This window comes from Streptomyces sp. E11-3 (assembly GCF_046540415.1).
GTDB lineage: Bacteria > Actinomycetota > Actinomycetes > Streptomycetales > Streptomycetaceae > Streptomyces.
Map to the genome: position 1 here is coordinate 1,226,219 of NZ_JAZGRL010000002.1, position 41,825 is coordinate 1,268,043.

At 71.0% G+C, this 41,825-nt stretch carries 44 protein-coding genes and 1 riboswitch; of the genes, 16 read left to right on the top strand and 28 right to left on the bottom strand.

The genetic code is table 11. The features are described from left to right. The 4 genes from U9R90_RS24480 to U9R90_RS24495 form a co-directional block, all read right to left on the bottom strand. The coding region (locus U9R90_RS24480) for a TerD family protein (protein ID WP_411058813.1) at nucleotides 1-806 on the bottom strand (806 nt) is incomplete at its 3' end. Nucleotides 807-985: 179 nt separating this feature from the next. Next, a complete protein-coding gene (locus tag U9R90_RS24485) occupies nucleotides 986-1,564 on the bottom strand; it encodes a TerD family protein (protein WP_411058814.1) in 579 nt (192 codons plus the stop codon). Between the two features lie 132 nt (nucleotides 1,565-1,696). Continuing rightward, nucleotides 1,697-3,838, bottom strand: coding sequence for an excinuclease ABC subunit UvrB (uvrB, locus tag U9R90_RS24490; RefSeq protein ID WP_411058815.1), 2,142 nt, complete (start codon nucleotides 3,836-3,838; stop codon nucleotides 1,697-1,699). Between the two features lie 85 nt (nucleotides 3,839-3,923). Further along, a complete protein-coding gene (locus tag U9R90_RS24495; protein WP_411058816.1) occupies nucleotides 3,924-4,730 on the bottom strand; it encodes an MHYT domain-containing protein in 807 nt (268 codons plus the stop codon). A gap of 261 nt (nucleotides 4,731-4,991) precedes the next feature. On the opposite strand from U9R90_RS24495, the gene U9R90_RS24500 reads away from it, so the two are divergent. From U9R90_RS24500 to U9R90_RS24510, 3 genes are all read left to right on the top strand, one after another. Beyond that, entirely contained in the window at nucleotides 4,992-5,867 is an 876-nt protein-coding gene (locus tag U9R90_RS24500; protein ID WP_411058817.1) for a glycerophosphodiester phosphodiesterase, read from the top strand. A 46-nt stretch (nucleotides 5,868-5,913) separates the two neighbouring features. Then, a complete protein-coding gene (locus U9R90_RS24505) occupies nucleotides 5,914-6,492 on the top strand; it encodes a methylated-DNA--[protein]-cysteine S-methyltransferase (protein ID WP_411058818.1) in 579 nt (192 codons plus the stop codon). 107 nt (nucleotides 6,493-6,599) lie between these two features. Next, nucleotides 6,600-7,862, top strand: coding sequence for an MFS transporter (locus U9R90_RS24510; RefSeq protein WP_411058819.1), 1,263 nt, complete (start codon nucleotides 6,600-6,602; stop codon nucleotides 7,860-7,862). A 36-nt stretch (nucleotides 7,863-7,898) separates the two neighbouring features. Here U9R90_RS24510 and U9R90_RS24515 read toward each other — a convergent pair whose 3' ends face one another. Further along, nucleotides 7,899-8,270, bottom strand: coding sequence for a cupin domain-containing protein (locus tag U9R90_RS24515; RefSeq protein WP_411058820.1), 372 nt, complete (start codon nucleotides 8,268-8,270; stop codon nucleotides 7,899-7,901). 91 nt (nucleotides 8,271-8,361) lie between these two features. On the opposite strand from U9R90_RS24515, the gene U9R90_RS24520 reads away from it, so the two are divergent. Both U9R90_RS24520 and U9R90_RS24525 read left to right on the top strand, forming a co-directional pair. Then, entirely contained in the window at nucleotides 8,362-9,321 is a 960-nt protein-coding gene (locus U9R90_RS24520) for a pseudouridine-5'-phosphate glycosidase (protein ID WP_411058821.1), read from the top strand. After that, a complete protein-coding gene (locus tag U9R90_RS24525) occupies nucleotides 9,318-10,247 on the top strand; it encodes a carbohydrate kinase family protein (RefSeq protein ID WP_411058822.1) in 930 nt (309 codons plus the stop codon). Before U9R90_RS24520 ends, U9R90_RS24525 begins: the two co-directional genes overlap by 4 nt. A 270-nt stretch (nucleotides 10,248-10,517) precedes the next feature. Here the strand turns inward: U9R90_RS24525 and U9R90_RS24530 are convergent, their stop codons facing one another. The 3 genes from U9R90_RS24530 to U9R90_RS24540 all read right to left on the bottom strand — a co-directional run bounded on the left by U9R90_RS24530 (nucleotide 10,518) and on the right by U9R90_RS24540 (nucleotide 12,593). Next, complete coding sequence (locus U9R90_RS24530) at nucleotides 10,518-11,312, bottom strand: methyltransferase domain-containing protein (RefSeq protein WP_411058823.1); 795 nt, start codon at nucleotides 11,310-11,312, stop codon at nucleotides 10,518-10,520. A gap of 109 nt (nucleotides 11,313-11,421) precedes the next feature. Next, nucleotides 11,422-11,841, bottom strand: a complete 420-nt coding sequence (locus U9R90_RS24535) for a CBS domain-containing protein (protein WP_411058824.1) — start codon at nucleotides 11,839-11,841, stop codon at nucleotides 11,422-11,424. Between the two features lie 83 nt (nucleotides 11,842-11,924). Next, on the bottom strand, nucleotides 11,925-12,593 hold the full coding sequence (locus U9R90_RS24540; RefSeq protein ID WP_411058825.1) for a uridine kinase: 669 nt from the start codon (nucleotides 12,591-12,593) through the stop codon (nucleotides 11,925-11,927). Nucleotides 12,594-12,699: 106 nt separating this feature from the next. Here U9R90_RS24540 and U9R90_RS24545 point away from each other — a divergent pair, with 106 nt between their 5' ends. Beyond that, nucleotides 12,700-13,182: a DUF1772 domain-containing protein gene (locus tag U9R90_RS24545; RefSeq protein ID WP_411058826.1), complete on the top strand. Its 483-nt coding sequence runs from the start codon at nucleotides 12,700-12,702 to the stop codon at nucleotides 13,180-13,182. A 209-nt stretch (nucleotides 13,183-13,391) separates the two neighbouring features. Continuing rightward, nucleotides 13,392-14,882, top strand: coding sequence for a glutamate synthase subunit beta (locus tag U9R90_RS24550; RefSeq protein WP_411058827.1), 1,491 nt, complete (start codon nucleotides 13,392-13,394; stop codon nucleotides 14,880-14,882). A gap of 74 nt (nucleotides 14,883-14,956) precedes the next feature. Here U9R90_RS24550 and U9R90_RS24555 read toward each other — a convergent pair whose 3' ends face one another. Beyond that, nucleotides 14,957-15,145, bottom strand: coding sequence for a DUF5999 family protein (locus U9R90_RS24555; RefSeq protein ID WP_411058828.1), 189 nt, complete (start codon nucleotides 15,143-15,145; stop codon nucleotides 14,957-14,959). Nucleotides 15,146-15,314: 169 nt separating this feature from the next. Here U9R90_RS24555 and U9R90_RS24560 point away from each other — a divergent pair, with 169 nt between their 5' ends. Then, a complete protein-coding gene (locus tag U9R90_RS24560) occupies nucleotides 15,315-16,346 on the top strand; it encodes an SGNH/GDSL hydrolase family protein (RefSeq protein WP_411058829.1) in 1,032 nt (343 codons plus the stop codon). An 18-nt stretch (nucleotides 16,347-16,364) separates the two neighbouring features. Here U9R90_RS24560 and U9R90_RS24565 read toward each other — a convergent pair whose 3' ends face one another. Next, on the bottom strand, nucleotides 16,365-16,613 hold the full coding sequence (locus tag U9R90_RS24565) for a DUF397 domain-containing protein (protein WP_411058830.1): 249 nt from the start codon (nucleotides 16,611-16,613) through the stop codon (nucleotides 16,365-16,367). Continuing rightward, the gene (locus tag U9R90_RS24570) at nucleotides 16,614-17,474 is read right to left on the bottom strand and encodes a helix-turn-helix domain-containing protein (protein WP_411058831.1); all 861 of its coding nucleotides are present in this window, start codon (nucleotides 17,472-17,474) and stop codon (nucleotides 16,614-16,616) included. A 219-nt stretch (nucleotides 17,475-17,693) separates the two neighbouring features. Between U9R90_RS24570 and U9R90_RS24575 the strand changes: the two genes are divergently transcribed. Together U9R90_RS24575 and U9R90_RS24580 are read left to right on the top strand one after the other, a co-directional pair. After that, nucleotides 17,694-18,116 carry an ATP-binding protein gene (locus tag U9R90_RS24575; RefSeq protein WP_411058832.1) on the top strand — a complete coding sequence of 141 codons (423 nt, stop codon included), beginning with the start codon at nucleotides 17,694-17,696 and terminating at the stop codon, nucleotides 18,114-18,116. Next, complete coding sequence (locus tag U9R90_RS24580; RefSeq protein ID WP_411058834.1) at nucleotides 18,116-18,532, top strand: hypothetical protein; 417 nt, start codon at nucleotides 18,116-18,118, stop codon at nucleotides 18,530-18,532. The genes U9R90_RS24575 and U9R90_RS24580 overlap by 1 nt, the downstream gene beginning before the upstream one ends. A gap of 49 nt (nucleotides 18,533-18,581) precedes the next feature. Here the strand turns inward: U9R90_RS24580 and U9R90_RS24585 are convergent, their stop codons facing one another. From U9R90_RS24585 to U9R90_RS24635, 11 genes are all read right to left on the bottom strand, one after another. Further along, nucleotides 18,582-18,755, bottom strand: coding sequence for a hypothetical protein (locus U9R90_RS24585; protein WP_411058835.1), 174 nt, complete (start codon nucleotides 18,753-18,755; stop codon nucleotides 18,582-18,584). 158 nt (nucleotides 18,756-18,913) lie between these two features. After that, nucleotides 18,914-20,167 (bottom strand): methyltransferase, encoded by a 1,254-nt coding sequence (locus tag U9R90_RS24590; protein ID WP_411058836.1) that lies wholly within the window; start codon nucleotides 20,165-20,167, stop codon nucleotides 18,914-18,916. A 7-nt stretch (nucleotides 20,168-20,174) separates the two neighbouring features. Beyond that, nucleotides 20,175-21,083: a bile acid:sodium symporter family protein gene (locus U9R90_RS24595; protein ID WP_411058837.1), complete on the bottom strand. Its 909-nt coding sequence runs from the start codon at nucleotides 21,081-21,083 to the stop codon at nucleotides 20,175-20,177. Between the two features lie 117 nt (nucleotides 21,084-21,200). Next, nucleotides 21,201-22,949 (bottom strand): BCCT family transporter, encoded by a 1,749-nt coding sequence (locus tag U9R90_RS24600; RefSeq protein ID WP_411058838.1) that lies wholly within the window; start codon nucleotides 22,947-22,949, stop codon nucleotides 21,201-21,203. A 178-nt stretch (nucleotides 22,950-23,127) separates the two neighbouring features. Beyond that, nucleotides 23,128-23,955, bottom strand: a complete 828-nt coding sequence (locus U9R90_RS24605; protein WP_411058839.1) for an SAM-dependent methyltransferase — start codon at nucleotides 23,953-23,955, stop codon at nucleotides 23,128-23,130. A gap of 145 nt (nucleotides 23,956-24,100) precedes the next feature. Then, entirely contained in the window at nucleotides 24,101-26,437 is a 2,337-nt protein-coding gene (metE, locus tag U9R90_RS24610) for a 5-methyltetrahydropteroyltriglutamate--homocysteine S-methyltransferase (protein WP_411058840.1), read from the bottom strand. A 141-nt stretch (nucleotides 26,438-26,578) separates the two neighbouring features. After that, nucleotides 26,579-26,807, bottom strand: a riboswitch (cobalamin riboswitch). Between the two features lie 98 nt (nucleotides 26,808-26,905). After that, nucleotides 26,906-27,220 (bottom strand): YkvA family protein, encoded by a 315-nt coding sequence (locus tag U9R90_RS24615; RefSeq protein ID WP_411058841.1) that lies wholly within the window; start codon nucleotides 27,218-27,220, stop codon nucleotides 26,906-26,908. Between the two features lie 74 nt (nucleotides 27,221-27,294). Beyond that, entirely contained in the window at nucleotides 27,295-28,758 is a 1,464-nt protein-coding gene (locus tag U9R90_RS24620) for an FAD-dependent oxidoreductase (protein WP_411058842.1), read from the bottom strand. Next, on the bottom strand, nucleotides 28,755-30,071 hold the full coding sequence (locus U9R90_RS24625; protein WP_411058844.1) for an MAB_1171c family putative transporter: 1,317 nt from the start codon (nucleotides 30,069-30,071) through the stop codon (nucleotides 28,755-28,757). The genes U9R90_RS24620 and U9R90_RS24625 overlap by 4 nt, the downstream gene beginning before the upstream one ends. Nucleotides 30,072-30,074: 3 nt before the next feature. Beyond that, a complete protein-coding gene (locus U9R90_RS24630; RefSeq protein WP_411058845.1) occupies nucleotides 30,075-30,608 on the bottom strand; it encodes a toxin-antitoxin system, toxin component in 534 nt (177 codons plus the stop codon). 79 nt (nucleotides 30,609-30,687) lie between these two features. Beyond that, the gene (locus tag U9R90_RS24635) at nucleotides 30,688-31,380 is read right to left on the bottom strand and encodes a helix-turn-helix transcriptional regulator (RefSeq protein ID WP_411058847.1); all 693 of its coding nucleotides are present in this window, start codon (nucleotides 31,378-31,380) and stop codon (nucleotides 30,688-30,690) included. Between the two features lie 210 nt (nucleotides 31,381-31,590). Here U9R90_RS24635 and U9R90_RS24640 point away from each other — a divergent pair, with 210 nt between their 5' ends. Continuing rightward, a complete protein-coding gene (locus U9R90_RS24640; RefSeq protein WP_411058848.1) occupies nucleotides 31,591-32,238 on the top strand; it encodes a hypothetical protein in 648 nt (215 codons plus the stop codon). 58 nt (nucleotides 32,239-32,296) lie between these two features. On the opposite strand, the gene U9R90_RS24645 is transcribed toward U9R90_RS24640, so the two are convergent. From U9R90_RS24645 to U9R90_RS24655, 3 genes are all read right to left on the bottom strand, one after another. Continuing rightward, nucleotides 32,297-33,070, bottom strand: coding sequence for a class I SAM-dependent methyltransferase (locus tag U9R90_RS24645; RefSeq protein ID WP_411058849.1), 774 nt, complete (start codon nucleotides 33,068-33,070; stop codon nucleotides 32,297-32,299). A gap of 82 nt (nucleotides 33,071-33,152) precedes the next feature. After that, nucleotides 33,153-33,704 (bottom strand): GNAT family N-acetyltransferase, encoded by a 552-nt coding sequence (locus U9R90_RS24650; protein WP_411058850.1) that lies wholly within the window; start codon nucleotides 33,702-33,704, stop codon nucleotides 33,153-33,155. A gap of 9 nt (nucleotides 33,705-33,713) precedes the next feature. After that, nucleotides 33,714-35,246: a membrane-associated oxidoreductase gene (locus tag U9R90_RS24655; RefSeq protein WP_411058851.1), complete on the bottom strand. Its 1,533-nt coding sequence runs from the start codon at nucleotides 35,244-35,246 to the stop codon at nucleotides 33,714-33,716. A gap of 173 nt (nucleotides 35,247-35,419) precedes the next feature. Here U9R90_RS24655 and U9R90_RS24660 point away from each other — a divergent pair, with 173 nt between their 5' ends. Continuing rightward, nucleotides 35,420-36,316 carry a serine protease gene (locus U9R90_RS24660; protein ID WP_411058852.1) on the top strand — a complete coding sequence of 299 codons (897 nt, stop codon included), beginning with the start codon at nucleotides 35,420-35,422 and terminating at the stop codon, nucleotides 36,314-36,316. A gap of 155 nt (nucleotides 36,317-36,471) precedes the next feature. On the opposite strand, the gene U9R90_RS24665 is transcribed toward U9R90_RS24660, so the two are convergent. Further along, complete coding sequence (locus tag U9R90_RS24665) at nucleotides 36,472-36,960, bottom strand: MarR family winged helix-turn-helix transcriptional regulator (protein ID WP_411058853.1); 489 nt, start codon at nucleotides 36,958-36,960, stop codon at nucleotides 36,472-36,474. Nucleotides 36,961-37,058: 98 nt separating this feature from the next. Between U9R90_RS24665 and U9R90_RS24670 the strand changes: the two genes are divergently transcribed. Then, nucleotides 37,059-38,543 (top strand): MFS transporter, encoded by a 1,485-nt coding sequence (locus tag U9R90_RS24670; protein WP_411058854.1) that lies wholly within the window; start codon nucleotides 37,059-37,061, stop codon nucleotides 38,541-38,543. Nucleotides 38,544-38,596: 53 nt separating this feature from the next. Then, nucleotides 38,597-39,112 carry a TIGR03618 family F420-dependent PPOX class oxidoreductase gene (locus U9R90_RS24675; RefSeq protein WP_411058855.1) on the top strand — a complete coding sequence of 172 codons (516 nt, stop codon included), beginning with the start codon at nucleotides 38,597-38,599 and terminating at the stop codon, nucleotides 39,110-39,112. Nucleotides 39,113-39,140: 28 nt separating this feature from the next. Here the strand turns inward: U9R90_RS24675 and U9R90_RS24680 are convergent, their stop codons facing one another. Continuing rightward, the gene (locus U9R90_RS24680) at nucleotides 39,141-39,584 is read right to left on the bottom strand and encodes a hypothetical protein (protein ID WP_411058856.1); all 444 of its coding nucleotides are present in this window, start codon (nucleotides 39,582-39,584) and stop codon (nucleotides 39,141-39,143) included. A gap of 334 nt (nucleotides 39,585-39,918) precedes the next feature. Between U9R90_RS24680 and U9R90_RS24685 the strand changes: the two genes are divergently transcribed. Together U9R90_RS24685 and U9R90_RS24690 are read left to right on the top strand one after the other, a co-directional pair. Beyond that, a complete protein-coding gene (locus tag U9R90_RS24685; RefSeq protein WP_411059792.1) occupies nucleotides 39,919-40,500 on the top strand; it encodes a hypothetical protein in 582 nt (193 codons plus the stop codon). Between the two features lie 89 nt (nucleotides 40,501-40,589). Continuing rightward, a complete protein-coding gene (locus U9R90_RS24690) occupies nucleotides 40,590-41,003 on the top strand; it encodes a hypothetical protein (RefSeq protein WP_411058857.1) in 414 nt (137 codons plus the stop codon). Nucleotides 41,004-41,058: 55 nt separating this feature from the next. Here U9R90_RS24690 and U9R90_RS24695 read toward each other — a convergent pair whose 3' ends face one another. Continuing rightward, nucleotides 41,059-41,721, bottom strand: a complete 663-nt coding sequence (locus U9R90_RS24695; RefSeq protein WP_411058858.1) for a flavin reductase family protein — start codon at nucleotides 41,719-41,721, stop codon at nucleotides 41,059-41,061. Between the last annotated feature and the right edge of the window lie 104 nt (nucleotides 41,722-41,825).

Below are 41,825 nucleotides of genomic sequence, written 5' to 3' on the forward strand. Positions count from 1 at the left end.
GCGGTGGGCCGCCGCTTCGGGTGGGTGTAGTTGACGGGGCCGCCGGATGGGGCTGACGCGGGCTGCGGTGGCTGGCCGGACTGCGGCTGCCCGTCCTGTCCGCCGAGGTCCTGGCGGCCTGGCGCGGACGGCTCGGCCGGTGCGTGCTGAGGCGCGGCGCCGCCGGTCGCGGAGTGCGGCCCAGTGGCCGGTGCGGTACGCCGGACGCGGTCGCCGTCCGCCGTGCGCGGCGGCGGTGCCGAGACGGAGCGGGCCATCCCGCGGGCCACGGCGTCCAGGATCTGCGCGGCGATCTCGCGTGCCCCGGGCAGCCCCTGGTCGCTGAGCATGTCGGCCAGTCCGCCCGCGTAGCCCTGGCCGACGGCGCGCACCTTCCAGGCATCCTGTCGGCGGTACAGCTCAAGGGCGACGACGGCGGACTCGGCGTCCAGGTCGGTGATGGTGTAGCTGGCGACCTCGGTGCCGTCCAGTCCGGTGACGGCGACGAAGGGGGCCGCCATCGCCCCGAAGCGGACCGGCCCGCCGACGCCGACGGGCAGCGCGAGCAGCACGTTGACGCGGTCCACGGCGGTCGGGAGCGCGTCCAGGTCGACGGCGAGCCGATGGTCGGCCGCCGCCTGCTGGGAGACTTCGAGTCCGGGGAGCTGGGGCGAGCCGGGGTGGGCGACCCACTCGGTGCCGCGCACCTGACCCTGCTGGTCGCTGAGCGTGGCGCCCGCGACGACCGGTTTGCCCGCCGACACGCGGATCTCCAGACGGGTCTGCGGCAGGGCGTGGTTCTGCCCCCTGACCAGCTCGGCCGTCATCGCCTTCGTCCCCCTCGTGGTGTCTGTCGCGGTGCCGCGTCGTCCTCGACGCTGCGGATTTCCCGGTGGTTGTGCGAAGGCGCCGCGTTGGAAGGCACCGTGGTGCGGCGCAGCTCCCGGTCGCCGCTGCTTCCGGGAGCTGCGTACGGGCGGGCTGCCTCTCAGGGCGGCCCGCCGTGTCAGAGGTGCGGCAGGATGGTCGGCATCAGGTCCTGGAAAGTCCGGCCGTTGGCCGGGGTGCCGAGGGCCGTCATCTGCCAGGCGGCGCCGGAACGGTGCACCTTGGCCATGATCTGCGCGGTGTACTGGCCGCCGCCGTCCAGCGTGTACCGGGCCATCTCCTGGCCGTTGGTCTCGTCGACGAGGCGGCAGAAGGCGTTCTGCACCTCTTCGAACGTCTGGCCGGTGAAGGAGTTCACCGTGAAGACGATCTGGTCGATGTGGACCGGGACCCGCTGCAGGTCGACGAGGATCGACTCGTCGTCGCCGCCCTGGCCCACGCCGCCGACCAGGTTGTCACCGGTGTGACGGACCGAGCCGTCGTCGCTGACGAGGTGACGGAAGAACACCACGTCGACCGGCTGCTTGTCGGCGAACAGCACGGCCGAGGCATCGAGGTCGATCTCCCGGGTCCGCTTGCCGAACAGTCCACGACGCGCAGCCGCCTGCCAGCCGAGGCCCATGCGCACCGCGGTCAGCGAGGCCCCGTCGTTCTTCTCCAGGCTGATGGCCTGACCCTTGGTCATGTTGACCGTCACGCGCTGTCCCCTCTCGAACAATCCCCAACAACCGCCTTGGTACGGTTGCCGTTACCCTACGCAGTGCCGCTTACCGTGCCGTACCCCGGCCCGCGATTTTGTGTCGGGTTTGCAACACACCAGGCGGCGTGGTCAGGCAAGCCCGGCCTCCTTCATCTGCCGCAGCTCCTTCTTCATCTCCGAGACCTCGTCCCGCAGTCGGGCGGCGACCTCGAACTGCAGGTCGGCCGCGGCGGCCCGCATCCGGTCGGTCAGCTCCTCGATCTGCCCGGCCAGTTCCGCCGCCGGGCGGTCGGTGGGGGTCGTCTTCGCGGCCTTGCCCTTGGCGGACTTGGCCGCCGCCTTGCCGTGGTCCCCGCCGAGCGCGGGCACCGGTGCCTTCGCGCTCTTGCCGTCCTTGCTCTTGCGGTAGCCGCTGCCCAGCAGCTCCTCGGTGTCGACGTCCTCGCGCGCGATGGTCGCCACGATGTCGTTGATCTTCTTCCGGAGGGGCTGCGGATCGATGCCCTTCTCCTTGTTGTACGCGACCTGCTTGGCCCGGCGCCGGTTGGTCTCGTCGATGGCCTTCTCCATCGCCGGGGTGATCTTGTCCGCGTACATATGGACCTGGCCCGAGACGTTGCGCGCCGCGCGGCCGATGGTCTGGATCAGCGAGGTGCCCGAGCGCAGGAAGCCCTCCTTGTCGGCGTCGAGGATGGCGACCAGCGACACCTCGGGCAGGTCGAGGCCCTCGCGCAGGAGGTTGATGCCGACCAGGACGTCGAACTCGCCGGCGCGCAGCTCGCGCAGCAGCTCGATCCGGCGCAGCGTGTCAACGTCGCTGTGCAGATAGCGCACCTGGATGCCCAGTTCCAGGAAGTAGTCGGTGAGGTCTTCGGCCATTTTCTTGGTGAGCGTGGTGACCAGGACCCGCTCGTCCTTCTCGGTGCGCTGCCGGATCTCGTGCACCAGGTCGTCGATCTGCCCCTCGGTGGGCTTGACGACGACCTCGGGGTCGACCAGGCCCGTGGGACGGATGATCTGCTCCACCTGGCCGTCGCCGCGGGAGAGTTCGTACTTGCCCGGGGTGGCCGAGAGATAGACCGACTGCCCGATGCGCTGCTGGAACTCCTCCCACTTCAGCGGGCGGTTGTCGAGCGCGGAGGGCAGCCGGAAGCCGTGGTCGACCAGGGTTCGCTTGCGGGAGGCGTCGCCCTCGTACATGGCGCCGATCTGCGGCACGGTGACATGCGACTCGTCGAGGACGAGCAGGAAGTCCTCCGGGAAGTAGTCCAGGAGGGTGTGCGGCGGCGATCCCGGCTCACGGTCGTCGAAGTGCATCGAGTAGTTCTCGACACCGGAGCAGGAGCCGATCTGGCGGAGCATCTCAAGGTCGTACGTGGTGCGCATGCGCAGCCGCTGCGCCTCCAGCATCTTGCCCTGCTGTTCCAGCTCGGCGAGGCGCTGTTCGAGCTCCTTCTCGATGCCGGCCGCGGCCTTCTCCAGGCGCTCGGGACCCGCCACGTAGTGCGAGGCCGGGAAGACGTACAGATCCTGGTCGTCGCTGATGACCTCGCCGGTGAGCGGGTGCAGGGTGGACAGCGCCTCGATCTCGTCGCCGAACATCTCGATGCGGACCGCGAGCTCCTCGTACACCGGGAAGATCTCGATGGTGTCGCCGCGCACCCGGAAGGTGCCGCGGGTGAAGGCCAGGTCGTTGCGCGTGTACTGGATGTCGACGAAGCGGCGCAGCAGCTGGTCGCGGTCGATCTCGTCGCCGACCTCGAGTCGCACCATGCGGTCGACGTACTCCTGTGGAGTACCGAGGCCGTAGATGCAGGAGACCGAGGCGACCACGACGACGTCACGGCGGGTCAGCAGGGAGTTCGTCGCGGAGTGGCGCAGCCGCTCCACCTCCTCGTTGATCGAGGAGTCCTTCTCGATGTAGGTGTCCGACTGCGGGACGTACGCCTCGGGCTGGTAGTAGTCGTAGTACGAGACGAAGTACTCGACGGCGTTGTTCGGCAGGAGTTCGCGGAACTCGTTGGCCAGCTGGGCCGCGAGGGTCTTGTTGGGCGCCATCACGAGGGTGGGGCGCTGCAGCTTCTCGATCATCCACGCGGTGGTGGCGGACTTTCCGGTGCCGGTCGCGCCGAGCAGGACGACATCCTTCTCACCTGCGCGGATGCGTCGCTCCAGCTCGGCGATGGCCGCCGGCTGGTCGCCGCTTGGCTGGTACGGGCTGACGACCTCGAAAGGCGCCACGGTGCGTTCGATCTGGGATACGGGCCGCATGGAACCCACCGTACGACTCCCCACTGACAACCGGGGTCCCGATCGGCCCGCGCGGCACTCTCCCGAGGCGGGGACAGCGGGCGGGTCACCAGTCCTGGCGCCACCCGGGGGCCCGCTGCGGGCCGCGCCCGGTGGCCCCGACGGCGCGCTCCCAGTCCGGCCTGCCCATGACCATCATCGGGTCGAACATCACGATCACTCCGGCCAGAAGCAGGAAGCCGAGCGGGCCGATCATCATGGGCGCGAGCAGCTCGGCCGGCGAGCGCCCGACCGGGGAGCCGGCCGTCCCGTGCAGATGGACGCTGAGCGCCGCCATGCCCGTGTAGTGCATACCGCTCACCGCGAGACCCATGACGAGACTCGCGCCCAGGCTCCACACGAAGCCCCGGACCTGGACGGTCGCCCACAGGGCCGCGGTGGCGGCCACCATGGCGATCACCACGGACGCGGCGACCGTGAGTGTGTCGTACTGGAGCGAGCCGCGCAGACGCATACCGGCCATTCCCAGGTAGTGCATCGACGCGACCCCGAGTCCGGTGATCGTGCCCCCGGTGAACAGCGCCATCACCGTGGCACCCCGGTAGCCGACGATGAAGATCCCGATGCCGACCATGACGATCGCGACCCCCAGGCTCGCGAACGTGATGGGCACGTCGTAGTGGATCGGGACCTCCTCCACCGTGAAGCCCATCATCGCCACGAAGTGCATGGTCCAGATGCCGGAGCCGATCGCGGCCGAGCCGAGCGCCAGCCAGCCGGCCCGCCAGGAGTTCGAGAGGATGAGCGCCCTGGCGGTGCAGCGCAGTCCGAGTGCGCCGCCCAGGCACGCCATGAGGTACGCCACCACTGGCGTCACCAGCCCATAGCTGAATCCGTCGACCGTGCCCTGCATGCGCGGTAGCCCTTCCGCCTGTGGTGCCCGGGGTGCCCTGTGCACCCAGTTCAGGTACGTCGAAGCGCCCCTGGATGAGCAGAGATTAGAGCTCTCCAGGGAACGTACGAGCGATTTTTCGGCAAAGAATATTACGTCCCGGGCCCCAGCCTTCCGGCTGGGGCGGCTGCGTTCAATCTGTGGCCATCTTTCCCCTGCGCTCCGTTGGCCCGCGGCTGTCACTCTCGATCAGTCCGCGATCACACAACGCGAGGAGCTCAGGTGTACGTTCGCCCTGCCACAGCAACTACCGCAGTGCTTCTGGGAGTCGGCGCACTCGTCATCCCCATCTCCACCGCTCAGGCCGCCACCGCCGAGACCGGCACACCGCTCGTCGTCGCGCACCGCGGCGCGTCCGCCTACGCGCCCGAGAACACCATCGAATCCCTCGACAAGGCCGCGAACATGGGCTTCCGCTGGGCCGAGACCGATGTCCAGCGCACCAAGGACGGCAAGCTCGTCATGATGCACGACGCGACGTTGGCCCGGACCACGAACGTCGAAGAGGTCTTCCCCGACCGCGCTCCCTGGAGAGTCGCGGAGTTCACCTCCGCCGAGATCGCCAAGCTGGACGCGGGCAGCTGGTTCGACGCGAAGTACGCGGGCGCGCGCGTGCCGACGCTTGAGCAGTACATGAACCGCGTCCGCCACAACCACCAGAAGCTCGTCCTGGAGATCAAGCAGCCGGCGCTCTACCCCGGTATCGAGAGGGACACCCTCGCCGTGCTGCGCAAGACCGGCTGGCTGGACCAGCACCACGTCCGAAGCAAGCTGGTGGTGCAGAGCTTCAGCGCGGACAGCGTGAAGAAGGTGCACGCCCAGCGGCCCGACGTCAAGACCGGCTTTCTGGGCACCCCGGCGGTAGCCGATCTGCCCGAGTACGCGAAGTTCGCGGACCAGATCAACTCGCGGCACACCACGATCTCGGCCGACTACGTCGACGCGATCCAGTCACTGAAGGGTCCGCGCGGCAAGCCGCTGGAGATCTTCACCTGGACCGTCGACGACGCCGCGAACGCGCGGCGGGCGGCGGGCTTCGGGGTGGACGGCATCATCACCAACAAGCCTGACGTCGTGCGGGACGCGCTGAACGGCTGACCCGCCCGCGGCCGCGCTGTCAGTGCCCGGTCGTACGGTGGTCTGCGTGAACACCTACGCGCAGGACGCGCAGACCACCGCCCGGGCCGGGGCGCGGGGCGCCGAGTGGACCGTCGTCGGCAGCGACATCGGTCCGCTGCTGCTGGCCGCGACCGCCGACGGCCTGGTCCATGTCGCCTTCCACGCCGACGGCCCGGTACGGGACAAGGCGTTGGGCAGGCTCGCGGCCACGCTGGGCACCGAACCCGTCGAGGCGCCCGGCTCCGCTCGGCTGGCGGAGCCCATACGCCAGCTCGCGGCGTACTTCTCGGGTGAGCTGCACGACTTCACGCTCGACCTGGACTGGACGCTGGTCTCCGGCTTCAACCGCCAGGTTCTGCGGGAGCTGGCGCAGGGAGTGCCGTACGGCGCGGTGGTCGGCTACGGCGACCTGGCCGAGCGGGTGGGCCAGCCGGGCACGGCGCAGGCGGTGGGCGCGGCGATGGGGGCCAACCCGCTGCCGGTCGTGGTGCCGTGCCACCGGGTCGTCGAGAGCGACGGCGGGCTGGGCGGCTTCGGCGGTGGCCTGGAGACCAAGCGGCGGCTGCTCGCGCTGGAGGGGGTGCTGCCGCAGCCGCTGTTCTGACCGCTGACCGGCGGGTTGGCACATCAGCGGGCCGACTCGGCTGTCGGCCGTCGGCTGCTAGTGGAACTCGTTGTCAGTCCCCGCCCGCCTGCTGCGACACTGCGTCCGTGACGACGACCGATCGCCCCTTCATACCCGTCGAGCCCGATCAGCTGCCCGCGCTGCAGCGCCGTACCTCCGCCGTACTGATCGCCAGTCAGATACTCGGCGGGCTCGGGGTCGCCACGGGTATTGCGCTGGCCGCTGTGCTGGCGCAGGAGGTGAGCGGCACGGAGGCGCTGTCCGGGCTCGCCCCCACGGCGACCGTGACCGGGACCGCGCTGCTGTCGGTGCCGCTGGCCGCGCTGATGACGGCACGCGGGCGCCGGCCCGGTCTCGTGCTGGCCTATCTGATCGGCTCGTTGGGCGCGGGCCTGGTCGTGGTGGCCGCGGCGGTCGACAGCTTCCCGCTGCTGCTTGTCGGCATGGCCGCCTTCGGTGCCGCCTCGTCGGCGAATCTGCAGGCCCGGTTCGCGGCCGCGGATCTGGCGCCGCCGCAGCGCCGCGCCCGCGCCATCTCGAACGTCGTGTGGGCCACCACCATCGGTGCGGTGCTCGGGCCCAACATCGCCGCACCCGCCGGACGCAGCGTCAGCGGGCTCGGTATTCCCGAGGCCTCGGGACCCTTTCTGTGGGCGGCGGGGGTCTTCGTCCTGGCGGCGGTGCTGGTCGCGGTGCTGCTGCGCCCCGACCCGCTGCTGACCGCCCGCGCGCTGGCGCCGGTGGAGGAGCAGTCGGCGAAGGGCCGCTCACTGCGCGCGGGGATCACCGCGGTGGCCGCGTCGCCGCGAGCCCGCCTGGCGCTCACGACGGTGGCGGTCTCGCACACCGCGATGGTCTCGATCATGTCGATGACCCCCGTGGACCTCGGTCACCACGGGGCGAGCATCGATCTGATCGGCCTGGTCATCAGCGGCCATATCGCGGGGATGTACGCCTTCTCGCCGGTGATGGGCTGGCTGTCCGACCGGCTGGGGCACCTGGCGGTGATCGGCCTGGCGGTCGCGCTGCTGGGGTGCGCGGCGCTGCTCGCCGGTACCGCGGGCCCGAACCACGCCCAGACCGCCGTCGGACTGTTCGTCCTCGGCCTCGGCTGGTCGGCAGGCCTGGTCTCCGGGTCGGCGCTGCTCACCGACTCGGTGCCAGGGCCCGCGCGGGCCGCCGCCCAGGGCCTGTCGGACCTGACGATGAACGCCGCCGCGGGGGTCGGCGGTGCCGCGGCGGGGCTGGTGGTCGCGCAGGCCGGCTACGGCTGGCTGAACCTGGGCGCGGCCGTTCTGCTGCTCCCGCTCTCCGTACTCGCCCTGCGATCCCTCCGCCCCGCAGGCTGACGGCCTAGAAGGCTGAGGAGCCCCACCGGATCATGCTCAGAGGCTGATGTGGTACGCCTTGCGCAGCGTCTCGTGCACGGTCCACGTCGTACGGTCGCCCTCGCGCAGCACCGCGGCGACACCGGGCGCCAGCTCAAGCGTGTCCCCGCCCTCGACCTCCACGGTGGCGCGTCCGCTCACGACCACGAACAGCTCGTTGGCCTCCGTGTCGGTCACCACGCCCGGGGTGATCTGCCAGATACCGCGCAGCTGCCGGCCGTCCGCCGACTCCCACAGCACCTTCCCGGTGACCTCCGGTTCGCCGGAGACGATCTGCTCCGCCTCAAGCGGCTCCGGCTCCAGCGCGACGTCGGGGATGTGCACCGCGAAGGAGGGCACGGTGGTGGCAGAAGCGTGATCGGTTGTCATGGCCGCTCACCCTAATGGACCCGCGAGGGACCCGCGCCCGGGGCATCCCGTACCCCCGCGGGGGTTTCGCGGCGGGCCGCGCTCGCCAGGGATGACAGGAACAGGCGCGCAACGAGCGAGTGCGCTGACGACGGGAGGCGAGCACGTGTTGGTGGTGTCCGATGAGGTACGGGACGCGGTCGAGCAGCGGCGGCCGGTCGTGGCGCTGGAGTCGACGATCATCGCGCATGGGCTGCCGCGGCCGCGCAACCTCCAGGTGGCGCTGGAGCTGGAGGATCTCGTACGCGCCGAGGGCGCCGTACCGGCGACGATCGCCGTGCTGGACGGGCAGGCCAGGGCCGGTCTTGACAAGCGGCAGCTGGAGCGGATCGCGGGCGAGGACGGGCTGCGCAAGCTGGGCCACCGCGACCTGGCCCTCGCGCTGGCGACCGGGGCCAGCGGCGCGACGACGGTCTCGGCGACGGCGTACCTCGCGGCCCGCGCGGGCATCCGGGTGTTCGCGACCGGCGGCCTGGGCGGGGTGCACCGGGAGTGGACCGCGACGCAGGACGAGTCGGCGGACCTGGGGCTGCTCGCCCGTACCGGTGTCGCGGTGGTGTGCGCGGGCGTGAAGTCGATCCTGGACGTCCCGGCGACGCTGCAGCGCCTGGAGACGCTGGGCGTGGCGGTCGCCGGGTACGGCACGGACCGGTTCCCCGGCTTCTACCTCGCCGACTCGGGGCACCCGGTGGACTGGACGCTGGACTCCCCCACGGAGGTCGCGGCGGTGCTGCGCGCCCAGGACGCGCTCGGCGGGCCTCAGTCGGCGCTGATCGTCGCCAACCCGGTCCCCGTGTCCGAGCAGCTCGACCCCGAGCTCCACGCGCGCGTATTGGACGAAGCGCTGCACGCGTGCGCTGAGCGTGGCGTCACGGGGCAGGCCGTCACGCCGTTCCTGCTCGACTATCTGGTGCGGCACACCGACGGGGCGTCGCTGGAGGCGAATCTGGCGGCCGTGCGGGGCAACGTACGGCTGGCGGCGCGGATCGCGGCGGCGTGGTCCGCGCGATGAGCGCGGCGGGGAGCGCGCGCTCGGGTGGCGGGCTGCTGGTCGTCGGCGACGTGGTCACCGATGTGGTGGCACGCCACCGTACGCCGCTCACGCCGGGCACCGACACGGCCGCGGACATCCGCACGCTGCCGGGTGGTGCGGGGGCCAATGCCGCCTGCTGGGCCGCGTACACGGGCTGCCCGGACGTACGGCTGCTGGCACGGGTCGGCGCGGACTCCGCGGCGTGGCACGAGCGGGCGCTGACCGACGCGGGCGTACGTCCGCACCTCGTCGTCGACCAGCAGGCCCCGACCGGCACCGTGATCTGCCTGGTGGACGCCGATGCGGAGCGTACGTTCCTGACCGACAGCGGCGCTGTGCTGCGGCTGTCCCCCGACGACTGGTCGCCCACGCTGCTCGACGGGGTCGGGCGGCTGCATCTGTCCGGCTATCTCTTCTTCGCGGAGCCGAGCCGGTCGCTGGCCAGGCTGGCGCTTTCGGCGGCACGCGCGCGTGGCGTGCCGGTGAGTGTCGACCCGGCGTCGGCGGGGTTCCTCGCCGACACGGGGGTTGCGCTGTTCCTGGCAGCGGCCACGGGTGCCGACGTGCTGTTGCCCAACCACGACGAAGCGACCACACTCACCGGCCTGCCGGACGCCGCGGACGCGGCGGCCAAGCTGAGCGGCCAGTTCCCGCTCGTGGTGGCCAAGCAGGGCGCGGCGGGCGCCCTGCTCTCACGCGCGGGCGCGCCACCGCGCCACATCCCGCCGGCCCCCGCGCACGCACAGGACACGACGGGCGCGGGCGACGCGTTCACCGGCGCCTTCCTGGCCGCCCTGCTCGCGGGCGCCACGGACACGGCGGCCGCCGCCGCGGGCTGCCGGGCAGGCGCCGAGGCGGTCACCCGCGTCGGCGCACGCCCCCCGCGGACACCCCCAACCGGCTGAAGCGGAATAGGGGGCATCTCTCCGATCTTCGCGGATCAGCCTGCGCCCGCTGCGAAGCAGCTGATGTCTCGCGGTGCGGTGCATCGGCGTACGGCCGGATCGCCCTCGTACTGGACGTACTTGGGTGATTCGGCCGTGCGTCGAAGGGGGTCCCTCCCTGCTCAATGGGGTCTCCCCTGCTCGAGCGCAGCCGAGAGCTTGGGGAAGCAGTCGAGAGCTTGGGGGCGCGTGCCAGGCGTCGCGGGCCCGCGAAGATCGGGGAGACGCCCCCTAGGGGTTGCGGCCCCACGCCGAGACCATCGGTGCCGGGGCGAGGTCCAGGGAGCCGCTGGCGAGATGGTCCAGGTGCAGGTTGATGTCGGTGTCGGTGGCGAACCCGGAGGCCACCAGGCGCTCGCGCACCCGGTTCACGCCCGCGGTCTCCAGCGCGGCGCACGCCGCCGCGCCCAGTGGGAAGTGCGCGTCGGCCTCGACTCGGGTCAGCCCCGCATCACGTAGCAGCCGGGGCAGCTTGCGGCCGTACGACACGTCGGTGCCGTCCTCGGCGAGCAGCGCCCGACGGCCCGCGCGCAGCCGGTTCGCCAACCGCTGGGCGGAGCCATGCTCGTCGGGGCAACTCAGCGGCTGAAGGGAGCTGTCGGTCTCCTCTACGAGGAGACGTCCGCCGGGGCGCAGCGCCTGGACCATCGACCTCAGGGCGCGTTCCCGCTCGGCGACATCGGCCAGGACGAACCGGGCGTGCACCAAGTCGAAGCCCTCGCCGGGCGCCTCGTCGGCGCCCACATCGTGCCGGAGCACCTCGACCGGCGGCCGGGCCGCCGATTCGACCCACGCGGTGTCGACGTCGGTGGCCAGGACACGGCCGGTGGGGCCCACCCGCTTGGCCAGCCAGGAGAGCACGGAGATGCCGCCCGCGCCGACCTCCCAGCACCGCCAGCCGGGTCCGACCCCGAGCCGTTCGAGGTGCCGGAAGGTCGTCGCGTCGAAGAGGTCCGGGAGCGCGGCACAGCGCTGCCCGGCCTCGGACTGCCGTTGGTCGAGGAGATGCCCGTCGATTCGCGTCATGCCGCGATCATCCCAGTTGCCCCGATTGATCCCGGGGATTCGGGCCGTGGTCTCACGCTCCTTCCCGGTGGGCGCGCGGCGCGCGCCGCCGTGCCGCGCGTGGCCGGGGTCAGCGGCTCGCGTAGACGCGCTCGGCCCAGCCGGCGATCTGCTCCTCGCTCAGGTGCTGGGCCAGATCGGCCTCGCTGATCATGCCGACGAGCCGCTTGTTCTCGATCACCGGGAGCCGACGGATCTGGTGGCCCTGCATTTCCTCGAGCACCTCGCCGACATCGGCGCCCGCGTCGATCCAGCGCGGAGTGCCCTGGGCCATCTCCCCGCAGGTGATGCGTGCGGGGTCATGCCCCATCGCCACGCACCCGACGACGATGTCGCGGTCGGTGAGAATGCCGCAGAGCCGCTCGTTGGCGTCGCTGATCGGCAGCGCGCCGACATTGAGGTCACGCATCATCTGGGCGGCCCGGTCCAGCGTCTCGTGTGCCGGAATCCACTGGGCGCCGCGGTGCATGATGTCTCCGGCAGTGGTCATGGAATACCTCCTGAAGGCCGGACGGCCGGCGCGGCGCGGACGGCGCCGCTGGGACCGGCGTGCCCATTCTCGTCCCGCCCTCGTCAGCGCGCACCCGCACGCCCCGCGCGCCCGCCGTTCCAGGCGGGATGCCGCGGATTGTCGGCGCGTACGACGACGTCCGCCGCCTCGGCCGGGGCGACCTCGTCCTCGTACCGCTCGAAGGCGGGCAGCGTCCAGCGCTCGCCGGGCTCCGTCCGGCGCCGCAGGGCCCCAGGTGTGAGCCGCAGATGGACCGTCAGGTCGAAGGGGAACCACCGCCCCAGGAGCAGCGGGCCGTGCAGCAACAGGACGCCCGAGGGTGGGAGTTCGGTGTACGGGGTCCGTGTCGCCCGGTCGGTGTCCGGGTCCCAGAGGTCGGGAAGCACCCGCCCGGTGCCACCGGGTTCGAGCGGGTCGAAGACCTCGCGCCACAGGGCTCCGGTGTCGAACCAGCCGTCGTAGTACGTCTCGGGGTCCCGGTGCCCGTATTCGAACCGCAGCGAGGCGGGGCGCAGAAACCCCTGGACGGCGACCACGAGTGCGGGCCGCCCGCGTATGCGCAGCGCGTCGGCCAGCCGCTCCGCGAGCTCGCCGGTCCCCGCGGCCGGGGCGCCGTCGACGGCCACCCGCGGCCAGGGGCGGGCGTCGTCGGGACCCAGATCCAGCAGCCGGTCGGCGAGCGTCTCGGTGAGCCGTTCCCAGGTGATCGGTTCCAGTCGCACGGCGCCCATGATGCCTGGCGAGACGCGCGCGTATGCGCGTGCGCGGCAGAACCATGGCCGTCAGTCGATCAACAGGATTGACTTGTCAGCACACGACCAAGGAACGGAAGTTGCCATGATCGACGGACCGTACTTCGTGCTCACACTGCTGGCAGCGCTCGGCAGCGGGCTGATCGCCGGGGTCTTCTTCGGATACTCGACGTCGGTGATGAGGGCGCTCGGCGCGTTGCCCGCCCCCCAGGGGATAGCGGCGATGCAGAAGATCAATGTCGTGATCCTCAACCCGGTGTTCCTGGGGGTGCTGATGGGTACCGCGGCGCTGTGTGCCGTGGTGGCCGTGATCACCTTCGTGGTGTGGCCGGACCGCGGAGCGATCGAGCTGCTGCTCGGCAGTGCCCTGTACGTGTTCGGCTCCCTGGGCGTGACGATCGCGGCGAACATCCCGCGCAACGACGCGATGGCGAAGCTCGACCCCGAGGCACCCGAGAGCGCCGAGCCCTGGCAGCGGTTCGTCTCGGAGTGGACGGCCTGGAACCACGTGCGCGGCGGGGCGGCGCTCGCCGCGTGTGCCGCGTTCGTGCTGGCGCTGGCCGCCTGAGAAGCGCGTTCGCCGGGGGCGGGAGCCCGACGTATCGTGGCGAAGAGGACCGTCAGAAGAGGACCTCAGAAGAGGACCTCGGCCAGGGCATGATCCGCCGGACAGGCCCTGGACCGCGGACAGGCCCTGGACAGCGGACAGGCCTGGACGGCAGACAGGCCCTGGACCGCGGACAGGCTCTGGCCGACGGGCACGCGAGGAGACGGGCCATGGGCGATCCCAAGGGCTTTCTCACCACCCCCCGTCAGGAGTGGCCACGCCGGACGGTCGGCGAGCGCGTACGGGACTGGGACGAGGTGTACGTCCCCGGGGCGCTGCTTCCGATCGTCGGCAAGCAGGCCGACCGCTGCATGGACTGCGGCGTTCCGTTCTGCCACGAGGCGTGTCCGCTGGGCAATCTGATCCCCGAGTGGAACGACCTGGTCGCACGGGACGACTGGCGCTCGGCGAGCGACCGGCTGCACGCGACGAACAACTTCCCCGAGTTCACCGGCTGGCTGTGTCCCGCACCCTGCGAGTCGGGGTGCGTGCTGGCCATCAACCAGCCCGCGGTGACCATCAAGAACGTCGAGGCGGCCATCGCCGACCAGGCCTGGGAGCGCGGATACACCCCACCGCGGCCACCGGACCGGCTGTCGGGCCGCACGGTCGCGGTCGTCGGTTCGGGACCCGCCGGGCTGGCCGCGGCCCAGCAGCTGACCCGCGCCGGGCACACGGTCGCGGTGTACGAGCGCGACGACCGGGTCGGCGGGCTGCTGCGGTACGGCATCCCCGAGTTCAAGATGGAGAAGCACCGCCTGGACCGGCGACTTGAGCAGATGCGGGCCGAGGGCACCCGGTTCCGTACGTCCACGGCGGTCGGCCGTGACATCGGCGCGGACGAGCTGCGGACGCGGTACGACGCCGTGGTGCTGGCCGTCGGGGCGCGGGCGTGGCGCGAACTGCCGGTGCCTGGGCGGGCGCTGGCCGGAATCCACCAGGCCATGGAGTATCTGCCGCAGGCCAACCGGGTGTGCCAGGGCGACCAGCCGGTCTCGCCGCTGTCGGCCGCGGACCGCCATGTGGTGATCATCGGCGGTGGCGACACCGGCGCGGACTGCCTGGGCACGGCGGTACGCGAGGGAGCGGCCTCCGTCACGCAGTTGGACATCTATCCGCAACCCACCGCGGAGCGCGACGAGGGCATCGACCCCTGGCCGACCCACCCCAAGATCTACCGGTTGTCCGCCGCTCACGAGGAGGCCCGAGACCTGGCCACGGCGCCGCAGGCGGATGCCGACGCCCGGCTCTTCTCGGCCTCCACGCTCCGCTTCACGGGCGATGCCGACGGACACGTACGCGAGCTGCACCTGGTCGAGGTGGCCCCCGAGGGGCGGCAACCCCGGCCGGGCACCGAGCGCGTGCTCCGGGCGGATCTGGTGCTGCTCGCCCTGGGCTTCTCGGGGCCCGACCGCTCCGACGGGCTGGTCGACCAACTCGACCTGGCCCTGGACACGCGCGGGGTCATCGCTCGCGACAGGGGCTTCGCGACCAATGTGCCGGGCGTCTTCGCGGCGGGTGACGCGGCGCGGGGCCAGTCGCTGGTCGTCTGGGCGATCGCGGAGGGCCGCTCGGTGGCGGCGGCGGTGGACTCGTACCTGACGGGCCGTAGCCGACTGCCGGCGCCGATCCGCCCGGACGACCGGCCGTTGACCGTGTGAGCCGACCGGCTGGCAGGCCAACAGCCCACTGCCCACTGCCATAAAGGCCCTACCTCTCAGAAGGGCCCTGCCTCCTACGCGGCGACCAGCGGCCGGTGCGGGGCGATCACGCTGCCGTCGGGGAGCAGTTCGCCGGTGTCGTCGAAGACGATCGCGCCGTTGCACAGCAGGCTCCAGCCCTGCTCGGGGTGGAAGGCGACGATGCGCGCGGCCTCGTGGTCGGCACGGTCGGCGGATGGGCACGGGGGCTGGTGCTGGCACATGACGCACCTCCAAGTCGAATTCGGGTCCTGCTGTGGCGTTCTCCTATGAGTACGACTCCCAGGGCCCCGACAACTCATCGCCGACCGCACTGGACTCCTGCGCGTTCGCACGCCAGTGTGGTCTGCTCGTGAACGCAGGGGGCGTTGACACGGGAGGGGCGAAAGCGACATGGGGCAGAGATGGCTGGTGGGACTTGCCTGGGTGCTGGTTCCCCTCACACTGGCGGCCGTCGGGGTGTTCGGTGCACGGCTGGTCTTCGCGTCCGACGGGTCGGATGCGAACGCCACACCCCCCGCCGCCGTACCGACGCCGGGCGGGCGGCCCACGACGGCGGCCGCAGCACCGGCGCAGCCGAAGAAGCCCACCGAATCCCCCGCCGACGAACCCGCCGGGAAACCCACCGACAAGCCCGGCAAGTCACCTGCCAAGAAGCCGACTCCGAAGGGTCCCCCGGCCCGCGCCGTGTACCTCGGCGACTCCCTGGCCATGGAGAACCAGGACGTCCTGGCGGACCTGCTGGACGAGTCCGGCAGCGCGAAACTCCGCCGCGCCCCGCACTCCGGAACGACTCTCTGCGACTACCTGGAGGGCAGCGGCGACTCGCTCGTACCGGACGAGCACAAGGCCGCGACCCTGGTGCGCACCGAGCGTCCCAAGGTCGTGGTGCTCCAGTTCTGGGGCAACTCCTGGGGCTACACGCCCTGTATGAAGAACATCGTCCACGACACGGACCCGGCCACGTACTACGACCGGTACGCGGCCGACGCCCGCGCCCTGACCGGGCAGATCGCCAAGGCGGCCCGCGACGCGGGCATCCCCCGTCCGAAGCTCGTCTGGGTGTTGCAGGGCCCCGACGTCATGGCCCCCGAACGGGTCCGCCGCGTCAACGACATCTACCGGGCGCAGGCCAAGGCCGCCGGTGACCTGATCTCGGACGCGGGCGCGCGGGTGAGCCGCCCCGGTGACCGCTACACGTACGTACAGAAGCTGCCGTGCAACACGTACGAGCGCGCCAACCCCGCGTACTGCACCGGTGGTACGACGACCGAGCTGCACCGCGCGGACGACCCGCTGCACTTCTGTCTGGCCCCGACCACGCCCAAGTCCCAGCCGTGTCCGGTGCGCTCGCCTGGCATCCTCCGCTACTGCCAGGCGATCGCGGCGACCGTCGAAGACCATCTGCGGGAGCAGCGGCCCTGACCCGGCGCGCCAAGCCGGTCAGGACAGCAGGAAGTCCGCCTGACCGGCCTTCGCGCCCTGAATGAAGGCGTGGAGCTCACCCGAGGTGTAGATCAGCGCCGGCCCGTCGGGGTCGGCTGACTGCCGTACCGCGACCCGGCCGTCGGCCAGCTTCATGGCTTCGACGCAGTTGCCGCCGTTGCCGCCGCTCCACGGCTTGTGCCAGCCCTCGCTGCCGAGCTCACGGGCGGGCATGCCGTTGTAGATCCGGTCGGATATGTGATCCATTCACAGCTCCTTGCGAAGACTCCGGAGAATCTCCTTTGTGCGGTGTGCCGTTGCCGCCTGCGTCGCCATCCGGTCCATGACCTCCAGATAGGTCACGACTTCGGCGCGGCGGTCGAGATAGACGGCGCCGGTCAGGTACTCGGTGTAGACCATGTCCGGCAGTTCGGGGATCGAGAAGCGGAACAGGACGAACGGGCCGTAGGTGCCCGGATGGTGCCCTTCGGTGAACTCCGCAACCTGCAACGTGACATTGGGCATCGCGGTGGCTTCGAGCAGCCGGTCGACCTGGGCCCGCATCACGCCCGGCCCGCCGACGGTCCGGCGCAGCACGGTCTCGTCCATGACGACCCACAGCCGCGGGGCGTGCTCGCCGGTGAGCAGCTCCTGGCGCTGCATCCGCAGTGCCACGTGCCGTTCGGTGTCCTCGGGATCGGTATGCCCGACGGCACCCGCGCGCATCACCGCGCGCGCGTAGTCCTCGGTCTGCAGCAGTCCGGGCACGAAGTGGGGTTCGTACGACCTGAGGAGCGTCGCGGCGCCCTCCAGGCTGACGTACATGCTGAACCAGCCGGGCAGGATGTCGTGGTAGCGCTGCCACCAGCCGGGCTGGTTGGCCTCCTCGGCCAGTTCGACGAAGGACTCGGCCTCGCCGCCGGTGACGCCGTACGCCTGCAGCAGCAGCTGCAGATAAGGGATCTTGAGGCTGACTTCTGCGGTCTCCATACGGCGGACCGTGGCGGGCGCGACACGCAGCACGCGTGCGGCTTCCTCGCGCTTGAGGCCCGCGTTCTCACGCAGCTCCTGCAAGCGCTTTCCAAGGACGACCTGACCAACGGTGGGAGCGGACCGCGGTTCGCTCACTTGTGCCTCCTGTACCGCGCTGTGGCCAGTGGCCTCCTGTTAGCCAAGCAGTCTGCCATGGGCCCCTGAAATGAGAACACTGCACTCTGCACTTTTCAAAGTGACGCTTGCCAAGTGTCCACGGCGGGGCGATAGTGGCATACGTGAACCAGTCCGCCGCGTTAGGAATCGGTCGTGGTGCTCGGTAACGCCCCTGTCACACGGCACCTTCCGGGTGCCGTGACCCGTGATCGCCGTTGCCGTTTCGAGCTGGCCGCGCGCCCCGACTCCGTTCCCCGAGCCAGACGACTGACCCGGGATCGACTGGCGGGCTGGTCGATCGCCGACGAGACATGTGACGTAGCGGCCCTGGTCGTGTCGGAGCTGGTCACCAACGCCGTGGTGCACACCGCGAGTCGGCTGATCGTGTGCGAGTTGTGGGACGACGCCACGCACACCGTGCGCATCGTCGTACGCGACGAGGGTCCCGGCCCCGGCGTCCCGGCCCCGCACCCGGCCCGCGACGGACACGAGGACCACGGTCGTGGACTGCTCCTGGTCGACGCCGTCAGCAGCGCGTGGGGCACCACCGAGGCCGGTCCCGGGCTTGGACTGGTGGTGTGGGCCGAGCTGCCGCGCGAGGCCGGACCGCTGTGCGCGTGATGACCATGGAGACACTGACCGGACTCAACCGGCGCCTGGGCGATGTGTCGCAGCTGCTGCCGGACGGCATGACGACCCCGCTCGGCTGTGACGCGGTGGGCGTACCCGAGGCACTGGGCCCGCAGCTGCGTGAACTGCTGCCACGGGTGGGGTGCGTGTACACGGACGGCACCCGCTGGTGGTGGATCGTGCCGTCCGGCTCCGAGCTCGCGCTCGACTGGCCGATGCCCGCCCGGTACGCGGCCGGGGGCCTGGTCCCGGCGGCCGCGGGCGCGCTGCGGCCGGTCCACCAGGCCGCGGGCGCGGTGCCGTACACCCCGCCGATCCCGCTCTATCTCGCACTCTGCCGGGTCACCGAGACCGTGCCCGCGTGGATGCGCTCGGCCGTCTCCCGCCCCCGGTCGGTGCGCGGGTAGGCCTGTCCCCTCGCTTACCTCTCTTACTCGGCACTCTCGCCTACCTCTGTTACTCGGCGCTCTCGCCGCCGCGTACGACGACCAGGAACGCGTCCGAGTGGAGATCCATCACCACCTCGGCCGGTTTCCCCTGCGCCCGCTGGACCTGCGCGAACTCCTCGGCGGGCCACGACCCGCGTGGCCCGCCGGCCGGGAAACGCTCCAGGACGACTCGACTGTTCATGGGACACCCCCGTTGGTGTTTCACTGACTGTTCAGTCCCCTGGCCCCGCAACGAGCCAGTTCCTTGGTCCTGCAACGAGTAAGACGCCTCGCGGGGGTGGTCTGGACGTCAATGTGACCGTATCTACACGGAGTTGACTCCATCCGGTGAACAGGCGGTCAGCGCCCGTCCGCCGCCTTGACCGCCCGCAGGATCACGAACTTCGGGTTGCCCACGACGACTTCGCAGGTGCCGAAGAGGCGGCGCAGCTTCAGGTGGTAGCCCAGGTGCCGGTTGCCGACGACCCACAGTTCGCCGCCGGGGCGCAGGGCCGCCCGGGCCCCGGTGAACATGCGCCAGGCGGTCTTGTCGGTGGTGGCCTGATGGCTGTGGAACGGCGGGTTGTTCAGTACGAGGTCCACCGTGCCGGGCGCCATGTCGGCCAGGCCGTCCCCGACCAGGAACCGCGCCTTGGTGCCCGGGGCGGCGTTGGCCCGGAAGGTGGCCTCCGCCGAGGCCACCGCCTGGTAGGACTCGTCGACGAAGGTGACGTCGGCCTCCGGGTTGGCCAGCGCGGCCGCCGTACCGACGACGCCGTTGCCGCAGCCCAGGTCCACGACGTGTTCCGGGCCGCGGCGCGCGGGCAGGTGCTGGAGCAGGAAGCGGGTGCCGATGTCGAGGCGGTCGGCGCAGAAGATCCCGGCGTGGTTGGTGACGGTGCGTGCGGAGACCGGTCCGATGCCCTCGGGCAGGGTGTAGGTGTGCGGCCACGGGTTGGCGGCCTCCGCCTCACGGGTGCCGTACGGTCCCGGCCCGGGCGTGCAGAAGATCAGCCGGGCCTTCTTCACCGCGAGGGATGTCCTGGTCGGGCCGATGATCCGCTCGAACAGCCGCAGCGTCGACGTGTGGATCTCCTTGACCATCCCGGTGCCGATGACCACGGTGCGCTCGTGCACGGCGGGGGCCAGACGGTGCAGCTGGTCCTCCAGGAGGGCCAGGCTCTTGGGCACCCGGATCAGCAGGACGTCGATGCGCTCGGGGGGTGTGTCCTGGGTGGTGAGGAGGCGTACCGCGGCCGGCTCGACGCCGTTGCGGGCGAGGTTGGCCTCGGTGGCCCGCCGGGCGAGGTACGAGTCGGTGATCTGCACGGGGTAGTGGTCGGCGAGCGCGGTGACCAGGGCGCCCCAGCGGTCGCCCACGACGACCACGGTGCCGGAGAGGTCCGGCACCGGCTGGCCGGTCCCGTCATCGGCCCTGTCATCGGTCCCGTCATCGGTCCCGTCATCGGACCTGTCGTCGGACCTGTCCTTGGTTCCGTCGAGGTGCCGCAGCAGGTACTCGTCGGCGGCGTCCCAGGCACGCAGGGGGTCACGGGGGTCGTCGGGGAAGCGGGTGAGCTCGTACTCGCCCCATGACGTCGGCAAACGGTTCATCGTGCTCTCAGGCTAACGGAGCGGCCGGGCCGGGCACGCCCGGCTCCCGGCGGGCCACGGCGAACCTGTTGAGGAGCAGTCCCGCCGCTCCGGCCGTGAAGTACATCAGGATCGCGTAGACCGCGCTGGGTACGGCGATCTCGGTGCTGGCCAGCAGAGAGGGGCTGAGGGCGACGGTGAGGGCGAGCGACGTGTTGTGCATGCCGATCTCCATACAGACGGCGACGGCCTGTGCGTGGCCGGCCCTGGCCAGCCGGGCGGCGGCGTACCCGGTGGCCAGCGAGACCACGCTGAACAACGCCGCCACCGGGCCGACATCGGCCAGGTAGCCGCCGATGTTCGCCCGCTCCGCCAGCAGGGCCGCCAGGATGATCCCGGCCAGGATCACCAGACACAGCAGCTTCACGGGGCGCTCGGCGCGTTCCGCGAACTCCCGCCGCCTGGCCCTGATGGTCATCCCGACGGCCACCGGGATCAGCACGATCGCGAAGACCTGCACGGTCTTGGTGAACTGCAGCCCGACCGGGCCACCGTCGCCCGCGTCGAAGTACGCCACCGACAGGTTGACCACGATCGGCAGGGTGAAGACGGCCAGCACCGAGTTGATGGCGGTGAGGGTGATGTTGAGCGCGACGTCGCCGCCGAAGAGGTGGCTGTAGAGGTTGGCCATGGTGCCGCCGGGTGAGGCGGCGAGCAGCATCATGCCGACGGCCGGGGCGGCCGCCAGACCGAAGGCCAGCACCAGGCCGAAGCAGACGGCGGGCAGCAGCACCAGTTGGCAGCCGAGGGCGACGGCCACGGTGCGCGGATGGTCGGCCATCCGGCGGAAGTCACCGATGGTCAGGCTCAGTCCGAGCCCGAGCATGATGACGGCGAGCACGGCGGGCACCAGCACGGTGACAAGGGGGGAATCCACGAGCACAGGGTGGTGGCCGGGGGTCGAGGAGTCCACAGGCGTGCGGAAACGAGAAGGTGCCCGGTTCGTCGGGCGGTATGCCCCGATGAACCGGACACCTTTGGGTGGGACGGTCGGCTAGAGCGTCTTGCCTCCGCTGCCGCCGACATCGTCACTGGCGCCATCGTCACTGCCGCCGTTGCCACCGTTACCGGCGTCGATCGCGGCGGCGACCTTCTCGGTGAGTTCCTGCGTCTGGACCCGGCGTTGATGGGCCAGATAGACCGCGCGTTCTCGGCGGAACTCCTTGATCGTCGCGTAACACATGGCCAGCATGATGAAGCTGAACGGCAGGGCGATGAGGATCGCCATGGTTTGGAGGGCTACCAGCGAGTCGGACCCGCCCGCGATGATCAATGCGGCCGCCACGGCACCTTCGGCGAGGGCCCAGAAGACCCGGCTCCACTTCGGCGGGTTGGGGTCGCCGCCGCTGGCCAGCATGTCGACCACATAGGAACCGGAGTCGGATGAGGTGACGAAGAAGAGCACGATCAGCAGAATCGCCACACCGGCGATGAACGCACCGCCGGGCAGGGTGTCGAGCAGCGCGAACAGCGCGCTGTTCGTGTCGACGCTGAATACCTCGTCCTTGTCGCTCCAGCTCATGATGCCGCCGCTGGAGAACATCTCGCGGTACAGACCGGCGCCACCGAAGATGGAGAACCAGAAGAAGGTGAGCAGGGTCGGGACGAGCAGTACGCCGAGTACGAACTCACGGACGGTGCGGCCGCGCGAGATACGCGCGATGAAGATACCGACGAAGGGTGCCCAGGAGATCCACCAGCCCCAGTAGAAGGTGGTCCAGCCGCTCTGCCAGGCCTCGCCCGCGTCGCCCTGCATGGCGCCGGTGTCGAAGGACAGCTGGACGACGTTCTGCAGATAGGCGCCGATGGACGTGACGAACTCGTTGAGCAGGAAGAGCGTCGGACCAGCGATGAGCACGAAGACCATCAGCGAGGCGGCGAGCCCCATGTTCAGGTTCGACAGCCACTTGATGCCCTTCTTCACACCGGTGACCACGGAGATGGTGGCCACGAGGGTGATCAGGGCGATCAGGACGACCTGGGTGGTGGTGCTGGGGTCGTCGACCCAGTCGAGGAATTCGAGTCCGGCGGAGATCTGCATCACGCCGAGGCCGAGGGAGGTCGCCACGCCGAAGAGGGTGCCGACGATCGCGATCACGTCGATCGTGTTGCCCAGACCGCCCTTGACCCGGTCGCCGAGGATCGGCTCGAGTGCCCAGCGGATGGAGACCGGGCGGCCCTTGCGGTGCACGGCGTAGGCGATGGCCAGGCCGACCACGACGTAGATGGCCCAGGGGTGGAAGCCCCAGTGCATAAACGTCTGCACCAGGGACTGCTGGGCCTGTTCGGCCGCCTGACTGACGGTCTCCTGGTCCGGCGTATCGCCGACTCCGGGCCGGGGTGCGGCGAAGTGGGTCAGCGGCTCCGCCACGCCCCAGAAGACCAGACCGATGCCCATACCGGCGGCGAACAGCATCGACAGCCATGAGCCCAGGCTGAACTCGGCCTTGTCCTCGTTCTTTCCGAGCTTGATGTCACCGAAGTGCCCGATGCCGACCCAGAGGGAGAAGACCACGAAGACGGCGACAATGGCCGTGTAGTACCAGCCGACACCGCCGACGACCTCCGTGTTGATGTCGCCGATCACCTTCTTCGCGTTGTCCGAGAAGATCGTGGCGTACAACACGAAGGCCAAGATGATCCCCGCGGCGGGCAGGAACACCCACGGAGCGATGGACGGCGCGTCTGGCTTCCTGCCCGTTTGCTCGTCACTCGGTGGACTTGCCACCTGATCCCCAGTCACTCAGATACCAAGCCTTATCTTCGGTGATCTTTGACAATTCTCTTAACTACCCGACGCACCTGCCCTCATCGGTCCTCGACACACATCACAGCTTCATCACTGAACGAAAACGGAGCGGACGTCAACCCTTGGCGCACGTATCCGCCACAGGACACACGTATCCGTGCGGCCAGGCCGATCAGGCCTTGCGGCCGACTCCGCCGAACATGGCCACCTCTTCGGGCTCCCCGTCCTCGGTTCCGTCCGCGCGCCACCGCGAGCAGGACACCACGCCCGGCGGCAGCAACGTCAGTCCGTCGAAGTAGCGGGTGATCTGCTCCGGGGTGCGCTGGGTCAGCTTCGGGGTGCCGTGTTCGTTCCAGAACTCCACGGCGCGGTCCACGTCGGGCATCGCCGGGCTGGTGATCGTGTGCGAGAGCACCAGGTGGCTGCCGCTGGGCAGGGCGTCAAGAAGGCGGCGTACGACACCGTAGGACTCCGCGTCGTCGTCGATGAAGATCACCACGCCCAGCAGGACGAGCGCGACGGGCTGGGTCAGGTCGAGGGTCCGCGCGGCGCGTTCCAGGATGGCGTCGACATCGCGCAGGTCGGCGTCGAGGTAGTCGGTCCGGCCCTCGGGGGTGCTGGTGAGCAGCGCGCGGGCGTGGGTGAGGACGAGGGGGTCGTTGTCCACGTACACGATCCGGGATTCGGGCGCGACCCGCTGCGCCACCTCGTGGGTGTTGTCGGCGCTGGGCAGTCCGGTGCCGATGTCCAGGAACTGCCGCATGCCCAGCTCCCCGGCCAGGTACCGCACACAACGGCCGAGGAAGAGGCGGTCGGCGCGGGCGTAGTCGCCGATGCCGGGGTGGAGTTGCCGGATCTGGTCTCCGGCTTCGCGGTCGACCAGGTAGTTGTCCTTGCCGTCCAGCCAGTAGTTCCATATCCGGGCGGTGTGCGGCCTGCTGGTGTCGATACGGTCGCGGGCGTCGCGCGTGGCGGCGTTGCCCTGTGCCTCGTCGGTCATCTGGCTCCTTCCCAACTCCTGTGTGTGCGAGGCATCTTGGCACGGAGGTCAGTGCGTACGCCGACGGGGGCACGCGCACGGAGGCGTACGCGGACGGGGGCGCACCCGGCATGAGGTGCGCCCCCGCTCTGCCGCTACGCGAACGTCAGCCGACCGCCTCGGCGGAGGCACCGGGGAGGTCGCCCCGGGCGCGGCGGGCTGCTTCCGCCATGCGTTCCAGCGCGGGGCGTACCTCCTGCCAGCCGCGGGTCTTCAGACCGCAGTCCGGGTTGATCCACAGGCGGCGCCCGGGCACCGCGCGCACGGCGCGGGCGATCAGGTCGGCGAGTTCGTCCTCGGCGGGGATGCGCGGCGAGTGGATGTCGTACACCCCGGGCCCGACCTCGCGCGGATATCCGGCGGCGGCCAGTTCATCGGCGATCCGCATGCCCGAGCGGGCGGCCTCCAGGCTGATGACGTCGGCGTCCAACTCCTCGATGGCGGCGAGGATGTCGCCGAACTCGGCGTAGCACATGTGGGTGTGGATCTGGGTGTCCGCGCGTACGCCCGACGTGGCCAGGCGGAACGCCTCGGTGGCCCAGGCCAGGTACCCGGACCGGTCGGCGGTGCGCAGCGGCAGGGTCTCGCGCAGGGCGGGTTCGTCGACCTGGATCACGGCCGTGCCCGCCGACTCCAGGTCACCGACCTCGTCGCGCAGGGCGAGGGCGACCTGCCGTGCGGTGTCCGCGAGCGGCTGGTCGTCACGGACGAACGACCAGGCCAGCATGGTCACCGGGCCGGTGAGCATGCCCTTGACGGGCCGTCCGGTGAGGGACTGGGCGTAGCCGGTCCACCTGAGGGTCATGGGCTCGGTCCGTGACACGTCCCCGGCCAGGATCGGCGGGCGTACATAGCGGGTGCCGTACGACTGGACCCAGCCGTGCCGGGTGGCGAGATACCCCGTCAGCTGCTCGGCGAAGTACTGCACCATGTCGTTGCGTTCCGGCTCGCCGTGTACGAGGACGTCAAGCCCTGCCTTCTCCTGGAAGGTGACGGTGTCCCGGATCTCGGCGGCGATCCGCTCCTCGTACGCCGCCTGGTCGATGCGGCCGGTGCGCAGGTCGGCGCGGGCGGTGCGCAGTTCGGGGGTCTGCGGGAAGGAGCCGATGGTGGTGGTGGGCAGGTCGGGCAGGCCGAGCCTGGCCTGTTGCGCGACCGCGCGTTCCGCGTACGGCTGCGGGCGGCGGGTGTCACGGTCGGCGACGGCCGTGCAGCGGGCCCGTACGGCGGGGTCGTGGGTGAGGGCGGAGGCGGTACGGGATGCCAGGGCGGCCCGGTTCGCGGCGAGTTGGGGCGCGATGGCGTCGACGCCCTCGGCCAGGCCGCGGGCCAAGGTCGCCACTTCGTCGGTCTTCTGCCGGGCGAAGGCGAGCCAGCGGGCGACCTGCGGGTCGAGGTCGCGTTCGGCCGTGGCGTCCAGGGGTACGTGCAGCAGCGAGCAGGACGGCGCGACATCGACCCGGTCGGCGAGACCGAGCAGTGTGGCCAGGGTCGCGAGGGCCTTGCCCAGGTCGCTCAGCCACACGTTGCGGCCGTCGACGACGCCCGCGACGAGCCGCTTGCCGGGCAGCCCGCCGACCGCGGCCAGCGCGTCGAGGTTGGCGGCGGCGGGCCCGGTGAAGTCCATCGCCAGGCCGTCGACGGGGGTCTGGGCGAGCACCGGCAGCGCGTCACCGAGCCGGTCGAAGTACGAGGCGACCAGCAGCCGCGGCCGGTCGGCGAGGATGCCGAGGTCCCCGTAGGTGCGGCGCAGTGCGCTCAGTACGGCCGGGGGCTGGTCCTGCGCCAGGGCGGGTTCGTCGAGCTGCACCCACTCGGCGCCCGCGGCCCGCAGGTCGGCCAGGACTTCGGCGTACACCGGCAGCAGCCGGTCGAGCAGCGTCAGCGGCTGGAAGTCCGCGGGGGCGCCGTCCGCGGGCTTGGCGAGCAGCAGGAAGGTGACGGGGCCGACCAGGACCGGGCGTGCGGTGTACCCGAGCGCGGTGGCCTCGCGGAACTCGGCGAGCTGCTTGGCGGAGTCGGCGGTGAAAATCGTGTCGGGGCCCAACTCAGGGACCAGGTAGTGGTAGTTGGTGTCGAACCACTTGGTCATCTCCAGCGGCGGCGCGTCCTGGGTGCCGCGGGCCATGGCGAAGTAGCCGTCCAGCCGGTCGGTGTCGCAGGCGGCGCGGTGCCGCGCGGGGATCGCGCCGACCATGACGGCGGTGTCCAGGACGTGGTCGTACAGCGAGAAGTCGCCGGTGGGCACTTCGTCGATGCCCGCTTCGGTCAGCGTGCGCCAGGTGTCGCGGCGCAGTTCGGCGGCGGTGGTGTGCAGGGTCTCGGCGGTGTGCCGTCCGGCCCAGTAGCCCTCGATGGCCTTCTTCAGCTCGCGGCGCGGGCCTTGGCGCGGGTAGCCGTACACGGTGGCCAGGGGCGGCACGGTGGCAGGTCGTCGATCCACGGAACTCTCCTTCGCGAGTCCGGTCGGACCTCACGGCGCGTACGCGAAGGAGAGGGCACCGCACCGCGGTGGGAGCCCTGCCGCCGCGAACCCGCCCACGAGGTCCCGGTTGGACCGCACCCCGCTGCGGGGTACGGGCAGTGGCAGGTATTCGGACTCGCGGGCACGCCTGCGTCGTCGCGTCGCGTCAGCACTCGTACGGTGTCGTACGGACGCGCACGCAGGCTTCTACTGGCCGTCGCTTCCCAGGCCCTTCGTCGGACCCAGTGCGTGTGACGGCGGTCGTTCCCACTCACCGCTGCGGGGCAGTCCCGGATTCCCACCGGGTTCCCTCTTGCGACGCATCCCGCCTGGCGGACGGGGCGAACCAGCTGCGTCCGCCAGCGTACCCGTACCGCTGCCGGCTTGCGTGGGAGTGCGCTCCAAGACACCTACGCGGGCGGCGACTTCATCGCCAGGCGGCACCGCCTACCGTCGTACGATCTGCGGCGGCGCCGCGCGCCCGGCGGCTCCCGCGGCGTCCTTGGCGTTGTGCAGGGAGCGCAGGGCCAGCAGCAGCACCCCGATGTCGTCGAGGAGGATCGGGTCGGGAAGCAGGTCCACCGGGGAGATCACGTAGAGCAGCGCGCCCCAGAAGGCGAGCTTGTTCTCCAGCGGGACGCCCGCGTCGCGCAGCAGCTTGCGGGCCCGTACGAGACGGACCAGGAGGACGATCACCAGCACGACGGTGGTGAGCAGGATGAGGCCCACGACCGCCGCGATGACTTTCAGTTCGGTACTCATCCCCCTTCTCATTCCCGTTGCCGGGGCCCGCATCCCCGGGGAGGCGGGCCCGGAACCCGATCGGCGTAGGCCGGTCAGAGCCCGGAGGCAGGCGGTCCTGAGGCGGCGGCCTTGAGCTCGTCGGCGGTCAGGGGCGGGCCCTGGAGCGGGGGCTTGCCGCGTCCTCGCATCACCGCGACGGCGATGTCCGGGTGTACCCAGGCGGTCGGCGGCGCCGACATGGTCATCACGTCGAAGAGGGCCTGGGCGACCACGGCGCGGTCGGTTGCGGTCTCCATGAAGCGGTCGACATATCGATTCAGGAGCTTCGCGGCGGCCGGGGGCTGCTTGCCCTTGGCGCCGGGGTAGAGGATGTCCTGCGACGTCGCCAGTTCCCAGGCGAAGGCGGCTCTGCGGCCGATGGCCCGCTGCACATGGCGGGCCAGACCCGGAGCGCGCAGCCGATCGTACGCCGACGGCCCGGACGCGAGCTGGTCGCGCAGGGCGGTGATGCCCTGAGCTGCCACGGACATGCCCTGTCCGTAGACCGGGTTGTATGTGGCCACCGCGTCGCCCACCGCGATGAAGCCCTCCGGCCAGTGCCTGGCCTTCTCGAAGTAGCGGCGCCGGTTCACCGTGCTGCGGGAGAGGGTCACCTCGTCGGTCAACGGTGTGGTCTGCGAGATCAGTTCGCCGACGACCGGGTGCCGCACGGAGCGGGCGAAGGGCTCGAACCCGGCCGGGTCACGGGTGGGTTCGCCGCCTCGGGTGCCGGAGAGGGTGACCAGCCAGCGGGCGCCCTCGACCGGGACGATCGTCGCGGTCTGCCCTGGGACCGGGACGCGCGGGTCGGACTGGACGTTGACGATGGGGAAGTCCTCGGTGCCTTCCGGGGCTCGGTAGACGCGACTCGCGTAGACGAGGCCGGAGTCGACCTCGGCCTCCTCGATGGGGCCCACGCCCAGGGCCTCCAGCCATGCCGGAGCCTGCGAGCCGCGGCCGCTCGCGTCGATGACCAGGTCGGCGTGCAGGATCTGCTCGCCGTCCTCTGGGGTGCGTACGCGGGCGCCGGTGACCCGGTCGGGGCCGCCCACCAGGCCCAGGAAGTCGGTGCGTTCGAGGACGGTGACCGAGGGCAGGGGCAGCACCTGCTCCCTGACCACCCAGTCCAGCAGGTCGCGGGAGCAGGCGATCACGTACTGCATCTCGGACCAGCGGCGCATCCAGCCCTGGGCCGTCATGGTGACCAGGCCGGTGGGCAGCGGGATGCGGCGGGCTCCGGCGGCCAGCCACCGGTCGGTGATGCCGGGCAGCAGGCTCTCGAAGGCGCGGGCGCCGCCGGACCACAGCAGATGTGTGTGCCGGGCCTGGGGCAGGGACTTGCGTGCGCGGGGGCCCTCGGGGAGCGTGTCACGCTCGATGACCATGACCTCGTCGACCGCGTCGGTCGCACGGGCGAGGACGGCGGCCGTGAGCATTCCGGCCAGCCCTCCGCCCACCACTACAGCACGGCGCGGCCGGCCGGAGTGTCCGGTGGGCAGGGACGGGGATCGGCTCATCGTGGGCTGCTCTCTGTACTGGCCGCCGCCTGACGGGCCGCGGCGACAATCGGGGACCGCAGGGCGCGGGACACCCTCGCCAGGGACCTCGGACCGGCGCCCGCACCGGCGGCGATGGCCGATGCGGGTTCGGTCGACGACGGTCCGGGCGACGACGCTCCGGCGGGGGGCGATCCGGTCGACGACGGTCCGGCGGGGGGCGATCCGGCGGAGGGCGGTGACGAGGGCGCGGCAGGGCGGTGTTCGGCCCCGGCCGGTACGTACCCGGCCCTGGCCGTCTCCGCGGCCTTCACCCGTACCGCCGCGGCCACCATCGCCGCGTCGCCCACCGCCCCGGCGTCCGGGACGTCCGCGCCACCGGCGAGGGCGGCCTCGTACCCACGGGTCCGTACCGTCTCGTCGAGGAACGGCTGCAGGCCGAGGAGGCCGTCGTGGATCTGCGTCTCCCGCAGAGTGGCGCGCAGACCGGGCGCCGCCCACCAGGCGATCCGCACCGACGCGCCCTCGCTCCGGGTGGACAGGTGCAGCTCCCGCCACAGGGCGCCCAGCCGCCAGTAGGTCAGCCAGGTACGGGCGGCGTCCGAGAGCCGCGGGCCCACCAGCGGCAGCAGGAAGCCCACCACGGCGAACAGGGCCCCGACGGACGCGAACACGGGGGCGGCGTCGGTGCTCAGCGCGTCGAGGTCGGCTCCACACCACCGTGCGGTCACAGCCGTGAGCTTGGCACAGACATAGGCGATCTTGAACAGATAGCCGGTCACGATGATCATCAGGCTGGCCCGCAGCCAGCGGCTCCGCACCTGACGGGCCCAGCGCCAGCACAGGACGCAGACGCCGAAGGCCGGGGCGGCTATCGCCACGAGGTACAGCACGATCATCTCGCGGATGTACGGCGTGGTCGCGTAGTACGTGTCCAGGTCCCGCAGCCGTTCGACCGGGGCGCTGCCCAGGGCGAAGAGCACCGCGAGCGCGACGCTCACCAGGCCGTAGCCGGCCATCAGGGCACGGGTGATCCGGCGGGTCTGGTCAGGCGGCCCGCCACGCCAGTTGACGATCAGCACCAGGGTGGCGGCGGAGAAGGCCGACAGCAGGCCGTAGGCCAGCGGGGCGGAGAAGTTCGCGACGCCGGTGATGCGGTTGACCTCGGCGATCGTCGGTGGCGCGGCGAAGAAGAACACCGCGGCCGCGAGCCCGAGCAGCACGCTGACGGAGCGGACCAGCGGATCGCGCCAGTCCCGTACCGTCCCGGGAAGCTTGCAGACGAACGCGACCCCCATGGCGACCGCGGGTATGTAGTAGTCCGAGTTCTCCATGCATCAGCCCCGCGGCCGGCGGCGGCCGAGCGAGGCCTCGATCCGTCCGGCGAGCACATCGCGCCCCGCCGACGCGTCACGCTCGCCCGCTGCCGCGAGCCAGGGGCGGCACTTGCTGGCCAGCAGCAGTCCGAAGCTCTCCGCCTCGTCCTCTTCGGCCTGGTCGAAGTGGGTACGGGCCGCCACCCTGCGTACGGTCTCCTGCAGGTCGGCCGTCTGGGACAGCAGCCGTGCGGCGACCTCGGCGCCGTCCACCTCATGACTACAGTGCCCGGCCTTCATATGCCACAACTCATGTCCGAGGATGACGAGTTGGTGGTCGGGGGCGGTGCGTTCCTCGACGACGATCAGATCCTGGTCGGCCATGTCCAGCCAGAGCCCGCTGGCGGTGCCCGGCGGGAACGGCGCCATCTTGAACCTGACCGGACGGCCGCGGCGCCGGCTCATGCCCCCGCACAGGGCGGTGTAGAGGTCCGTGGGCTCGGTCGGGGTCGGCAGGTCGATCCCGCCGACGAGCTCGCCGCACAGACGGCGCATGTCCCTGCCTATGCCCACCGCTCGCCCCGCATCCGTGCCTGTCGCCTGCCCCGTCGTAATCTCCGCTTGCGCGGCCCCATCAGGACTCCGACCGTCTGACGTTCTCCAAGAGCATGTCCAGCCACTCCGTGACCGTGTCCCGGTGCTTGTCCGTGGGCAACTGCGCGGCCCGCCACGCGATCCCCCGCACTCCGTGGTCCAACAACAGCCGCTGCAGGGCGTCTTCGACCGGGGCGTCGCCCGTGTCGCCGGACGCTTCCAGGGTGTGGGCCTCGCGCTCCCGCTCGTCGCCCGCCAGCTTCTGCAGCAGTTCCTGCTCGGTGCGCTGCAGCGCACCGTCGAGCGCGTCGGCGTCCGCGGCGGTGAGGAACCCCGCGTGCACCTGGAAGAATCGTTGGATGGCGTCGCAGTGCTCCATGGTGGGGCGCCGGTCGCCGTTGATCAGGGCGCCCGCCTGCTGGCGCGACATGCCCGCGCCGTCGGCGATCTCCTGCTGGGTGTAGCGACGGCCGTTGGGCTTCAGGCGAGTTCTGCGCAGCAGGTCGAACCGCTGCAGAAAGCGGGTCTGCAGGTCCGGCTCGCCGGCCTCCCTGCCCTCGAGCAGCGCCTTGACCACACCGACCGGGACCCCCGACTGGGCGGACAGCTGCTGCAGGCTGAAGACCTCGTCATGGCACAGGCCGAGCTTGTCGGCGAGTTCGCCGACCCGGGCGACGGTTGCCGCGAGCGGCCCGGTACCCGCCGGGCCCGCAACCGAGAGGCCATCTGGCACCGGTGGGTCTCCTCGATGTGACGGTGGGTTGTGGAGAATATCGGTTCAGCCAGATCCGGGCCAAGGGTTGCCACAGTTGTGGCGCGATCTGATCGAACAACGCGGCCGAATGCCACGATTGTTGACACGTTCTCCTCTCAACCAGCAGGATCGCCCTGCGGCCCTCTAGCCGCACCCACGGGAGGGACTACATCTCGATGGTGAATCTCGATGAATGACGCGGTGGCGGGGCGCGGTAGCGCTCTCGACGACCCGGCCGGTGCGACGGACCCCGGTACGCGGTCCTATCTGCGTGACTACGCCGCGATGCTGTACGCCACCCCCTTCCCCTCCCTGGTCGTCAACCACCGCTGGGACGTGGTCGTCGCCAACTCCGCGTACGACGCGCTCTTCCACTCCGTGCGGCCGCACCCCACGGCCATGCCGCGCCACAACTTCCTGCGCTTCGTCCTCTTCCACCCTGATGCCGGTGAGGTGCTCGCCGAGCACGAGACGAGCTGGTGCCTGCCGCTGCTCGCACAGTTCGCGGCCGCCCTCGACACCCATGCGCAGGACCGTGGGATTCAGGACATTCGCCGGGACATCGCCGCGGACCCGATCATGAACGCCGCCTATCAGCAGGGGCTGCCGCACTGGATCAGAGCCGTCGGCTCCGCCGCCGTCGACCACGACGGCGCCGTACGCCCGCTGCGCCACCCCGACCCCGCCCAGGGCAGCGCCACCTGCCGGATCATCAGCGAGACCCCCGCCACACTGCAGGCCATCGGCCTCAGCCGGCTGACCCTGCTGCTCCAGGACCCGGGCCTCGCCACCGCCCCACGGCCGCGGCGCGGCGCGGCGCACCTCAGGGTTGTCTGAGGCGCGGGGCGTCTGCGACGCAGGTCCGCGGGGCGTCTGAGGCGCGGTGGCCCGGGGGTCACCTGACAGCGGTGAGTACGCGCAGTCCGCGCGGCCCGGTGGTGTCGTGTGCGATACGCAGCCCGGCCGCCCGGCACGTGTCGGCAAGCCAAGCCGCGCCGATCCGGAGCTTGGGATAGCTGCTGGTGTGCAGCGTCCAGCCGCCGCCGCCCTCGTCCCCGTCGCCCGTGCGGGTGTGGATCAGGTCGTGGACGGTCACGGTGGCCTCGTCCGCGTACTCCAGAAAGCACGTCATGATCCGGTCCTCAGTGCTGCGCACCGGAAGGAAGCGGTCGTCACCCGTCAGGGGCACGGTCAAGTCCCGGTAGCTGAACACCAGTTGGCCGCCATCGGCGAGAGCTCCGGCGATGTCGCCGATGAGCTGGGTGACGTCCTTGTGGCTCGGCAGGTGGGTGAGAGTGTCGCCCATGCAGACGACGGCGGCCACGCTGCCGGGCCGGGTGTGCTCGGGTAGTACCCCGCGGATGTCGGCGTGCAGCGGGCGGACGGCCGCGTCGTCGGGTGCGTACCGGACCAGTTCGTCGAGGAGCGCCCGGCTGCTGTCGACCGCCAGCACCGGCGAGAACCCCAGCTCGACCAGGGCCAGACTCTGCGGCCCCGGACCGCAGCCGAGGTCGACGGCGAGGGTGCCGGCGGCTCCCGGGCGCACTCCCAGGTCACGCAGGAGCCGCGCCTGGGCGGTGGCGAGTGCCGGAATGTCACCGCCGAGCATCCAGGTGTAGTGCGCGGCGAGCAGGCGGTCGTAGTGGTCGGCGGCTGCGGTCCCGGACATACGGGCTCCTCGATTCTTCGCGTACGGGTCGAGAGCACCGTACGGGCTACTGCGCATCGCGTACGGGTCGAGCGCCGTACGGCTACCACGCGGGGGTGGTCGGCGGCGCGGCATAGCAGCGCACCGCGACCGTCTGGGCGGGCCCCCACCGCTGCTCGACCGTGGCCAGCAGCTCCCAGCCCAGGCGTTCGTACAGCGCCGCCGCCGCGGTGTCGGAGGCGACGACGTCCAGGACGGGATGCAGCGCGCGTTCCCGCGCGTCCCGTACGGCCTGGCGCATCAGCAGGGCGCCGATCCCCCGGCCGCGCGCGGCCGGGGCGACGAACAGACGGCTGACCACCGCGGTCGCCTCGGCACTCGCGCCCTGGCGGCGGCCCCACAGCGCGGGCGCCGCGTCCCCGTCGTCGCCGCGGGACAGTCCGACATGACCGACGACCCGTCCGTCCAGCTCCGCCACCCAGGCCGCGAGCATGGACGGCGGGCTCAGCCATCTCGCGGGATCGGCAGGCCAGTTGACCGGATAGCCGTCGCCGTGATGAACCTCGGCGAGCGCCTGGACGCACGCTTCGAGGTCCCGTGCGCGACGGGGGCGCACCGGGGCCGCGCCGGGTGCCGGGCCGCTCTCGTGTTCCACCCGAGCACTCTACTGCCGGCTGATCGTCCGGGTGATGCCCGCGGCGATCGTCGTAGCCAGGACCCAGCCGGTGACGATCAGGACGTACGAGAGGAACTGGTAGGGGCCGTGCGCGGTGTAGGCGCGCTCCTGGCCGAAGTCGACGATGGGCAGCAGCAGGTCGAGGGTGTAGAAGAGCGCGTTGAACTCGGGTACCTCGTCCTCCAGCGGCCGCGGATTGCGCAGCTCGTAGGCGAGGGTGCCGATCAGCAGCAGGGACAGCAGCCAGCCCACCGCGCGGGCGGGGCGGAAGCCGTAGCCCACGGTGAGGTCCTGGAGGTGGCCCCAGGCCCTGGCGTACCACGGCAGGGTGGTGCGGTGGCGGCGCTGCTTGGCGAGTTGGACGGTACGGGCTCCGGCGTCGTCGCCGATGCGGCGGTAGGCGGCGGTGAGTTGCTCGTACGCGTGCGGTACGTAGCCGTCGGTGTCCCTCTCCAGGGCGGCGAGACGGCGCTCGGCTGGTTCGTGCGGGGCGAGGGTCGTGTAGGTCAGGCCGTCCAGGCGTATCCGGTCCGGCCAGGTCTCCGGAGCGATGTGCAGCATGTCGAGCTGGGAGCGGCGCAGCGTGACGGTGCCCTCGACGGGAGCGGCCTCGCGCAGCCACAGCTCCCCGGCGACCAGGCTGGTGGCGCGTAGCGCCATGCCACCGGGGTGGGAGATCCGGGCGTAGGCCAGGTTGAGTTGGCCGGGAACGCGGGCGCCGCGCAGGTTGATCCGGCCGCGTGCGCGGACCCGCATGGCGTGCAGATCAGAGCCGACGGTGAGCCTCTGCGCCTCCAGGGCGTTGCCACCGGGGTTGTCGAGTACGGCGTCGTCGAGGGTGACCATGCCCTCCACCGAGGCGCCGTCCAGGCGGACTTCGCCGTGTGCCGTCAGATGCTGGCCCAACACATCGTCGCCGATGACGGAGTGGTTGAGGTGGAGCACGGCGTCGCGGGGCCCCTCCCCGTCCTCGCGCGGGGGCGTCGGGTCGCCGAGCTGTGCACGGTCGCAGAAGAACGCGCCGGAGATCCGCGCGCCGCCGAGCCGGACCGCACCCCGTATCCGGCAGTCGGTGATCCGGAGTACGCCGTCGACCCTGATGCTCCCGGCGTCGAGGGCCGGAAGCACGGACTTGCTCAGGTTCAGCTGGCGGACCTGGGTGCCGTACAGGCGCGGCGCGGAGTCGAAGTGGCAGCCCCACAGGCTTACGGCGCAGTCGACGGTGCCGTACTGCAGGTTGAGGACACCCGTGACGCGTGCCCCCACCAGCCGGAGCGCGGCGATCTCCCCGTCCGCGCGGGCGCCGTCGAGCAGCAGGGCGCGGATCACCTCGGCGCGTACGGTCCGCTCGGGTCCCCAACTGCCGCCAAGGGCTGGGTCGTCGTCCTGCCCCCGGCCCTGGCCCTGCCCCTGCCCCTGGCCCTCGTCCACGTCCACGGACGTACGGAAGTCCAGCGTCTCGCCGCGCGGGAACGCCTCCCGGACCCGGATCTCGGCGGGAGTCAGATCGGTGATCTCCATCGCCGGACTCTGACCTGAGGTCGGACGGAGTGTCAAGGCGAGGGCGGGCAGGCCGGGTTGGCCTGGTGTGTCCGGTAACCGTGCATGGTTGTCCGCCGAGGCCGACCCCATCAGAATGCGCATGACAATGCCGGGGAACCAAGCACCCTCGGCGACCGGAGAGGACCCCCCACATGAAGAAGCCTCTCGTCGGCGCGTTCGCCGCCCTGCTCCTGCTGGGAGCGGGCGCGGCACCCGCGGCAGCCGACGCCGGCCAGGACCGGGCCCCCGCGCAGACCGACAGCCAGAGCGCGGCGCCCACGCAGAGCAAGCCGAAGCAGAAGCCGAAGGCCGTGGACTTCGCGGGCACCGTCGCGCTCAGCAACTGCTCCGGCGCGGTGATACGCCTGCCCGACTCCGAGCCTCAGGACCCCGCCCTCGTCATGTCCAACGGCCACTGCGTCGAGAGCGGCTTCCCGCGCCCCGGCGAGGTCCTGGTCGACCAGCCCTCCACCCGCACGTTCACCTTGCTCAACGCGGCGGGGCGCGGCGTCACGACGCTGCGTGCCAGCAAGATCTCGTACGCCACCATGACCGACACCGACGTCTCCCTGTACGAACTCACCAGCACCTACGAGCAGATCGAGAGCGCGCACCGGATCAAGGCGCTGGAGCTGTCCGCGGAGCGGCCCGCCGCGGCCACGGCGATCAGTGTCGTCTCCGGGTACTGGAAGCGCGTCTACAGCTGCGACATCGACGGCTTCGCCTACCAGCTGCGGGAGGGCGCCTGGACCTGGAAGGACTCCGTCCGCTACACCTCCGACTGCAAGACGATCGGCGGCACTTCCGGCTCTCCCGTCGTGGACGAGGCGACCGGCAAGGTCGTCGCGGTGAACAACACCGGTAACGAGAGCGGCCAGCGGTGCACCGACAACAACCCCTGCGAGGTCGACGAGAACGGCAACGTCACGGTCCGGCCCGGCATCAACTACGGCCAGCAGACGTACCAGATCGTGCCGTGCGTGGGGGTCGGCAACAAGATCGACCTGACCGCACCGGGCTGTGAACTGCCCAGGCCCGCGGGCGAGTAGAGCGCGCAGTACGGATCATTCCGGTCGGGTCGGTGCCGAGGGGTCCAGCTGGGCCCCTCGGCGCGTTCGCATTCGACGACGTCGAGGTCGCGGTGGTGGCACGTCGGAGCGCGTCCCGGCGTAGTGCATCCCGGCGCCGCCCCTGTCATCCTGGCCTACTTCGCCCGCTGCCGCGCCCGCCGCACCGACCCCGGATTCTCGGCCGGGGTGGCCAGATGCCCGGTGACCAGGCGGTTCATCGCCCGCAGGAAGACCTCTCGTTCCTCGTCGGGAAGCGCCGCGAGGGCCGACTCGTGTACGCCGTCGACGATCTGCTGGCTCCGCGCGGCGACCCGCGCGCCCTCGTCGGTGACCGCGATGATCCGCGCGCGGCGGTCCTTGCTGGACGGTCGACGCTCGGCGAGCCCCGCCTTCTCCAGGGCGTCCACCGTCACCACCATCGTGGTCTTGTCCATGTCCCCGATCTCGGCGAGCTGGGCCTGGGTGCGCTCCTCCTCCATGGCGTGCACCAACACGCAGTGCATCCGCGCGGTGATCCCGATCTCGGCGAGCGCCGCCGCCATCTGGGTCCGCAGGACATGGCTCGAGTGGTCCAGGAGGAAGGAGAGGTCCGGTTCGGTGCGGGTGGGCGCCATCGCAGTCATGGGACCAGCGTAGCAAGGGTTCGATCCGAAAAGGATCGTCTACTACGGAACCATCTGCTACGGTCACTCCTGTTGCCGCTTCCGACAGGAGAGCCACCATGTCCGTCACCGTTGCCAACGCCAACTCCGCACCACCCAGGACCCGTTCACGCCATCTCGCACTGGGCGTACTCGCCACCTCCATGCTGATGATCGTCCTCGACGGCAGCATCGTGACCGTGGCCATGCCCGCGATCCAGAACGACCTGGGCTTCTCCCCGGCAGGTCTCAGCTGGGTCGTCAACGCCTACCTGATCGCCTTCGGCAGCTTGCTGCTCCTGGCAGGGCGGCTCGGCGACCTCATCGGCCGCAAGCGCATGTTCCTGACCGGCACCACGGTGTTCACCGCGGCCTCACTGCTGGCAGCCGCGGCCACCTCGCCCGCGGTGCTCGTCGCGGCCCGCTTCCTGCAGGGGGTCGGCAGCGCCATGGCCGCCGCCGTCAGCCTGGGCATCCTCGTCACGCTGTTCACCGAACCCCGGGAACGCGCCCGGGCGATCGCCGTGTTCAGCTTCACCGGCGCCGCGGGCGCCTCGATCGGCCAGGTGCTCGGCGGCGTACTCACCGACGCCCTCAACTGGCACTGGATCTTCTTCATCAACCTGCCGATCGGGCTCGCCGTACTCGCCGTCGCCCTGCCCGTCCTGCCCGCCGACCGCGGGCTCGGCCTCTCGGCCGGTGCCGACATCACCGGCGCCGCCCTGGCCACCGGCGGGCTGATGCTGGGCATCTACACCGTCGTCAAGGTCGAGGAGTACGGCTGGACTTCGGCCCACACCCTCGGACTCGGCGGTGTCGCCGCCGCCCTGCTCGTCGCGTTCGTGATCCGCCAGACCACCGCTCGGACACCACTCATGCCGCTGCGGATCCTCCGGTCCCGCAGTGTCACGGGAGCCAACCTGGTCCAGATCCTGATGGTCGCCGCCCTGTTCTCCTTCCAGATCCTCGTCGCCCTCTACCTGCAGCGGGTGCTCGGCTACGGCGCCGCCAAGACCGGCCTCGCCATGCTGCCCGCCGCCGTGGTCATCGGTGCCGTGTCGCTGGGCGTCTCCGCCCGCCTGAACGCCCGCTTCGGTGAGCGCCGCGTCCTGCTGACCGGACTGCTGCTCCTGATCGGCGTACTCGGACTCCTCACCCGTATCCCCGTACGCGCCGACTACGTCACCGACCTGCTCCCCGTGATGCTGCTCGCCGCGGGCTTCGGGCTCGCCCTCCCCGCTCTGACCGCGCTCGGCATGTCCGGTGCGGGCCAGGACGACGCCGGGCTCGCCTCCGGGGTCTTCAACACCACCCAGCAGATCGGCATGGCGATGGGCGTCGCGGTCCTCTCCACCCTGGCCGCTTCCCGCACTGACGGGCTGCTCGCCACCGGCCACAGCCAGGCCGAGGCGCTCACCGACGGCTACCGACTGGCCTTCACGGTCGGTACTGGGCTGCTCGTCGCCGCCTTCGTCATCGCGTTCACCTTGCTGCGCCGCCCGGCGCCGGCGGCCACGGAGCCGCAGCACGAGGCCCCGGCCACCGCGCACATCACCGCAGCCTGACCTCTTCCAGACCTCCTCCGGACCTCCTCCACACCCGCCGAAAGGGCCACACCATGACCGAGCCCAAGACCGCCGAGGCCACTCAGCCCGCCGAGACCACCGAACCCGAGACGCGGGGCGCCGGACCGGCCCCCCGTCCCCTCACCGACACGGACCTGTCCAAGCTGCTGAGCGAGCAGCAGTTCGGCGTGCTCGCGAGCGTCAAGCGCAGCGGCCACCCGCACCTGTCCACGGTGCTCTACCACTGGGACCCGCAGGACCGCGTCCTGCGGATCTCCACCATCGCCGACCGCCTCAAGGTGCGCCAACTGCGCCGCGACCCGCACACCGCCCTGCACGTCAACGGCCCGGACATCTGGTCGTTCGCGGTCGCCGAGGGCGAGGCGGAGGTCCTGGCGGAGACCTCCGTACCCGGAGACACGACCGGACGCGAACTCCTCTCTATGACACCGGGTTTCGACGACGCGGCGGACGAACTCGCCTTCTTCGAGCAACTGGTGGCGGAGCACCGCACGGTGATCAGGATTCGGGTGTCCCGCCTGTACGGAACGGCCCTGGACGTCTCGTAGGCGTCCGCGAGGGGACTGGCCGAGGGCCTCAGCCCCGGTACCGCCCGCCCGGGTCCCCGAGGTGCAGCGACTCCACCGTGCCGGCCTGGATGACCGTGCCGTGCTGCACTCCGCCTCTGATGGTGTTGTGTACGTCGCCCATCTGCTGGGCCGTCGCGGGCGGCGCCAACTCGTCCAGCAGCGCACGGAGTTCCTCGGCCGCTGCCGGGTCGGCGCGCAGGGCGCGGCGGATACGGGAGCGCCAGGCCGCGGTCACGTCCGCGGCGGCTTCCTCGTCGTCGGCGTCCCGGGCCGCGACGAGATCAGCGCGTGCCTCCTCCAGCTCACCCACCACGGTCTCCTCGTCCTCGGCCCGCCCACGCGAGAAGTACGCGGCCATCCGCCTCCGCGCCTGCGCCCAGCCATCGGTCGCCATCTGCTGGACGAGCGCCGTCGCCCCCGCAGCGGCCAGTGCCGTCAACTCCGCGTCCACGCCGACCCCTTCCTCGTACCACCCGGACCCTTCACCCTAGGGCCGTGCCCACCACCCCGCGCGAAAATCCCTGACCCGCAAAGCGCCGAGCCCCACACCCTGCACGCCATGGTTCAACCACACGGCGGGGCATGTTGGCATGTTGCGTCGGCTCGGCCGGTCATTGGTGGACTTCGGCCCCCGCCACCGCGGCCAGCACGTGGGTCGGGCTCCGTTGAGCAGGCCTACCGAAGCGTGGATCATGGAGCCGTGATGAAGTGGAAAGTGGACGAAGAAGGTGACTCCGATCGAGCAGTCAGAGCGTGAGCCGGAGCTCTCGGCGTACCAGCGGGCGATGCGGGACCGACTCCTTGCGGCCCCGGTGGTGCCTGCGCCCGAACCTTGGCGGTCCGTTGCCTTCGCCCCGGTCGGTGGGCTCCTCGGGATCGGCTTTGCTGCGCATCCCGACAGTGGCCGCGACCTGGTGATGGTCGTCTCGAACGATGGTCACGGCCTCTTCGACGCCGTCACCGGAGAGAAGATCGCCAGAGATCGCGACCCCGACCCCGAGGACAGCACCCCCGACACGGTTGCCGACCTGACCTGCCCCGGGCTGGGGCGGATCACGGGAAGTCGCGTGCACATCGCAGGGCTCTTCGGTGGAGGGCTTCACACCACCACCGCGGACGGCTGGACTCTGGAGGCCGTCACTCCAGCCTGGCCGAATGATCGTGTCCTGCTGTCTCGCGACGGCGGGCTGCCCCATGCCGGTCCACACGGAGAGCGGTGGTGGCACATCTTCCACTCCCACTACTCCGAACTCCGTGCGGTCGGATTCTCGCCCTCCGGGCAGACCATCGCCGTAGCGACGAGCAGCGATATCTCACTGTGGACGCGCAGGACGGATCACAGCCACGCCAACGGCACCGAAGCCTGACCAGAACCAGACCGCGGTTCGAAGGCGACGGAGACCGGCATGGCGTGATCCGGAACGGCCTGTGTCCGCTCCCACTGAGGAAGCATGCGATGGACGAAGACGAGAGCCTGCACCGCTATGGCCTGTACCCCGCCGGGGCCAATCTCGACGAAGTGCGAGATCTGCTCACCGCGCAAACCCGGCTGGAGAAGCGTGCGCAAGGCGACGGTGACACCGAGCTCATGAAGCTGTGCTGCGTACAGCTGTTCAACGCCGCGGCTATCGAAGACGTGCTGCTCATCTGGCAGGCCAAGTCCGCCAGCCTGGACGCCGACTGCTCGATCGACATCCAGTTGCTGTGCGGAAGCGGACTGGCCAGGACGAAGGCGTACCTGTCGAGTCGGCGACTTCCCGAAGCCGAAGCGGCGCTGCAACGACTGCTCCGCTGTGAAGCGGCCGGCGACTTCGAGGACTTCACCGCCACAGGGCACTCAGCCTGGTACGCCGCCTACTACGCGCCGTGATACCTGACGCCGGTCTGGCAGCAAGTGCAGCTGATACGACGCACCGTTGGCGTACCTACGGCCGTGAGCCCGCTGTCTCTGAGCGGAAGCCGTGGCCGAGCTCCGGTCGGCCGAGGCCGAAGTAGTGGCGGAAGTTGTAGATGAGCGGGCTCCACTCGGCCGGGTCGATGTGCTGGGTGCCGGGGACCACGACGGACGCCGCGGCGTGGACGCGTACGACGTCGCACTCCACGACCCGGAATCCGCCCTCGGGACCGGCCGGGGTCAGGTTTCGCACCGTGGCCTCCAACTGGAGCGGGCATTCGGCGACGCGCGGCGGGCGGACCTTCTCCGACTCTTGGGGGCGCAGTCCCGCGGCCCCGAACTTGTCCGGCTCGTGGCGGTACACGGCGCGCTTGGCGGCCGGTACCGGGTGGGCGCCGGTGAGCGGAGCGAGGCGTTCCACCGCGGGCCAGAGGTCGGACGACGGGAGGTTGATGACCAGCTCCGGGCGCTCCGCGAGGTTGGCGGCCGTACGTCCCTCACCGCCCAGGCCGATGACGACGGTGTGGCCCAGCGCCCAGGCGGACGAGACCGGGGCGAGGTTGGCGGTGCCGTCGGGGTTCTCGGTGGTGAGCAGGGCCACGGGGGTGCCGAAGTACAGGATGCTCGGGGATATCGCGACGTGGTCGGTGTTCAGCGTCGGCAGGGTGCGGCTGGCAGTCGTGGTGTGGTTCATGTCGCGGAACGCTAGGGCGGCGACATTTCGGTGGGCGCCGAAGCGTCACACGGTCAGAATGGTCCCATGGTCCCCCTGAGCCCGAGCCCCACCCCAAGCCCCGC

Bases quoted from the DNA above. Each gene is read 5' to 3' on its own strand.
- U9R90_RS24545 (WP_411058826.1), top strand. From the start codon at position 12,700: ATGATCGACGGACCGTACTTCGTGCTCACACTGCTGGCAGCGCTCGGC.
- U9R90_RS24520 (WP_411058821.1), top strand. From the start codon at position 8,362: ATGACAGGAACAGGCGCGCAACGAGCGAGTGCGCTGACGACGGGAGGC.
- U9R90_RS24645 (WP_411058849.1), bottom strand. From the start codon at position 33,070: ATGTCCGGGACCGCAGCCGCCGACCACTACGACCGCCTGCTCGCCGCG.
- U9R90_RS24580 (WP_411058834.1), top strand. From the start codon at position 18,116: ATGACCATGGAGACACTGACCGGACTCAACCGGCGCCTGGGCGATGTG.
- U9R90_RS24590 (WP_411058836.1), bottom strand. From the start codon at position 20,167: ATGAACCGTTTGCCGACGTCATGGGGCGAGTACGAGCTCACCCGCTTC.
- U9R90_RS24530 (WP_411058823.1), bottom strand. From the start codon at position 11,312: ATGACGCGAATCGACGGGCATCTCCTCGACCAACGGCAGTCCGAGGCC.
- U9R90_RS24675 (WP_411058855.1), top strand. From the start codon at position 38,597: ATGACCGAGCCCAAGACCGCCGAGGCCACTCAGCCCGCCGAGACCACC.
- U9R90_RS24690 (WP_411058857.1), top strand. From the start codon at position 40,590: ATGGACGAAGACGAGAGCCTGCACCGCTATGGCCTGTACCCCGCCGGG.
- U9R90_RS24660 (WP_411058852.1), top strand. From the start codon at position 35,420: ATGAAGAAGCCTCTCGTCGGCGCGTTCGCCGCCCTGCTCCTGCTGGGA.
- U9R90_RS24540 (WP_411058825.1), bottom strand. From the start codon at position 12,593: ATGGGCGCCGTGCGACTGGAACCGATCACCTGGGAACGGCTCACCGAG.
- U9R90_RS24630 (WP_411058845.1), bottom strand. From the start codon at position 30,608: ATGCGCCGTCTGTGCGGCGAGCTCGTCGGCGGGATCGACCTGCCGACC.
- U9R90_RS24515 (WP_411058820.1), bottom strand. From the start codon at position 8,270: ATGACAACCGATCACGCTTCTGCCACCACCGTGCCCTCCTTCGCGGTG.
- U9R90_RS24625 (WP_411058844.1), bottom strand. From the start codon at position 30,071: ATGGAGAACTCGGACTACTACATACCCGCGGTCGCCATGGGGGTCGCG.
- U9R90_RS24535 (WP_411058824.1), bottom strand. From the start codon at position 11,841: ATGACCACTGCCGGAGACATCATGCACCGCGGCGCCCAGTGGATTCCG.
- U9R90_RS24620 (WP_411058842.1), bottom strand. From the start codon at position 28,758: ATGAGCCGATCCCCGTCCCTGCCCACCGGACACTCCGGCCGGCCGCGC.
- U9R90_RS24555 (WP_411058828.1), bottom strand. From the start codon at position 15,145: ATGTGCCAGCACCAGCCCCCGTGCCCATCCGCCGACCGTGCCGACCAC.
- U9R90_RS24495 (WP_411058816.1), bottom strand. From the start codon at position 4,730: ATGCAGGGCACGGTCGACGGATTCAGCTATGGGCTGGTGACGCCAGTG.
- U9R90_RS24695 (WP_411058858.1), bottom strand. From the start codon at position 41,721: ATGAACCACACCACGACTGCCAGCCGCACCCTGCCGACGCTGAACACC.
- U9R90_RS24560 (WP_411058829.1), top strand. From the start codon at position 15,315: ATGGGGCAGAGATGGCTGGTGGGACTTGCCTGGGTGCTGGTTCCCCTC.
- U9R90_RS24665 (WP_411058853.1), bottom strand. From the start codon at position 36,960: ATGACTGCGATGGCGCCCACCCGCACCGAACCGGACCTCTCCTTCCTC.
- U9R90_RS24615 (WP_411058841.1), bottom strand. From the start codon at position 27,220: ATGAGTACCGAACTGAAAGTCATCGCGGCGGTCGTGGGCCTCATCCTG.
- U9R90_RS24640 (WP_411058848.1), top strand. From the start codon at position 31,591: ATGAATGACGCGGTGGCGGGGCGCGGTAGCGCTCTCGACGACCCGGCC.
- U9R90_RS24685 (WP_411059792.1), top strand. From the start codon at position 39,919: ATGCGGGACCGACTCCTTGCGGCCCCGGTGGTGCCTGCGCCCGAACCT.
- U9R90_RS24565 (WP_411058830.1), bottom strand. From the start codon at position 16,613: ATGGATCACATATCCGACCGGATCTACAACGGCATGCCCGCCCGTGAG.
- U9R90_RS24550 (WP_411058827.1), top strand. From the start codon at position 13,392: ATGGGCGATCCCAAGGGCTTTCTCACCACCCCCCGTCAGGAGTGGCCA.
- U9R90_RS24655 (WP_411058851.1), bottom strand. From the start codon at position 35,246: ATGGAGATCACCGATCTGACTCCCGCCGAGATCCGGGTCCGGGAGGCG.
- uvrB (WP_411058815.1), bottom strand. From the start codon at position 3,838: ATGCGGCCCGTATCCCAGATCGAACGCACCGTGGCGCCTTTCGAGGTC.
- U9R90_RS24605 (WP_411058839.1), bottom strand. From the start codon at position 23,955: ATGACCGACGAGGCACAGGGCAACGCCGCCACGCGCGACGCCCGCGAC.
- U9R90_RS24525 (WP_411058822.1), top strand. From the start codon at position 9,318: ATGAGCGCGGCGGGGAGCGCGCGCTCGGGTGGCGGGCTGCTGGTCGTC.
- U9R90_RS24670 (WP_411058854.1), top strand. From the start codon at position 37,059: ATGTCCGTCACCGTTGCCAACGCCAACTCCGCACCACCCAGGACCCGT.
- U9R90_RS24585 (WP_411058835.1), bottom strand. From the start codon at position 18,755: ATGAACAGTCGAGTCGTCCTGGAGCGTTTCCCGGCCGGCGGGCCACGC.